Source organism: Acetobacter senegalensis (assembly GCF_001580995.1).
GTDB lineage: Bacteria > Pseudomonadota > Alphaproteobacteria > Acetobacterales > Acetobacteraceae > Acetobacter > Acetobacter senegalensis.
In genome coordinates this window covers 1-43,180 of record NZ_LHZU01000117.1, presented here as the reverse complement: position 1 = coordinate 43,180, position 43,180 = coordinate 1, and the positions used below count along the sequence as shown (strand labels likewise).

The window sequence follows — 43,180 nt, the reverse complement described above, 5'->3', positions numbered from 1 at the left end:
CCCCCCCCCCGCCGATGGCTGCTTGTACGGCGTGCCGCCCCCACTTATCGGCCTCATAGGCGGACATGCGGGTGATAGTGAACATCTTGCCCTTGTCCGCGCCCTCATGGGGGCACGTGACTGTTTTGCTTTTGAGCGCCATCAGATTGCAGCCGGGACAACCCGCTCCCAACGCACCTCAAAGGCCCTGGCCTCCAGAACACGGGCGGCGGACGGGATCTGCACGGCAGAGCGCAGGTATCCCCGCGTCAGGGTGTATTTCTTGCCGATCGCAGGAAGCTGGATCACCGCGCCAAGCCGGTAGATTGTGCGGGCCTGATCCTGCGCCGTGATGATGCTGTCAAACACGGCAGCTTCGTCGCTGCTGGCCTGTAGGCTGATGGTCTGGCTCACCGCATTGGCAACCCAACCCACGTTCAGATAGCCATCCACGGACATGGACTCTTCGGCCAGTTCCCGTGCCTCGGTTTCAAAGGCGCGATCTGTGGCAAAGTTTTTGAGCGTGAACGGTGCATTAAACAGGCCCGGCACCGTGATCGTATAGATCGCGTTGGCGGACGTAATCAGGAGATCGGACATGGTTACTGCACCTCAACGCTGCTCAGATTGATGGACTGCACGCTCTGGCCGTCGGAGTACCAGAACTGCGCGGGCGGCGTGGTGCGCTTGACCCGGTAGGAGGCCGGAGCGGTGGACACGTTGGGTTTGAGGTACCAGCCCTGCGCCTGAACCGTATCTGCCGCCGTGGTGTTGCCTGCCGCGTTATTGATCTGCTGTTTCTGGGAGGCTGTCAGCGTTACGCCAGACTGCACCGCACCAAAGCTGACTGCGGTGTTGATGGTGTCCTGCAAGGCCGCCTCAACCAGCGTGTCGCCCTCAGTGTTGTATGGGATTTGTCCGTTGTTCAGCAGCAGGTTGACCATATCAGTCGTGAAATTCGCGTTCATCCAGATCTGGTTGACGTAGCTGTCAGCCCACAGGAACGCGCCAGAGACCGCCCCGTTATCAAAAAACTGGAAGGTATCGCCCTTATTGGCATACGCACCGTAGAAGCTATAGCCGTTGGCCAGCAGCGTTGCTGCGGTCGTGCCATCCGTCACGCTCGGAATGACGTTGGCGTTCTGGATCATGTCCAGATTGCGCCTGCCGCCTGCTGTGCCGAACGGGAGAGAGGCCATCCATCCGAGTGCCAGAGCCGCAGCGTTCGGGTCTTTATAGACCGCCGTGATGCCGCTGAGCGTCGTGCCCTTGAGCCATACACCAAACGCGGTGGTGCTGCTGGCTGTGGTCGCCTCGGTATCCGTGTCCCACAGAACGCCGAAGATGGTGTTGTTCTGCGCCGACACCCATGTTGCGAATGCCTGCTTGTCTGCCAGAACAGGTTCAAACGCACACGTCACGCCATTCCACGAGGCGTTGGCCGCCAGCAGCTTGGCGAGTTCGGTTGCCATATCCCCGCCGGTTTCCGGGTACCCACCGATCAGGAGCCGCGCCGGGGTCTGGGTCGCGTTGGTGTAGCCGCTGAAATAGACCGCCGCCATGGCTGCTTCCGTTGAGGATGCGCCAAAGGCCGTGGCGACTGAGGCCGCGTCGTCATATTCTGTCACGGTGCCTTCTGCTACGACGCTGACGGTCTGGGTCAGGATCAGGCCCGTGAGGTTATTCAGGCCACCACCGGCAGACAGAACGCCGGGCGTGACCTTGACTTTTGTTGAAATGGGGATGCCAGCCACGGGCTACTCCTTTGGCGGATAGGTTGTATCGACCTCAAGCGTGTCGATGGTGAGTTTGGCGGCGAACTGCTGCGGAATGCGGGTGGTGATGTTGGCCTGCAAAATCAGGTCCACACTCCAGCAATCCTCGTAGTTCTTCTCGGCATTAATGAAGCCAAGCTGCCGGATATCGGATGTGTGCAGCGGGGCAATGGGCAGGCCGGACGCGGCCAGCGCATCCACCGCGCTCATATCGCGCCAGAGCATCAGAACAGACTGGATCAGGTTGCCAGAACCCTTCCCGAACGCGGATATCTGCATGGAGATTTGCGTCTGCTCGACCACCACGCGTTCCGTATCCGTGTAGGACCAGCCGTTGGTGGCGATGCGCTCCCGGCCAATGATGGTCATGAGCATGAACGGGTCAATGGGCGCAGCCGCGTCATTCTGCTGCCCTTGCCGGATTGTGATACTGAACGGCAGGATCGACAGTATCCAGGCCTTAACCGCCGCGTAAATTTCCTTCTCGGATGGCGTTACGAGCAGCCCGGGGGCGGTGACGTTTGGCGGGTCACTAACACTTTGCACCATTCAGCATCTCCCCATTCCTCAAGGGACTGGGTCACCTTCCAGTAGGAATTGTAAAACTTGATGTAATCGCCGCCGTATTGCAGGGGTCGGTTCAGCGCCTTGATGCCGCCACGGATATAGACCGCCCGCATGTCTGCCTGCTGGTTGAGGTTTTCGACCTGTTGCAAGTCCTGCCCGGTCAAGGCCTGCACCTCAATCCAGATGCGCGCCACGATGTATTTGGGAATGACCTCGCCAGACGGCGTGTCCTGAACCCCATCGCTGGCGTACAGATCAGCCGGAATGCACGGATTGACCGCGCCGGTCATGCGGCCTGCTATGCCGAAGAGGTTAAGACTCACCCGGGCCGTCCTTTACTTCATGCGTGACGGACTGGAACATACGTCCTGACCACACGAGCGGTTTGCCAGACGATGCGGTCGCTCCCTTTTTCAGGTCGTGAACGGCTTTTAAGAACTGTTCAGTCGTGTAGTCCCCCTTGGGGAACCGCCACTTCAGAAGGTTTGTTAAGGGCTTGTTCGGCTCAAACTCCCCCTCGGCGATCTCATCACGAATTTGGCTCTCAATAATCACGCCTACAGCAGAAAGCGCTATTTTAACGTCAAAGTCCGAATCCTTGAGCGCCGCCTCTAAAGCCTCACCCCATCGGTCGGAATGTTTGGCGACTGTATTGCGCATGAAAGGGCGTGGCCGGGAGGTGGGGGTTCCGAATTCCATCCACGAGGCGACCTGAGCAACAGGCGTGCCGTCTGGATACGTCGCATCCTCAAAGAAGCCTACATCCACATGGCCGCCCTTCTCCACCTTCTTGGAGAGGTCTGCCAGCGCCTTTCGGAGCTTGTCGCCCCCCTTGATCTTTACGGCCATGTCTGCCTCTGGATTCTGCGTGTGTGGACGTATCGCGCCGTGCGTAGCCATAGCGTGGCCTGCCAGAACGCAGCTCCGTATTGGGTTTGAAGGAACCACGCGGCAGACCCTGGCTGGCTGCCCATGTCCGTGCTGACTGAAACGGAACCCCGGCTTGCGCTGGCTACCCGGCCGACCATCCCCGCCCCGTTCCCGCCGCTGGATGCTGGCAGATTCAGATAGGCGATGTGGGCGACCAGCATGTAGAGATAAAGCGTGCGCTGCGCCACGTTACGCACAGGGCTACATTCCGTATTGTCGAGGTAGAGTTCCGCCTCGGCAAAATACAGTCCAGCCAAAGGCGCAGCCACCTGCTCAGCAAGGTCGGGGTAGCGGGCCGACCATGTTGCATAATCGAAAACCGCTACCGCCATTTTACTTACTGCCTGCTTTTGTCACGCCCGGTGCCGGTGCGTCCGGGTCAAGAGGCTCTGCCCCGGTTTTGATCCCCGCCTGCTCATTGGCCTGCGCCGTGGCCTTGGCGACCGTACTCTGGGCGAATACGAGGCCCTTTTTCACAAGGTCACTATCCTTGTGCTTCGCGTGCCAAGCGTCCCACAGATCAGACGGCACGGAGCTGAGTCCATATCCCCCGATCACGTTGGAAGAGTTCGCGCCGGAGAGAATTGCTTTGCTCTCCCCAACGCGTAGAACGACACCGTTCGGCAGTTTGCAGCCAACGGTTACAGGGTTCGATGCGGTACCGCTCATGGCTTAAATCCCCGTCATTGTTGCAACGCCAAACGGCAGGTAGATGATCGCGCCCCACGTGCCCTGAGAGAGTTTCTGTTCCCAGCCAGACGGCGCAGTGACGACGGAGTGGGTGCGCAGCTTTTCGGTGAAGGCGGCTTCAGCGACCTGCTGCCCCTCGATCTCCTTGGCGACAGCAATCATGGTCTGAACCGTCATGCCAGCGGCATCACCAAACTCTACAGCCTGGACAATGCTGATGTTGGCATACTGCTTTTTAAGCTGGTCGAGGGCGGACAGGCCGTACATGTTCGGACGGGTTATGATGCCCGCGCGGGTGGGCGACATGCCGAGGGTGATCTCGGAATCCGTATCGACATAACCGGCAGACTGCGCACGAAGCTGATTGATGATGGCAATGCAATCATCCGTCGCTTCTTCCGGCGTCGCCTTATCCCATGATGTACCACCGGCGGTTTTCACGCTGGCGACTTCTGCGGCAGGCAGGCGCGGGTCGTTCAGGTAGCCGTAATTCCGCAGCCCCTTCACGCCGCAAAAGTAGGTCTGGTTCTGGAACTTGTTCAGCTTCAGCGCGGCAGACTGGCGCAGCCTGGCAACCCACTGGATGCGGGCCGCCCCTGCCATTTCCACTTCCCGCTCACCCCAACGGGCAAAGACCTGATAGTGGTAGGACTGGCGGTCCGGGAAATTGGCGTTGAGGTCAACAATGCCGTTGTTGTTCCAGTCACCATAGCTGACCGTACGCCCCGTGCTTTCGATCATCGGGAAAATGGCCGTCGGCGTGATCCAGTCGCCCTTTTTTACTTCCCCTGCAATCTCCGCGCCGCGCATCGGGGAGAACACCACGTCGATCAACTTGGGATCAACGTAGGTCGCCATGAACGCCGGGATACCAGCGTTGGCCGTGGTGGAGAGAGTGGGCGCGGCGTCCATCGCCATGGCGTCAGACGCGAGAATGTCATTGGAGGGCAGAATGTGCGCGCCCTCGGGCATGACAAAGCCCCGCTGCTTCAGAAGCTCAAATTCGGTGTCATAAGCCATTAGCCACGGCTCCATGTGCTGATTGTGATCGTTTCGCCCGCGCTACCGCCGAGCGTGACGTAGAAGTTTGTTTCGACAGCGCCCGTGACGGTTGCTCCTGCGGCGCCGGTGGACAGTGTGCCGTCCGTGGTGGAGGCAAAGACTTTCTGCCCTGCTGTCGCTGCGGTCGTGGCCACGGCAAAGTAATCACCGGCGGTCTTGAGATCGACCATGTAGCCCTGCGGCATGACCATGGTGGCCTCGTCGTAAATGTCGGAGATCCATGCACTGCGGTCGTTGAACACCAAGCCGGTGGGTGCGCCTGCTGCGGTTGTGCTGCTGGTGCCGGTCACGTTCAACGTCAGACCTGACCCGCTCCCGTTTGTGGTTGTCGCAACGCCGGTTGCTGTTGGATCTGTGCTCTGTGCAGTGGCGCTCTGGATATTCACGCCAGTCACCACTCCGCCCGTGCCGATTGTGGACACCGTGGCTTTTCCGCCTGCAAACGCTGCGGTATCGCCCACAGCGTAGCCTGTGCCGCCTGCGTTAACAGCAAGCGCCGTAACTGTGTAGGTGATCGAACCGGCGGGTGGAGCATTCAGCACCGTCCCATCGCCCTGATCCCAACCGAAGGCGGCGATGGTGCAACCGCCCGTGCCTGCTACATACGCGCCTTCAGGGGGCACCGCGCTTGCGTCCGGGTTGTTGGAGGCAAATGTGCCAGGCACGCCGTAAGCGAGTTCCTGATTAACCTGATTCTGAAAAGGCATCTGATTACCCTGCAATCTTCACGGCCTTGAGGCCGGGGTGGTTGTCGAGGAAGGACGTGCCTGCCTTGCTGTCAGCCGCCAGAACCGGGCGCTTTTCGCGCTGGGCGTTGGCTGCATGCTGGCGGAACATTGCACCGTATGCGCTGGCCGGGATGCCGGAGAGGTCATAACCAAGCTGACGCAAGGCGAACCGATGCACGCCTTCCGCGCTGTCCATGGTCACAGTCCCCACGAAAGGCTCGACTTCGGCCTGCGCGGCGACAAGAGCGCGCATCGCGGCCATAGTTTCGGCCTTAGCCTCGGTTTTGGCCTTGCTGATCGCGGCATCCATCGCAGCTTTCGCCCCGGCAGATTCGCGCTCACGGTCGAGACGTTCTTTTTCGGCCCGCTCGGCATCGGCTTTGCGCGTTGCTTCTGCTTCACGCTGGCGGTCGGCGTCGGTCTGATCTTCGTCATTTGCACCGGCTGGCGTGCAGAGCGCACGGCAGGCCTCAATGTCCTCTTCGGACATACCCGCCTTGCGCATCTTCTCTGCCATCTCGGCAAAGTCATCATTGTCCTCAGTCGTTTCAGCGAGGGCGGCAATCACCTTGTCGATTTCGTCATCAGAGAGGCCAGCCTCTTTCAGCTTGCCACGGCGTTCGGCCACGTCAGCATCTGCGGTGACATTTTCAGCACCTTCGGTTGAGGTGTTTTCAAACAGGGCCAGCACCTGATCCATGATTTCGTCAGGCACGCGACCGGCCAGCAGATTGCGCAGCGTTTCGCATGCGCTGTCTTTGCCTATATCGTCGCAATCAAGCGCCTTCTTTGCCGCCTCAAGATCAGCGTCCTGAGCGAGAAAAGGCCGCAGCTTGGACAGCATTGCGCGCCGCGCGGCGCGGGGAATTTTGGTCATGTTGTATGGTTCCATGCTTGCGTCTGCGACCAGAACATCCGGCCCAGCGCGTCCACTCGGAACGACAGCGACGTGCGAGCCCACAATGTCGCGCATCACGCCGTCGTATTTCTCCCCCTCATATTCGCCGGGGGTCATGTCGGCCCTGTACCGGTAGGCGCTCGAAAGCTCGCGCTGCTCTCCGGTCTTGATCCGGTCGATGGCGTCACCGTCCCAGATCACAAGGCTGTTCATCAGGTAGGGCGCGTCAAACGTCGCCTCATTGCCGGTCGTGCCAACTACCAGATCACGGCGCGGGTTGGCCGCTGTGACGTGGTAATGCTCTTCCAGCACCGGCAGGCCGTTGAAGCTTGCCGCGGCCTTTTTCAACTCGTCAGGGTCACGGAGCATCTGATAGATGCGCTCCGGGTCCAGCCCAAGTTCACGGTTGCTCGGAATTTCCCTACCCATGTAGGGGCAGATATTGGCCTTACTGATGGGCGTTGCGGCCACACGCAGGCGTCCTTCAGCGTCCGTCGTGCGCACGCTGCCCATACGATCATACGCGAGTATGTCGGTCATTCGTCGTTGAACCCTTTGAGGATTATCCTGCTCGCACACCGGCAGTTCGGCTTTTGCCCGGGCCATATGCGCTCGTCGTCAATCAGCGCGCCCTCACGCACGTCAAAGAGCAGACGCTTGCGACCTGCCTCCACATGACTGTGCCGCGGGTTTCTCCCGCCCGCAGAATGCACCCACTCGGCCTCGAACAGGCCGGTGTCTATCTGGCGCTGCCGGTTGATGGCGCTGGTGACTTTGGCGTTCTGGTCGCGCGCAATGTTGGCCGCACGCCTGCGGGTGATGCCGAACCTCTGTTGCAGACCTTCCGTGAGTTGCCCCAGATCTCCACCATGAGCCACGGCCCGCATGACCATCTGGTTGACCTCTCCAAGATGCTGCTCACCGATGCTTTTGATCAGCAGGACGTTTTCATTCACGCACGCTTGCATTGCGGACTGCACGCCCTCGGTCGGCTTGAACGAAACCGTGAAGCCAGCCTTCTTTTTCAGTTCCGATTTGAATGTCCTGTCAACATTCCCCTGCGCCTGCTGCACAAATGCCGGGGCCAGATGCTGAGACAGCGTGTTGAATTTGAGCCGCCACTTTGCCGTCAGTTGCGTCATCAGTTTTTGCAGATCGGTCGCCGGGTTCGCGTCCTGCGTGATCTGGCTCTCTACGCGCCGGTAACGCGCGCGCAGCCAGTAGCGAAGGCTGGCTTCCATTTCGTCTATGAGCTTGTTCAGTTCACGCTCATAAAACGCCCCCACCCCGGCGCTTGGCCTGATAGGTTTTAGAGATTTGGGTTTGGAGGCCATTACACGCCGTCATTGTCTGTGTGCGCAGCCGGGTTCCCGAACAGGCTTACGCCGCCACTTTCGGGGTCGCGTCCTTCCTGCTCAGCCAGCGGCTCATACCCGCCACCCTCCAGATTAGCCCCGTCGAAGAGTCCGTCTTCATCCGAGCGCAGAGCCGTCCGCACCTCGTCATTGCTGGCCGCGCCGATCTCCACATAGACCGCCCGCGTATCCGCATTGGTCTTGGCAATGGCTGCTTTGGCCGCTTCATCCAACTGCCAGAGCGGGACAAAATTGAAGCTGATATCTGGATCTATCTCACCCCAGATATTCAGCATGCAGGCGTGCATGACTTTGGTCAGGTTGGCGCGGAAGAATGATTCCTGATAAGCCGCAACCCTGTCATACCAGACCCGGATTTCCCCCTCAGATGAGGCATTGAGACCGGACGGAGAGATGCCGGAGAACTTTACGAGCGGCTCCTGCGCTGCAACGCAGACCTGCTCCAACGCTTGGTTTTGCAGTTTATCCAACCCAGCCAGATTGGCGGAGAGGATCTGCAACTCTTCCTTGTCTTTGTCAGTCAGAAAAACCCCGCGATTGTCGCGGAATTTCATAAAGTTTTCGATGCGGCTGATCAGGCCGCCGATACCAGCCTGCTGATAAACCGCCTGCATCTCGGTTTTAAGATTGACGATGGAGCAGCCGTTAATCAGGTCTGATACAGACTGCCGGGTGCGGACCCAGTTATCAACATACGGCTTGGCAAGTTGCGTTAGCGCGATGCCGCCAAAATTGTATGTCGGGGCCAGAATGGGCGGCACTTCGCGCGACACAAAGCGCAGCAGGCGGTCTTTATGGACAGTAGCGCCCTGCACCCACCACTTTCGGGGCACGTAAAAGTCTGGCCGCAGCGGGTTGCTTGAGTTGTATTCGTTCGGGCTGGTCCAGATAGGCTCAATAGCCACAAGCGCCTTGAGCGATCCTTTCTGGAAAGTTTCTGGCGTCAGCAGCAGGGGATTGGCGAGCTTCTTATCAAGCTGGCCCAACCCCGTATCAAAGAAGAGTTGGCCGATCCCATAAAAGCCGTCGAATTCCGCCATCGTCTTGAAGTGGTCACGCACAGACAGGCGGACGAATTCAGCCTCAAGCTCGCTAATGCGGTCAGCCTTGGAAGATCCGCTTTTACCCCGGAACTCAATCCATTCCCGTGTAGCCTCATCCGCCAAGGTGCTTACAATGTGACGGTATTCGACGCGCTGCGCCATTTCAGCGAGGCGCGCATACCCTAGGAACGTGGTCCCGTCAGCAACAGCGTTATTGAGATACTGCGCAATGTCCGCCGGGTATGCACTGTCCATCGCCACAACAGCATCTTTTGGCACGACGCCAGGCAATGGTTTTACGGGGGAGAATACAGTCGTTGCACCAGACCGCACACGAGCCACCTCACGAGAGTCCGTGTCCGTCATCGTCATGACGCTGCGCTCTGGGCGCACCAATGCAGGCTCGATCCTCGCAGGCGGCGCGGGTCGATTGCGACGGAAGAACATTTTGCCTCTAAATTTTATTCAAGTCGTCCCGGCTCAGGATCATGGGATCACTGGCCCCGCACAGCGCCGAAAATGCCCCCGCAGCCGCGTCAACCTGATCGTCATGTGACCCAGCCGGGAACTGCCCCAACTCGTCGAGGAACGTCCTATTCCACGGAGCCCGCACAAGAGAGACGTTCCCTGCGTTGGCCTGAGACGAAAAAGGCGCAGCTCTTGTCGCCTTGTCACCGGTTTCACGCTCGGCACGCGCCCGGTAGCCTGCCAGCATGCGGATAAAGTACTCCGCCTGCGCCTTGCCTGCCTGTCCAGGGTCCTGCGGCAGCACAATCTCAACAGATGGCCCGTCAAGGGCTGCGGTATTTTTTATGGCCGCCTCGACCTCCTGTGGATCGCCCCGGAATCTCACAACATCCAGAATACAAAACCGCCCGTCTGGATAACGGGCCATCTTGACGCCGACCGTCCAGTCAGGATCGCGCGTGCCGATCTGTTTGGTTGCGGCTAGATCCCAACGGCGGACCTGTGTGCCGCCAGCCGGAGCAGCATCCACGACCGGGAACATCCCGGTTTTGAAAAGCGTGCCCTCACCCGGCGTTGGTTGCTGCTGGTAAAGCGAGGACCACTCGCGCGTACCAATGGATTTCTCGATAGCTTCAAGCTCGGGCAGATCGAACACATCCGGCCAAAGCGGCTCGCCAATTTCCCTGCCGAGCGCGTCATCCGCGCTGTCAGCAATGGCTGGAAGCGACAACACATCCCAGCTTTCGCCGGTCCCGTTCTGCATCTCATCAAGCAAGCGCCCAGCCAGATCGTCAGGATGCCAGCGCGTCAGCACCAGCACGATAGCGCCACCCGGCATCAAACGGGTACGCAGAACGGAACGGTACCAGTCCCAGACAGCGTTACGGACAGTGTCGCTCTCGGCCTCCTGCCGCCCCTTGATGGGGTCATCGATAAGCGCGACATGTGCGCCCTTGCCGGTAAGCGATCCGGAGACGCCAGCGGCGGTGTAAACGCCGCCCTTACTCGTGTGCCATTTGTCGCGAGCGGCACTATCGTCCGCCACGCCCACGCCAGGGAACAGGACCGCAAACTCACTGGATGCCACGATATTTCGGGCATGCCGCCCAAAGTCCTGCGCAAGGTCCGCGCTATAGGACGCCGTGATAACCTGCTTGTCAGGATTGCGACCCAAGAACCACGCCGGGAAGCGCTTGCTGGTAAGCTCAGATTTGCCGTGCCGTGGCGGCATAAACACCATCAGTCGCCTGATATCGCCGCGCTCTACGGCGTCCAGCTTATCGCACAGTATCCGGTGTTGTGGTCCGACTTTGTAACCCGGCATTGTGTATTGCGTGAAAGCAAGGCAGCCTGATCGGGCTGCTATACGGCGGGAAAGTTCAGTGCGTGCTCTGTTAGTCGCTTTCCCCGAGAAGGCCTTTGAGTTCTTCATCCGTCATGTCTTCAATCTTTTTGACGGTGCGAACCTCAGTCTTATCCACAAACATGCCCAAGTGACGGCCTATCTGCGTAAGAGACCCCACCTTATCCCAGAGTTTTATTTTGTGGACGTATTCAACCTCGCCATCACCTAGGTTCTTCGTGACAACTTCCACGGAAGAAAGTGCCGCTGCTGCATCTGCGTCCAAGGCGCTGAGCGGCCTAAGATTGCCATCCTCAGTGAAAAGGCTCCTGATATCGGAAAAGCCTATCTTGGCGAACTCTTGCAACACGCGGTCTTGCGTGATTTGCGTGCGCTTGGACCGGGAATTTTGCGCTTCAGAAATCGCGTTTTGGATTTCAACATTCTTCAACAATCTCTGGCCAATAGAATGAGCCGTTTTCTCACTGTATCCAGCCCGGACAGCGGCCTGCGTGGCATTGAGATCAACGAGATATTCCTCGACAAACCGGCGCTGTTTATCGTTCAGTCCGGCCATCCCTCAACCTCCACCCATCCTCAAAAGCCCTCATCTGGGCCTCGCGCTTAACTGCCTCGATAACCCGAGCCATTGCCACACCAGACACCCGCCCGACAACAACACCACCAGTCGCTGCCTTGGGCCAGCATCTTATGCGCACATCAGGCCGCAACCCAGCATCAGCACACTCAACCATTGAGAGAGGCACATCAGCGCGATGCCATGTTGTCTCAGTCGTCGCTATCACGCGACAGACATACGAAACACCATGTATCTCACCAAGGCACACCGCATCATGACGCCGGAAGCGAATGACGGAGCCAGTGAGCATCAATTGTCCAGAAAAAGAAAAAGCCGCTCAGTGGCGGCTCACAAACACACGTATTGCAACGATAATGTTTAACCTACCTGAAAAGGTACCGGGGTACAAGCCTCTTTTTCACGCCTGCGCTTCCGGTCAGCGTTATGATAGTATTCTGACAACTGCTCCAGCAATAGAGCACACTGAGCCGCTATCTTCTTACGGGCCAAATCCGTTGAGACGCGCGGGAACATGCATTCGCCAATCTTGCGGAATGACATCTTATCAACCAGCATTGCCCGCAACCGTGTCTCAGAGCAGACGCCGAGCGCTTTCCTCACATCATACAGATCACCGACCGCGTCAGCCCGCGTCATCAACCACGATAGATCATCATGCTTGATCTCGGTATTTGGCACGTGATTTTCGGAAAACTCCTTGTAGCCATTATACGCGAATTGCCAGACGCGAAACCATCGGTCAGCGGCATTGGCTGCATCTTGGGAAATATCACCCGCAGCCAACATAGCATCAACCACTGTCTGCTCTTTAGCAGGCTTCCCGGGTGATGATTTAAACACCGACTTAGCAGCCCTCTCCGGCGTAGGCCCATTATCCTGGGCGTAGCGAATTTCATGCCGTGGCTTTCTGACACATCTTACCACATCACTCTCCAAGCAGGCAGATTGCGGCGGCGAATACGAGCCACCCGAGTATGACGACTGCCGGGGGCGTTTTATCGCAGTGCACAGCCTGCCTCCACGCGCTTCATCTGCGCCATTAGGTTTTTGATTGCTCTGTTGTCGCTGGGCGTCGCTGATCCGAACAGGAAAGCGCCGCTGTCATGCTGCCACCTGACGTGCCCGCCGTTTGTCCGCGTGGCGCTCCAGCCTCTTCCCTTTACGGTAGCGAGTAGCTTCTTCGTGGCTGTCCGGGGTAGGGTCATTTGTCGAACGAGTTTACCGCATGGGCCAACGCGATCGGCATTGCGACGAATAATATCAGAAACCCCATCATAATGCCGAGGCCTTGCACAGAGATATACCCCACATCAGCCCAAGTGTGATGAATTTCAGCGCATGTTTGCATACGGGTATGGAATCACATCTCCCCCAAAAAGTACAGGGAAAACACTGGCTACATGTGTTTTTTTTGCAGCCAGTTTGCAACAACCCTTGATTTCTTACGGGGGCATGCGCAGGTGAGTTTTATCCTCTGCGCTCGGGGTAGCGCCCGTGTGAAATTCCGTCAGAATCAGGCCAGCACGGAAACCCTCGATTACAGAGCCATCATCAAATTTAATGGCAACAGGGAGCCCTCTGGAGGAATTTACGGAGTGTACGCAAATCCCCTCTTCATCAATATGACTTTTGAACGGCGCGTCTGAGTTGGGGCCAACTCTAACTTTGTCGCCCGGCAAAAGAATCGTATTTTCGGTTAAGGCGATTTCGTGAGCTTCCTTGGTCATTACAGAATCCTTTTTTCTTGATCGTGGAAGACTACCCTAAACCAATTCTAGGCCCCCTCCACCAGTCAGCCTCAAGCGCCAAAACCTCCTCATCCAGCAATCCCGGCTCGCTCTCGTGTAGCGGGACCGGGTGCGGCGTGACTGGCGGCCTGTGGGGCTCTGGCTCGGGCCATTCGTGCCAGTCTAGGGTGTCGTTATCTAAATTCAACATACACTGCTCCAATAACGACACAGGAGATGCCAAACCATGCTGCGGACGCAATCCAAGCTCCAACAGGAGAACCATCTGCCAACGCTGCTCCTACCGCACACACGAGCACCCCAATCCAACAAAGCAACCCAACCGCCCTCATTTCCCACCCTCCACAACTCGCAATTCACGCTTCCGAAAATGGCCACCCAGCCTCGGAATGGACATAGCCTCAACAAATGCTGTCGCGTCTTTCATTGCATCCACGGGGCTAAACGCCACACCGTTTGAGCGTGTGCCGTCCATCGTTTCAACGGCCCATAAGACGTGAGTTCGCCCCCTATTCTGCTGGATCCTGATCGTAATCATCGGAAAATCTTGAACTTTCGACATACCCCTAAAATCCCCTACGTTGCCCGCTGAGTGCGGTCTGATTCCCGTACACACGATTTACCGTGCAAGCACTTGTGCAGCACTGTGCGGGCTTCCTGTTGGCTCTTTCCCGTATGTAGCCATAACCTGCGCCTCCAACTGCGCAATGAGCGGCTCTAACCACACGCCCTGCGTCGGATCTGCCGCCAACTGCCTGCGGCACTCAGCCAGACGTTCTGACACGCTCGGTTGTGGCTCTACGGGGCGGCGCTGCTCTGGCTCTGCATCCGTGTGCCCCATCGACTTGCGCCATTCCGCCATCTGACGCGCTACGGCAGCCCGCTCCTCAGCGCTCACACCTTCCTCGCGCTTCCCTGCCCGTTCGCCCAGCTTCACGATGCGGCGGCATCCCTCGACGTTGCGGCGGATCTTGTCGGCGTAGGGCTGGAGGTGCGCGTAGAGTTCGGCTGGTGCGGGCCAGAATTTGCCTTGCGGGCCTTGGGTTACCCATGCCTTGCGGGTCTCCGGCGTCCAGACGCCTGCGGGGAAATCGCCACAAATCTCACAGATGGCGCTGATTTTTGCCGCGCTGTCTGCCGGGTCGGTTGGCGGGTTGACCGTCAGCGGGATCAGCTTTTTCGACCAGGCTGCAATGACGATTTCCGGCGCGGGAGCAATTGCTCCCGCCGTGGCTGCAATGGCCCGGGCCTCGTCAACACGGGACTGCGTCAGGTCTCGGGTTGTCATCGGGACCCCGCTCTGCATGGCTGACAAAACTGCGGCCAGATCTGCGGACGGCTCGGCGGGAATGGTCAGTAGCGCAACCGCGCCGCTCTGGTTTTTCGCAATGGTGGTCATGTCACACCCCCTCGATGTCGGGCACGTTGGCCCATGTTTCGGCTGCAAGCTGCTGGCGGGATTTCGGCTTCTGGACCGGTTCCCTCTGGATGCCGGTCGCCACGATAGTCCCGGTGCGCAGGGCATCCTGAACCGGCTTGTCGAACCATGCGGGCGGCTTTCCCCTGCCCCCGTATCGGGATTTTTCCCTGACTACGCCGAGGACCAGTTCCCGCGCCCCGTCGTAGCTGTAGCCGAGAGCCTTGGCGTCCATGAGCCACTGACGCACCCCGCCGGTCTGAACCATGCTGCGAGACGGATCAGTGCCAGCGGCAGCAATGACCTCCTCCCCAAGTTCCTGCCACCGGTCGGTAATCGGTTTTTCGATTTCGGTCGCGCGATTACAACCTACATCTCCTTTCCTTTCCCCTCCTCTCCCCTCCTCTCCTGTTGGAATTGGTTCCGAACTGGTGGGGAACTGGTTCGGAACCTGTTCTTCCGTAACTTCATTTTTTACGGAACCGGTTCCCTGTTCAATGTTGGATGTGGCGGAAAACTCCCGAATTTCATCCGGCATTGGATATTTCCGAGAAGGCTTTTTAGGAGACTGGAATTTTCCGAAATTTCGGATAGCCCCGTAATCGCTTCCAGCGCATGAGTAGCGCATTACGAGCCCGCGTTGGCACAGCTCCTCCAAAAGATCCTCAATTTGGACATCATCGGCACCAAGGATGCGGACTTTGATCTGACGCGGCTTCCATGCGAACGCACCGCCATCATCCGCCTCAGTCCAAAGCCCTATTATCAAAAGACGCGCGAATGCCGATAGATCCATGAAATCTTCATCAGTCCACAAGCCAGGATGAACGCTACGTATGCGAGCCATCAGTTCACCTCACCGAATAAAGAGGGGTAAGAGAGAGCGCCACATGCTTTCCCAGCTCAGTGAGGTGGAAATACACATGCCCATGGGCCCCCCAGCAAGGCTCAACCCCACTATGCATGAGACCTTTTCTGACTAAGTTTTGCATCTTTTCGTTAGAGGCAGATGTGTAGAAATAGTCACGGTATCCGGCCTTCCATGGCTCATATTCCTTCACTCCGAATGCATGCAGGAGGCAATGTATTTCTTTCTCGCTGAGATCATCGGCAATAGGGCTGCGCACAGGAAGCCGTTCATCTTTGTCCTTCCACCGCCGTGCGGTGATTTTTGTAATCAACCCACGCTCTCTATCTAGAGCGCGCCAGCACGCCATGCGCGCTTCACCGGCAGTATGGGCGAAGTAAAACTCTGCTTCATCCCAACCCTCAACGGTAACGCGCCATGCTTTCCTGACACGGGCTTCTGGCATTCTATGTTTTTCTTTGGTACAAGTGGCTTCAGCCATGTCTTGCTATCCTCAAGCACTGGTCAGAAGGCCGCCCGGTTCCCCCGAACCAGCGGCCTTCGCCATATTAGCAGGGTTGCGGAGCGTTGGGTACTCCGCAGGGGTGGGAATCTCCTGGAATAATGGAGATGTTTTGCAATCTCCTCCCCATTGCTGCGCCATAGCATCGGCAATGCCCTGATATGTCTGTGAACGCAGTTTCCCTCTATCAGCAGATGGGGGCATCTTGTGAATGCGCGCCTCACGCCCGGGCACGACATTGGTGGCGCGAAGAGGCGGCAGACCTATAAGCCATAGGCATGTGGCTTTGGTTTCGCCGTGCCCAAACATCCACGGCTGAATGATCTGGTCTGGCCTGCGCCACAAGGTGGACATGATGCAGACCGGGTTCTCGATTGCGATTTTCGGTATCCCGCACTTTGCCAGCTTAAGAAAAAATGAGGCAGATGCTTGCTGTCGGTCATCCATCCGCTTGGCGGCAAAATGCCGCGCCCCTGATACAGACAGATCCGTGCAAGGCGGATGGAAAATGGCCATATCCCATGGGTAGTCCAGAACGTCCCGCACATCGCCCTGGTAATGCGGGCCGGGGCGCTCTGTAGGCAGCAGGTCGCACGACATGGCATCATGCCCGCGCTCGATAAACGCATCACGGACAATGCCGCTGTATTCGCAGCCGATCAGGATTTTCATGCTGGAACCCCAGTATTCTCCAGCGCGCGAATACCAAACAGACCCAGCATAACGGCCTCTGCCCTGCCATCATCTTTCACGCGTGAGAAAATCCCCGCATTGGCAGGGAATAATTCGCATGCGCGCTGACGTGCGGCCCCTTTGTCGGCGGGGCAGCCCATTCCCTTCTTCCAGTCCTGCGGTCTGATTTTTGTCATGGGGATGCAGAGGGCTGAACAAACGCCCTCAATCACACCTAGACCGCGCCCAAAGGCAAACGCGCCCACGGCCCCCTCACCTGGCCTTACGGAAACATTCTCCACAAATAGATGGTCTGGCGCATGAGCCCGTAAATGTGCGGCAAGAAGTGCTGGGTTAATCACGCGCCGAGTGGTGCGCCCTACCTTCACATAATCAATCGGCATATCCAGAACCTCAATGATCTGATGCCGCCAGTTGAGGAATGCGATTGCACCGCCAGCGCCTGGGTCGATTGCTGCTATGATCTTCATCGCGTCACATCCCCAGCGCGCGGCGGTAAACGTCAAGCAGGGTTTCCTGCTCCTCCAGTTCGCCCGGTTCCTGCTTTCGCATACGGATGATCTGGCGGATGACTTTCACGTCAAAGCCCGCAGATTTGGCCTCTGTGAAGATGTCTTTGATATCGCCAGCCAGCCCTTTTCTCTCCTCTTCCAATCGCTCAACGCGCTCAATAATCGACCGCAGCCGATCAGCCGCAATTCCACCTACAGCCGCATCATCGCCGCTGGAGAATTCGTTGTGTGTGCTGGGAAATTCGCTCATCGGTTCATTCCTTTCCGTGCTGGCACGCACATGGGCCGCACGATGTATCCAAGGGCGTTGATAATGCTTTCTGGGATGTCGCGTTTTTGCGACAGCACTTCGGAAACTATCGAGCGCGGGATTCCTGTTTTGCGCGCCCACGCGCTTTGGCTTCCTGCTAAATCGACAGCATCAGCCAATCGATTGCGAATTTCCTCAACCGGAAACGGGGTCATTCGCCACACTCCCGCGCCAAAGCATCAGCCTGCGCCTGCAATTTATCGGCCTTGGCGTTCAGCCATTGTGCAAGCTCTCGGAAATAGAAGGCGCGGTTGAGCGCACGACAGGCACGCCAGCGGGTGACGCGGATGTGCCATTGGAGGAATAGTCGCCCCATTTGCGGTCCCATTCTTCACTTCTGGCGCGATACAAGGCGGCCTGATGTTCGGCCTGTGCCCGCATCTGATCCAGATGGTTTCGGTAAAGCCGTTCCACGCTCAGGAAGATGTGTGCCGGTATGACGCTCCACTCCCCATAGAACAGCCGCTTAATCTGCCCGTCCGTCAGCCCAGTCTTGCGGGCGATGGACGCGAAGGTTTGCTTGAGGCCAGACCGTGAGCCTTTGGCCTCCACGATTTCATGCAGTTGCATCTGGACCTGTTGCGCGATTGCTTCAGGCGTCATGTCGCGACCCCTTTCTGCTCTCACGGATAAAAATTCTCTCTCCACGGAATTCGCCTCTGCCATTTTCACGATTGTTGAGGTCGTGAACTGGAGAAACAATGGAGAAGGAGACTGAATTCGGAACGGTGCAGGTTGGTGGCGAGTATGTCACCAACCCGTTTTCACCGCTCGATACAGCGGACACAGCACCCGGCAATTTACCCCTAGCCTCACCGTATCTGGGCATCTCACTGCTCAGAACGGCGCGCCTCTGGTCACGTCTGCACCCATGGGCAACCGTAGGGCAACGCATTGCGCTGGCCCAGGAAGTCGCCAAGGAGTTAGGGGTGGACGCGGGGTGCATTGGTTGATGTCAGGCCGCAACAGCAGACTTACGAACGTAAATCTCAGTCACCCCGCCATGCGTGGCTGCAATCACATCATCGCTGCCTGCCGCTATTTGCAACAGATACTCTGGTGCCTTTGCCTGCACCCCGTACCGGGTCCATTCACGTGCGTAAGTGGGCTTGCTGTACGCAATTTTGAACGTAGGCGGAATTGTGATTTTCTTGGATGTGATCATCGGTTAGCACCCCGCCAGCGTTCAAGTCCACGCCATATAGCGTTGGCCGCGATAGCGTTGCGCTCCTCTTGGGACAGATCCGCGATGTTTACCGCCTTGGGTTCGGGGGCGGCAGGCTTCTGCGTACTCCCAACCAGTTTCATCGCGTCCCGGTAATGTTTGTTGGTTGTGAGGGACGCTGCAGTGATGCCAGCTCGCTTCGCCATCTCCTCTTGGGACAGGCCAGCCTTGATGCAGTCCACAATGATGGAGAGTGTTTCACGCCTCGTCCTGAACGGTCTAGTGGTAAGAGTCTGCCCGCGCCTACGGAATGCATCTTCCAAAGTTTTGAGGTTAACACCAAGCTGCTCGGCGATGTCCTTACGCGCCACACTATTTCCAGAAAGTTCCTTGGCCTTCTTGAGAACAGCATCCGTTATAACCAGCGCCGATCCGTGCCGGTACTGGCCCGGTGGAACGGAACGCTTGATATACTCGCGCAGTGTACGCGGGCGGCACCCATACTTCCTAGAAAGCGCCTCGCATGTAGCCCCGGCAAGATACTCCTTCACCATGAGCGCACGCTGCTCGTCTGTAAGGCGTGCCAGCTTGTTGGGGTATCCCATCACACACCCCCGTCGGTACGGCCATGCGTACCCGGTTCGGTGACAGCGCCGCCGCCGGGAACTACCGTTTCTGTGCTGCCGGGAGTCGGAAGCTCCGGGCCGCTGGTGTTTTCTTTTTGAGAGGAGTTTTCACAATGAGCTTTGAGCAATTTACCAGAGAGGGTCTGATCGAGCATATCGCAGATAAGATCGCTCTCGCTGAGGGTGTCAGCCCCACTCGCGAGTACATCCTTGAACTCTATTCCAGAGCGCGTGAGGCCGTTGATGGGGCTCCCGCCAAGCGTAGCATGCCCAGATTCTCCAAAAGTGACGTGGAGCAGATTTGAGCCGTAGTTAAGATACGTCTCAATAATGGCAGCCGCCTTGATGATTTCTTCCAACGAGGCGCTGCCAGCCCACTGCATCGCGTGCGCCAGCGCCGTTTTGCGGATATCTTCGATCATCACGCGCGCTCCTGGGATGGGGTGCGTTCGAACAGGTCGGGTCGCAGTTCCTCGCGAGGAATGCCTGTTGCGGCCTCTACATCATTGAGACGCTTCACAGGGATATGCCCAAGCGTGCGCCAAAACAGAATTGAAGTCCTATGAAGGCCGCACTTCTTACTTAATTCGGAAGCGCCGCCAGCCGCCTCAATGGCCTTATCAACAATCGACATGACCATACGTTAGCTTTTCCAACATTTTCAGGCAAGTAAAATGTTGGAAAATCCATCCCAAGGATTTTATTTTTGTCGTCACCTCCCAACATGACAGAAGCACGAACAGTGGGATCGCGCCTGAAGCAAGCTCGCCTCTTAAAAGGAGAGCGTGACGGGAAGCGCCTAACTCAGGCTGAAGTGGCTGAAGCCGTTGGTATCAGTCGGAGCACTCTCACAGCATACGAAAGAGACCATGATGTGCCAGGGCGTGACACCATTCGCGCCTTAGCCAATTTTTATGACGTTTCCACTGACTTCCTTCTGGGAGATTCTTCTCTTTTTCCGGCTGATTCTGATGATGTCGCGCATAACACTGAGGAGCGCACCCTCCTCCACTTGTGGAGAGTTATAGGCGAGGAAGAACGAAGGAGCCTTATGATCCTTTTGCGGGCACAGATCGTCGCCAAAAATGACGCCGCCTAACCCCTCCCCCTCGAATCTTACTGCCTTGTTCATGTTCCGAGTATGACAGAACGAAAGGGGAACGGCAACGAGTTGTGTGGGAGGTTATACCCGCGTTTTTCTACAGATTTGAGGATATATTTAATGGCTAAAGAGTCGCGTCGCATTGAAAATGTTGACCAAAACGAGCTTCAATTAGCCCACTACCAGGCGGACAATTGTTCTGTTGATTTTAGGCTTGATGGCAACGGTGATACCGTCTGGGCTACGCAAGCGCAGATCGCCGATCTTTTCGATACGACCGTAGCCAATGTAAACGAACACTTAAAAAACATATTTTCCAGCGGGGAGTTAAATGAGCAATCAACTATTAGGAAAATCCTAATAGTTGCCAGAAATGGGAAGAGTTACAATACGTTACACTATAATCTAGATGCTATCATTAGTGTTGGTTATAGAATCAGCGGCCCAAAGGCGACAATGTTTCGTAGGTGGGCAACCACTACCCTTCGCACTTATGTTGAGCAAGGATACTTACTCAATGAAGCTGCGCTTCGTCGAAATCCAGACAAGCTAAATGAACTTGCCGCTAAAGTTCGCGCGCTTAGATCTGAAGAGCGCTCGGTGTATGGACAGGTCAGAGAGTGCTTCAAAATAAGCTCTTCTGATTATGACCCAAATTCACAGGAGGTCCGCAGTTTCTACGCTCTTCTGCAAGATAAATTTCACCATGCAGTAACGGGAATGACTGGGTCTAAGCTCATAATGGATCGTGCAGATCATAAAGCAGAGAATATGGGCTTACATTCTTTCGACGGGAAGTCACCAACTATCAAAGATGCGACCACCGGAAAGAACTACCTCAACGAAAATGAACTATACAGGCTGCATATATTATCAGAACAATTTTTACTGTTCGCTGAGGGCACTGCTCTTTCAGGTAAAAAAATGACTATGGCGTCATTGCATAGGCAACTTGATAGATTGCTGACGTTAAATGATTATCCTGTTTTTGGTGGATATACAGATTATCTTAAGAAAGACGCAGATGAACACGCTCGGAGAGAACACAAACTTTTTAATATCAGGAAAAAAGTTGAAGCAGCCGGGATAACTTACGATGAAGCGGAATATGAGCTTGGAGAATACGATTACATCTTAGAATAGCCCCGGGACATCCCCCACACTTCCCAAAACCTCAGGCTCTCCGTAATCCCCCGCCTCCTCATCCACGGTCACACGGACAGCCTGAGCCCCGGCTACACTGAGTAGGCCATCCCTCACCTTCTCAATCCTGCGTAACGCATCCTCGGTGCCCCGGCACGCAACAGCCGTTCCGGGTTCGAGAATCGTGCGCCTGCCAGACTTCCGCCAAACATAGGACTGGAAGATGATTCGCTCTGTGGCCGCCATTGTGTGACTCCGTCAGGTATGTTCTTGTTGTGTTCTACTTCTGATAGGAGTTAGGAATCAAGAGAATGGCAAGAAAAAGATAAATGTTAGTTTTTCCAACTTTTTCTCTTGACGTTAAATGTTGGAATATCTAACTTTACTCCATCACCACGGAGATGGGAAATGAACACACAGGTAGAGCAGACGGCTGCTCCCGCAGAAACAAACAAGGCGCAGATCACTCTGGCAATGCTCCGCAAGTGGGGCGCGTGCCAGGATGGAAAGTCATGGTTCAGCAAAAAATTCCCGCAGGGCGGTCAATATGACGATGTCATGCTTGCGCTGTATTCCGATAGGAGATTCGATGATGCTAATTGGCTTGCATCGACAATGCTTTCGACCAGCCCAACATCGGATTTCATCAAGGCTGATGTAAGATCAATCATTAAGCTTACATCTGACGCTGCCACCACGGGTAACGAGGCACACGCTGCCACCACGGGTAACGAGGCACACGCTGCCACCACGGGTGACTGGGCACACGCTGCCACCACGGGTGACTGGGCACACGCTGCCACCACGGGTGACGATGCACACGCTGCCACCACGGGTAACGAGGCACACGCTGCCACCACGGGTTACCGGGCATACGCGTCATCGGGTGGAGAGAATTGTATAATTGCATGCCTTGGCATTGGTAGCCATGCAAAGCTCGGACCAAAAGGTGTGGCCAGCCTAGCCTGGAATGACGGAAAGCGTAACCGCATTACGTCCTTTTATGAGGGCGAGGACGGGATAAAAGCAGGCGTCTGGTACAAACTGGACGATGCTGGGCGGCCTGTTGAAGTGGAGGCCGCATAATGCCCGGTCTCACAAAAACAATACCACGCTGTCGCGACATTCTCGAATACACGGCAATCTGGGCTCTCTACACGCTGGCAGATGGCGTGGAGATCGTGTGCAGTTTCCTCCAAACTTGGTGGGCTGGTTACGCGCGCGCCGTGTTTGTCACGGTTCTCGCTGGCCTTGGTCTCGCGCAGTGGGAATGGTTCATGACGCGGTTTTGCCTCGTCTGCGCAGTGATCGTGGAGGCTGTGTGATGGGTAAAGCTAAGTTCACGCCGGGGCCTTGGGCTTGGTTTGGCAGTGCTGGCGGAGCGCCGGACATATATCTAGCCACAAATCACTCAGGCCGCCGCTATGTCATGAGCTTTCGGCGTTGGGGACTTAATGGTGCTCAGCCATGCTTCCAGCCGGAAGGTCGTGGCATGAAAAAGGCCGCTGACCTCCTGCAATTCGAAGTCGGCGATAAGTCTATCATCGGCGTTGATGCAGCTAAAAATGACGGAAGCGTTTACCGCTACCAAATTCGCGGAATTGCAGCTCCAGACGCCTACCTGATCGCCGCCGCGCCGGATCTTTATGACGCATTGAGTGACACCCTCAAGCAAGGCCTCTCTTTAGACACAATCAAAAAGGCCCGCTCCGCCCTCGCCAGAGCACGCGGAGAAACCCCCTAACACCCCCGCGTCACCCGGTTTGCGGACCGGGCTTCGTGGCCGTGTTGGCCTCAATTGAGGAAAGAAAATGAGCACATATATCATCAGAATTTCGGATAATACTTATGATCTGGTCGGTCCTTTCGATAATCATGAGTCGGCTGGAGAGTGGGGGCGTATGGACCAAGAGCGCCGCAATGATGATCCGCGCTGGCAAACTGTCGATCTGGAAAACCCGGAAACAGCCCCTGCGGTTGTTGAACCCGACCCGATCAACCGCTGACACCACCACACGCATCGGGTCTCAAGAAGGCCCGGTGAAGTGGCCGTGTTGGCCGATTGTTTCCCAATGGGAGAATGAAAATGTCACAGACAATGGAGCGCCAGAGCGTGCGTCGTGCGGCTCCGTTACCGCATATGGAGCCGCCTGCTGTTACTTCTTATGATGAGGAGCTTGATAAAGAAGCGCGTTCTGATCAGGAAGAGTTGGAAAAATTTTCTGATATGTTGAAGGCCGCCCACCAGAAAGCGTTATTCCTTCTGAATAATTTGCATTTTGGCAAAGAACTGGTTGGCCTGCCGGAAACTGTCCGTGGCTTGGCTATCTGTATTGCCAACACAGAGGAAGATGACATCAAGCAGCTATGGGAATACCAGTCGTGACTCTAATAACCGAGCCCGGCATCTATAATCTGAGCGCGGCTGAATACCATTCTGGCCCCGGTGTATCAAAGTCTAATCTTGACCTGATACATGAGTGCCCAGCACTGCTTGAATGGTCACGGAATGCGCCTACGGATGACGACGCAAGGAGCGCTGTAAATATCGGCACAGCATTTCATGCGCTTATTCTTGAGCCTGATGTATTCAACAAAGAATATGTCGTTGATTTTGCGCCGCCTTCTGATGCCATATCTACAGTAGAAGAATTGAAGGCTGCGCTTATGGCGCGAGGAATTGAGTTCAAAGCCTCCGCCAATAAGTCTGCGCTTACCAAGGCTCTTCTTGATAGTGACCCGGATGCGCCTGTCACCGATGCCCTGCATGACGAATGGCGTAAGGGGGTGAATGGGCGCATTGTTCTTTCTGCTGCTGAATGGAAGAAATTGGACCTGATGCGCGGCTCGTTACTGGCGCATCCAGTAGCGCGCTGGTTTGTTGAGGCTGATGGAAAATCTGAACAAAACTTCTATGCATATGATGATGCTACAGGAGAACTGATCCGCGCGCGGATGGATAGAACGTTAGCCAATCGACCAATCATCGTGGATCTGAAAACAACTGGCGATATTGGTCGGTTTGAATACTCGGTTCAGGACTACCGATACTACGTCCAAGACCCGTTTTACTCGGACATTTACCAAAAGGTAAATAGTCAGAAGCCCACGTTTGTTTTCATCGTTGTCAGCACAACACGGGATCGTTGCCGTTATCCGGTGCGCGTCATGAAACTGCCACCAGAACAGGCGCAACTTGGTCGCGATGAATACCGAGAAGACCTGAATAAATATGCTGAATGCAAAGCCTCAGGCATCTGGGCAGGTATCGAAAATATCAGCCTCCCAGAGCGTTTCCTGAAAGAAAGGATGATTTAACGATGGGTATTCTAAATATCCGTGAAGCTGAGCGCGAAGGCGCGCGTCTGGTGATTGGCTTGTCCGGCCTCTCTGGTGAAGGAAAGACATATACTGCCTTGCAATTGGCCTGGGGGCTGGCAAACTTTAACGCTAAGAAGGTGGGGCTTCTGGACACAGAAAACCGCCGTGGCAGCCTATATGCCGACAGTCTGAAGGACAAAAATGGGAACGTTCATCGGTTCCTGATTGGGGATTTAGATGCGCCATTCAGTCCTGACCGTTACAAGCAGGCCATTCTGGAATTTCAGGCTGCTGGCGTAGAAGTTCTCGTAATCGATAGCGTAAGTCATGAATGGGAAGGCACGGGAGGCTGTGAAGAAATTGCTACGTTAACAGATGGCAAAATCGCCAACTGGAAACTGGCTAAGGCCAAGCACAAGACGTTCATGAACACGCTTTTGCAGTGTGACATGCATGTAATCGCTTGCATACGCGCACGCGAAAAGACTGATTTTAGTAACCCAAGAGCCCCTAAGAGCCTTGGCGTTCAGCCAATTCAGGAAAAAAACTTTGCATTTGAACTGACTGCCAGCCTGATGATGTGGGGTAAAGGCAAAGAGCAACAGATACTGAAATGCCCAGAAGAGTTACTTCCTATTCTTGGAAGGGGAAAGGGATACATTACGCCCGAGGATGGTCAGTCACTTCGTGCTTGGGTGGATGGAGCAAAAGCCATTGATCCAAATGTTGAACGAGCCCGCAACCATCTGCGCACACAAACTGAAAATGGCGTTGCCGCAGTTCAATCAGCATGGAGGTCCCTGCCGGAATCAGTACGCCGCTCTCTTAACAATCAGGATGCTGTTCCGCCTGATATTCTGGCCGCAGCCAAGGCGTATGATGATCAGAAGGCAGCAGCAGCACAGAGCGACGATGACCTAAACAACCTGAACCAGCAGGTTGCCCAGGCACAGCAGTCAGAAGACCGGCCTGCCGCGATAACAGAAGCCATCATAAACGAAATCCGGGGCGCAATGAGCCACTCTGAGCTTGAAGCCGTAACACGCTCTGCAAAAACGCAAGAGCAGCGGGCATGGATGCGAAAGAAACGGCCAGAACTAGCTGACAAGATTGATGCTGAAATTGCCTCTGCCTTGGAAGCCTTTGAACACGAAGGAACCCCCGCATGACCACCAAACTCCAGATCATCGGCCCCTACACGCCAGAGCACGAGGGGCCGTTCTGCACGCGGGATGGGAGGCCGGTGCGGTTGTTGACAAAAACGGATGGGAGCAAAGAGTTTCCAATAGTTGGATTCATTGACAACGAAAAAACTTCATCGGTTTGGACTGAATACGGCCATTTTTTTGAAACTCATGACAATCACGGAAACGACCTCATGAACGCCCGCGAAGTCCCTGTGGCGCGGGAGTTTTGGATTTATGACGATCTCATTTTTGCGTCAGAAGCAGCAGCTAAAGCCAACTGCTATTGGACACATAGAATTATCCACGTCCGCGAAGTCCTGCCGGGAGAAGGTGAATGACCGCAAAGACTGCAGAGTGCCGGTGGTGCGGACTGCGCCTACAAGGAAAGCCCTACTCAATGGGAGGGAATGCCTATCATCCGCACTCCGGGGAACGCGCAAAAATCAATCATTACGGTGGATTTGTTTGCTCTAAAACCTGCGATCGCCGAGCCAGTCTTGATCTGGAACAATCTATGCCGGGACATGGAATTGGGCAGAAAAAACTGAGTTGTTACGCAGAAGCGGCATTGGAGAGGAATTGGGCATGACCGACAAACCCACAGGCGTATTCGTGCGGCTGCCGCTGAGTGATGCGCATGTGCTTACGCTTCTTGACGCTTACACAGGCGGCAAAGAGACGACAAACACAAAGATGCAGGATGCCCTCCTCGACATCGGCACCCCTGTCACGGGCGGGGAGTTGGAGGTTTATCACGCACCAACAGTTATTTCTAAGAATGGCGCGGAGTGCATCCCCCTCGTCCGCCAATCAGACGCCCTCGCCAAACTTGCCGAGAAGAACGCGGAGATTGCAGCAGCGAATGAAAGATGCGCGGATACGTTGCAGGGGTTGGTATATGCAAGAGCGCAACTTGTGCAGCAGGACGCCGAGATTGCGAACTTACGGGCGCCAGGCTCCCGGCTTCTGAACATGATCGACGGTATAAACCCGGATTGGTCTAACGGTGTGACAGATATCACAGGTAGTATTGATGAAGGTGACGTTATTGCCGGGGGTATTATCGACGATTTTAGAAAAGCCATGAAAGGCCAGAAAGCATGAGCGAGGAACTGAAATCGTGCCCGTTTTGCGGGAGTGCAGATATTTCGACCCCGCACCCTAGCGATATTAATACGTGGGCGGTCTGTCTAACCTGTATGGCCGAAGGGCCGGTAAAAGATACCGGGCAGGAAGCGTTAGACGCATGGAACACCCGCGCAGGAGAGAGGGCGTGATCGGAGCTTTAATATTCTGGGCGTTAATGTGGTCCGTTTTAGCGGCGCTATGTTTCGCCACTTCCGCGTATATTATTGGGGGTGTCTGCATATTCATGTTGGTTATTGGCATTTGTATTATATTGGATGGAGACATGGTTCTATGACAACACCTGAAAGATATTGCCGGGGCTGCGGCTGTTCAGAGACAAAACGGCAAGAGTATCTATCTAAAGGCTCTCTGAATTGCTGCCCAGACCGGGGCATAAATGACGTGATTGAAAAGAAGCACGGTATCCCTGCCACATCATCTGACCCGGAGGCGTGGAAAAATGACTGACACTAACTGGCCCAACCCCGAGCGGCCCGGTGTGCCGATGTATCCTGAGCGGGATGGGTGGCACCTCCTGAAACGAATAGATGAAGACGGTTTTGATGTAGTTGGCTATAAGAAGGGAAAATGGATTAGTGACGAAGGTAATAAACCTCTATCGAGTAAATATATAGTTCGAGATTATAAATATATCGCCCCCGTCCTCACCCCCGCGCAGATAGCTGAGATGCTGGCGGCTGAGCGAGAACGGTGCGCGAAAGTGTGCGAGGACACCTACGAAAAATCGGGCCGCGATTTTGAATATTTAGGATGTAACGACGCAGCAGAGCAAATCCGCAACCTAGGAGCCGAGCCATGAGGACGAGAGAGGAGCAGATTGAAGACCTGGCACAAACGCTAGTAGACGAAACCGGCGCTGGCGATGGGTATTCGGTTCTCGTGGTACGCGAACATATACTCGAAGCCGAACGCCGGGCAGAACAGCGCGTGCGGGCGGAGATTGGGCGCGATAGTGAGCGGCTGGATTGGTTGGAGAAACTACCACTTGCAGATATTCACAAGTTCGCAAGCGGATGGGAAATCGGTATCAACCACATTAGTTTTTCTGAGGGTAAGCAGACACTGCGCGAAACCATCGACGCAGCGCGGGAGGTGGGGTGATGAGGCGTTTTATCGGTAAAGCACTCTGCAAGCTCTTTGGACATAAGTGGACCAAATGGCGTCTCGAATATTCATGGGTGCGTAATGACGATTTCTTATATCGGCAGTGCCAAAGGCGCGGTTGCATGCAAAGCCAAAAGAAGGACTATGCTCCATGACTGACCCAAGAATTGAGGCGGCTATTTATGCTGCATGGACCAATACTGTGCAGTTTAAATCTGGCGAAACATTTGCCCAGTACAATGAGCGCGAACCGTATGCGGCGGGAGAGTTTCGCGTAGCAATAACCGCAGCCCTCGCAGCAGCAGACGCTGCGGCTTGGAGGCCGATTGAGAGTGCGCCGAAGGATGGTACGGAGATTATAGCGTACGGAACACAGAAAGCCGATGCGCTCTCTCCAATAGAGCCTTATTTGGGAGTTGTATGGTGGGAGTATGAGCTTTGGCAGGATGGGTCGATTGCCTGCCGGCCAGTTCTAACCCACTGGCAGCCCCTACCAGCCCCGCCCGCAAGCATCGATGCGTTGGGAGGGGTGGATGGGTGAGACGCTTTCCCCCGTAAAACGCAAGGTAATGCGCGCCAAAGAAGCCGCAGAATACCTTGGCTTGTCGGTTAGTGCATTTCGCGCTCTGGCAGCAAAGGAGCTTGAAGGCATCAAGATCACGGAAGGCAGGAAAGTCTGGCTGATAGAGGATCTTGATGCCTTCTTGAGTAGACGATCTGGGCGGCCAATCAGTCTGAAACCAACAAATTCATGGGACGTGCTTCTTGCCAAGCGTGAAGCTGAAGTATCTAAAAATCTATAGAGATTGCCGGGGGAAGACGCGTTATTATTTGCGCAGGAAGGGTCGGCAGGATATCCCCCTTCCTGATATTACCGCCCCTGATTTCATGGCAGCGTACGGCGCCGCATTGAATGATTCAGCGCTAAGTGAGATTGGGAAGAAACGCGTCCAATCAGGCTCCCTCGAATTTCTCATCATCCAATGGCAGAAATCTGATGAATACCTGAGCCTGAAGAAGAGCACTCAGGCGGTGTATAATAGGCTGCTGCAACGGATACGTTCAGATCCAGTTGGGCAAGGCCCGTTCGCGGAAATGGAAGCGCATCACGCAAGGGCTGTAATCAGCGCCCTTGGCGATGCCCCCACAACCAGAACGCGCATACGCAGGCTTCTAAGCCAGTTGATGCAGTTCGCTATCAGCAAGGGGTGGAGAGAGGATGATCCTACGGCATCGGTAAAGGTGAAGCGGCAGAAGAGCGAAGGCATCCATGCCTGGACCGACGCGGAGATAGAGCAGTATCTGACAAAATGGACCAAGGGAACGCAGCAGAGACTTGCACTCTCCCTCATGCTTTACACCGGCCAACGGCGCAGCGATGTTGTACGCATGGGACCATCTGATGTGCAGGAGAATATGATCTACGTCCGGCAGGAGAAGACCAGCGAATGTCTCTGGATACCGATACACTCAGACCTAAAGGATGAGTTAGGCGACTGGAACGGACACGGCCAGACTTACCTTTCGCGTATCAGTGATGGGAAACCATATGGCGTGAACGGCTTTTACAATGTCTTCAAGGATTGGTGCGCTGCGGCAGGACTTCCATTGCGCTGCTCCCCGCATGGTTTGCGCAAAGCCGCCGGAAGAAGATTGGCAGAAGCCGGATGCACCCCGCATCAAATCGCCGCGATTCTTGGGCACCGATCTTTGACCGAAGTCATGCGCTACACAAAGTCAGTTGAGCAGAAAAAAATGGCTCTCGAAGCTATGGCCAAATTTGAGAAAGTGTCTAACGGTAAAATTAAGAGTGTCTAACACTCTGTAAATTTGGCGGTAAACTGCGATTTCATTTAGGAAATGGCGGACCCGAAAGGATTCGAACCTTCGACCTTCGCCTTCGGAGGGCGACGCTCTATCCAGCTGAGCTACGGGTCCACGGGCCATTCCCTAGCGCAAAGGCGGGAAGCTGCCAAGCCCGTATTGCGCGCGAAGAAGGAATTCCCCTCTTTTCCCTCAGAAAAAGCGCCTCCTGCTGTTTCAATGGGCCGCTTTCTTTCAGACTCGTATGCCCTGCTATTACGGCTGAGCATAAGGATGGAATGTTGGCTCGGTAGCCGCCAACCATCAACGGTAGTGTGCTCTTTCTGTTGCGCGCGCACCATCTCTGTCCGGCGCTTCCACGTATCTTCCACGTATGGCTGGGCCAACACGCCCCGCAGTCTCAGGGGGCTGCAAGCTGATCCATTTGGGCGGGCAGGAGCAGGGGCAACGTGTTCTTGCCCAACGCAGTTTCTCCAACGCCCTGCGCCAGCCATGCTGCGGCGGCGCTATCTCCGCCTGACGGCAGCCATGTCTCTGGTGTGGTCATCCATCCCACCATGTCCTGCATTACCAGCCTGCCGTTGCGGTCCCGCAGCAGCAGATGATGGCCACCCGGTATCAGATCAAGCCGCACCCGCTTGGGCATACTTCGCCAGACCTCCGCCATGACGGAAGGCGGCACCAGTTGGTCCTTGTCCCCATAAACGCACAGGGTGGGGCCATGAATATGGCGTGCGGCATGGGCGCTCTGCTTCATAAGCGCCACCAGCCCCTGCAACGCCTCAAGCCGTGTGGCCCGAAGGGTTAGCGGGTCATAATACAGGCGAATCAGCGCTGCCATATTGTCACTGGCTACAACGTGCACGGGGAGCTCTCGCCCTGTTACCAGATTTCTGGGGAACAAACTGGCCAGCACCCGCAACGGAATATCCGCCCCGGCCCCCAGATTCCACACGGCGGGGGCCAACAGAAGCGTGCCCGCCACCTTTGGCGCATCCGGCTGCGCCATGAGCAGGATCAGCACCGCACCGCCCATACTTTCGCCCGCCAGATACAGCGGTGTGTGCGGGTGCGCCTGCTGAATCTGCGCTATTTCCTCACGCACATCCGCCACCATCCGGGCGGAGCCAGCCCACCCGCCACGCAGAGGAGCCTGACCAAAGCCCCGCTGATCTGGCGCAATGACCGTAATGCCGCGCTGCGAGAAAAACGGGGCTGGAGCTTCCCACGCATCCCGGCTGTCATTGAACCCGTGCAGGGCCAGCAGCACGGCCCGTTCCTGCTGTTGCGCGGGCCAGACCCGTGCCGGAATACGCGCACCATCAGAAAGAACAAAAGTGTGATCAGGCGGCACAAGCCGCGCGGCAGCCGCAAAACGGGCAGGCGGCTTGGGCGGCGGCGGCAGAGTTGTTGTGCAGGCCGCAAGCCCAAACGCCAACACCGCCATCCCTAACCGGCCCAATAAAGGAGAACCATCGCGCTCCCGACCCAACAGAACGGCCCTCACCCGGCGCAGATCATGCTGGGTAAGAGCGCCCCGCACCCAGCCATACCGGGCCGCGCCACGCAAAACAGGAGTGACGGAAATCGTGCTGCACACACCCTCCCCGCCCCTGCCTTGGTCTGACTGGGCTGATCTGCATGCGGGGCGCTGCTGTACCGGCAACCGGTATTTCAGCACAGGGTGCAGAGCGTCCCCTCTTGGTTTACGGGGAAAAACCCGGCTGGCACGGGAAAGAAGCGGTCGGAAAAACAGCATGCTCACGCGGATGGGATGAGAGGGACGGTAGGAACTCGGCCTTCAACCGCGTATCATCCCCACCACAGCAGCGCCAGTAGCCCCGCATGGAAAAGCCATGCGGGAGGATGGGGCTGAACGAACAGGCTGGCCGCACATGTCTGCACAAGGGCACCGTGCGCTACAGGGAGGATCTGCGGAATGCTCATTCAGCCAACCAACCCGGTGCCCCGTCCCCGGCTTGGGCATGTGGAAACCATTGTGGTGGATCGACGCAAGATTGCGTGCGATGGTGGCCTTGGCGCGCTGGGGCATCCGCGCGTGTGGCTGAAAATTGGTGGGCACCAGACCGTATGCCCCTACTGTTCACGCCTGTTTGTGCTTCAGCCCGGAGCGCATGACGACCACGGCCATTAAACTGCAGCCGCAACGCGCGTAGTAAAACGATTACCGAAGTAAACCGCAAAGTTCGGTAAGTGATCCTGTCAGGTCAGGCTGGGCACGCCAGAAAGGCCGTTGCCTGTAAGCGCCGATCAGAAACAGGATTCCAAAGAAACATCTTTTCAGAGCCGTCTCTGATCCGAAACGCAGCAGACTTATTGTGTGCGAAATAAAGCTTATTATCCCGATGGAGTTGCATCAGGAAGACGGGCCTCTTTTCACACCCTGAAAAGCCCGTTCTGTATCTCGCTTTCTTCTTTTCACTGACGTTAAAAAAGAAAGTTTGCACTCCCCTTCACGCAGAAACCACATTCTACGCGAAGGGGGCCATGCCTGAAAAATCAGGACGGCAGCAGGAAAGAACCGTCATCCAGTTCAATGCCGCGCTGGGCAGCATGGGCACAGGTTGCGGTGCGCTGGTCCTTGCCAAGGGTATTCAGGTCAAGCAGACGGCCACCGCTGCCAACCAGCAGCAGGCCAGCCCCACCACTGGGGTATGTGGCATCAGACTGAACATCACCGCGTTTGGCCAGAGAACGGCCAAGGGACCGCACAGTTGTGTCGTCATCAATGCCGCGGGCATAGCAATAATACATCAGCCCGGCGATATTGCCTGCGGTAGCGTTGTCAACCGTGGGCACACCATCATGATCCAGCACGCCGGATGCGGCGTTTGATGCAGTCATGGGGGCTTCACTCCCCAACGTGGCGGTTGGTACAATAGCGGCTGGCGCAGGCGCCGTGTTCAGTGCTGTCTGGGCGTGTGCAGCGCCAGCAAAAGCCAGACCGCAGGCTGCCAGCAGGGCAACGTGACGAAACCCCTTCATGTCAAACCTCCTGATATATGTTTGTGCGCACTATCAGGCGAGGCCGCCATGCGGACAAGTGAGCTGCATGCCGGTCTGTTATGCGTGCTGTTTTCAGGAACTTATCGGTCCTGTTTCATGAAATTATAAAATTCATGAATGTCTGATTTCTGCAAAACGCATTAGGCAAAGGTGCTGTGCTTCTGCATCCTTACGCCACAGCGTGGAGAATGACTGACGGAATACTCTGTCTCCCCTTACGCTATAAGGAGCGAATTTCATGTCTGATCTTGTTGTTCTGGGGTTTGACCATACCAATGACGCCACACTGGCGTTGGAAGAATGCCGGAAACTACAGAAAGAATACCTGCTCGATCTTGAAGACGCCGTGGTGGTGGTGCGTGATGCCGAGGGCAAGGTGCATTTGCACCAGAGCATCAACCTTGAAAAAGCTGGTGCATCCTGGGGCCTTTTTTCCGGCGGGTTCTGGGGCGTGCTTGTGGGGCTTCTGTGCCTGAACCCGCTGGCCGGGTTTGTAGCTGGCAGCGTGGTGGGCGCCGGGGCTGGCGCACTGGCGGGCAAGCTCTCGGATTACGGTATTGATGATAATTTCATCAAATCTCTGAGCGAGACCATTCCGCCCAATACCTCTGCCCTGTTCATTCTGGTGCGCAAAGCGCAACCTGAAAAAGTGCTGGCAGATCTCCAGAAGTTCAAGGGCCACGCCCGTGTGCTGCAAACCTCCCTTTCCCCTGAAAGTGAAGCCCAACTGAAAAACGTACTTGAAAAAGCCGCTGTGCCACAGCCTGCCGCATGAAACCCCACAGGCCAGGTAAAGACACAACAGGAATAGGGTGACAGAAGCGGTGCCCTATGCAGGGGCATGAATCCTTTTGCCAGCACGGGAAGGGATTCATGCCTGCTGTTGTTTTCCTATGAATAATCAGAAATTCTGCAAAACCTTGCCTTTTGTTTCTGGCAGGCAGAGCACAATCAGCAATACAGCGCCATAAGCGCAGGCGGCGAACAGGCAGATGGCCCTGCCCAGCCCCATGCTCTGGCTTAAAAAGCCGATAAGGCCGGGGAAGAACGCCCCCATGGCGCGCCCAAAATTATAGGCAAATCCCTGCCCGTTTGCCCGCAACGCCTGCGGAAACAGTTCGGACAAATACGCCCCCAGACCGCTATATATGCCCGATGCAGAAAACCCGAGCGGGAAGCCTGCAATCAGCATTTCCATATTGGTAAGCGGCAGCAGCAGGTAGGCAATCACGCTGCACAGGGAAAGCACCGCAAAAAAGGAAAATGTGGGTTTTCTGCCCCAGGCATCAGCCAGAAACGCCCCGCACACATACCCCAGAAACGAGCCGATAATCACCACCATCAGATATTCACCCGTATGGATGACAGAAAGCCCATGCTCCCTTTCCAGATAGGTAGGAAGCCATGTGGTAATGGCGTAATATCCACCCTGAATACCAAGACACAGCAACGCAGAAAGTGCGGTTGTTCTGAACAGAGCGGGGCTGAATATGGCCCAGAACGGCTGAGCCTGCGCTTTCTGCCGCGTGGCCTGTAGCGCCTGGAACCCCGCAGGTTCCGGTACATGATGCCGCACATACAGCACCAGAAAGGCGGGCAGAATACCCACCCAGAACAGGCTGCGCCACGCCAGATGGGGCGGCAGCACACTGAAGGCCAGCGCGTAGAGCGCCGCCGCCGCACCCCACCCCACGGCCCAGCCGCTCTGGATCAGCCCGACTGCCTTCCCCCGGTGTTCGGGCCGCACAATTTCCCCCACCAGAACGGAGCCTACGGCCCATTCCCCGCCAAAGCCGATACCTTGCAAGGTACGGACAATAAAAAGCTGTGTGAAATTCTGGCAAAACCCGATAAGGCATGTGCAGGCGGAAAACCACAGGATGCTGGCCTGAAGCAGCCGCACGCGGCCAAACCGATCTGCCAGAATGCCTGCGCCCCATCCCCCAATGGAAGAAAACAGCAACGTGACTGTCACCAATGCCCCGGCAGAGGCCGCGTTGATGTGCCACTGCGCAATAAGCGTGGTAATGACAAAGGTGAAAATCATGTAGTCAAATGCATCAAGCATCCAGCCGCCAAAAGCGGAGAAGCAGGTTGCTTTCTCTGCACGGGAAAGCCCGGTCAGCCACGTCATACTGTTTTCCAGTTTTTCTTATTATTGGAACAGACGATTTTAAAAAGGGTTTTGCTGCGGGCTCAGCCTGGCGTCTTTTGCGCAAAACCGTAGAGCACCGCAGGGTTCCGCACCAGAATATGGTTGCGTGTCACATCATCCGGTGCCCATTCCGCCAGCATGGAAAGAAGGTCTGTGGTGTCTGGCATGTCACGCACGGCCACATGGGGCCAGTCACTCCCCCACACCATGCGCTCCGGGTTGGCGCGGATCAGGGCCTGTGCAAGCGGCGTGACCTGCCGCATGTCCTCAAGGTTCTGCACCAGACGGTACGCGCCGGAGAGTTTTACCCACCAGCCTTCCTCCGCAACGCATTTTTCAAGCGCCCGCAGTGCGCCAACATCCTGCGCAACGGAAGGCGTAAGATAGCCCATATGGTCTATCACCACCCCGCACCCAAGGCGCGCAATGCGGGGCAGCAGTTCCAGCCCGCGCGCGACATCAATCAGAAACTGCATGTGCCAGCCAAAGGGCGCAATGCGTGCGGCAATCTGCTCCATGCTGTCCAGCGCTACACCACCACGAAACAGGGCGTTAATGCGCACGCCCCGCACGCCCTCAGCATGCATCTGCTCAAGTGCTGCATCGCTGACAGTGGCGTCAATCACAGCCACGCCGCGCAAACGGTCTGGATGGCGCGCCAGCACGTGACGCATATAGCGGTTGTCCGTGCCGTAAATACTGGGCTGCACCAGAACACCACGCTGCAACCCCAGCGCATCCAGCATGGCCAGATAGGCGGCCTCCGGCGCGGGCGGCGGCGTGTAGCTGCGGTCTGGCGTGAAGGGATATCGGGCGGTATCCTCCGCAATCACGTGCGCATGGGTATCACAGGCAAGATCGGGCACCACAAAAGCTGGACGATGCAAAGTATCAAACGGTGCCGGGCAATTTACAGTTTCAGCCACAGGCGCAACAGAAGAGGACATGGGCAGGTTCACTCAAAATAAAATCGAGCGGCGTCAAACCGCTTTGTGGGTGTTATGACACGGCAGCTTATCAAGCGTTTCCCCCGGCACCATTTTTATTTTCCGTAACAAGAGCGTGAAGCTGTTTCTGCCGGTTCCGCCTTCTGACAAGGATTGACGGCAGCCCCCTGTGTCAGCCTACAGTCACGTTTTCTTCTCTTTATCCTGATGGAGCGCCCGAGCATGGTTGCGTTACGGTCTTTTTCCGCCCTTATGCTGGCAACCACCCTTATCTCCTTTTCCGGCGCGCATATGGCTCTGGCTGCCCAGCCGGTGCCCCAGGTTGGCACGGCCCAGATTACCGCCGTTGCCCACCCCTACGCCGCGCCGGAAGACGCCCCGCAGGCCGTGGAAAACGCTTTTGCCGAGGCCCGAAAGACCGGCCGCAAGGTGTTGATTGATTTCGGGGCAAACTGGTGCCCGGACTGCCGTGTGCTGGCTGGCGTTCTGGATCACCCCGCCGTGGCGCCATGGGTGCAGGAGAACTTTGTTGTGGTCTCCGTCAACGTGGATCACTTCAACAAGAACATGGATATCGCCCGCAAATACGGCGTTACCATCAAGGCCATTCCGGTGGCACTGATTGTGACACCTGAGGGCAAGGTGCTGAACGCCGACGCCACGCTTGAACTGGGTGATGCCCGCAGCATGTCCGCACAGGCGGTGGTGGACAAGTTGGCAGAATGGTCCAACCGCACCTGACCCCTGTTTGACCGGGGCTGGCCTTACTCAACTGGGACCGCCCCTTCCGCTCCGGGCTTACTCAGCAGGCCAATATTACCAGCCGGGGCGGTTACGTGTGGTCCGGGACACCATCAGCCCCGGATCAGGAATATCAGTGGTTCCGTGTGACGTTATGGTACCTGCGCCTGCGCATACATGGTCAGTTGGCGGGCGCGGTGCACCAGTTCCGGCACATTGAACGGCTTTTGAGAAACAGCCACGTGGCTTTCCTATTCCACGCCAGTTTCAATCAGTTCGCCCCAATAAGGCAGGCCCATCTGCATGGCCAACGTCAGGTTGCAAGGGTTCTGATGCTGCTGCGGCACCAGTTCACAGATCACCGTACCGGGCCGACACCATGCCAGATTGGCCATGCCTGCGCCTAGCGCGCCCACAACCAGCCGGGCTTTGGCAAACAGCCGCATCTGATCCGCCACGCTCAAGGTTTCCGGCCGCACCACTGTAAACCCGGCCTCAGCCAGAGCCTGCGCCAGATCGGCCTCGTTGGGCATCAGGCGGTTGGAAGCACCCCCCCGTTCAATGAACAGATCAAGCGTTCGGGGCTCCCGCCCGGTCACCCCTGCCTGCGCCGCCAACGTATGGTAGGCAGCGCGCGACGTGGGTAGAGGGGAAAAATCCGCAGCGCCGCGCACGCAATCTGTGTAAATCACCTTACGAAAAGCATATTGCCACCCCGGCTCTGTTATGGTGGCACGGGCTGGGTCAAACCCGTTCATCCGCACCGTTTCTTCCTGCCAAGGTGTCAACTGAGGAAGGATCAACCCGCCCTCAAACCCACTTTGGCGAAGGCTGAACAGAGTGGGCACAGTATGCACAACCCAATGGTAGTAATTGGTGCTCCAGTGGTCAAAGCAGGCTGCCATCACAGGTTGCCCCGCCGGTGCAGGCACCAGATCATCTTCACGAACGGTCAGGTCTGCCACGGCCTGAGGTGGTTGCAGGTAGGAGGTATCCGCAATGGGCCGTCCGTCCTTGAGAAACACCATCAGATTACGGTCAAGCACCACATCTTCCAGCTCGTATTGCCGCAGGATAAGGGGCTTGGACTGCCACCCCCTAAACAGGGAATGCGCGCCGCCGGGCAGGCACCCATCCTGCACCAGCCCCGCTGGCTGCACCTGGGCGCTATCCAGCACCCGCATGGTGGTGGCGACATCTGCCAGCGTAAGAGGCGCAGAGGGATCTGACGCTACGGACGCCTTGCGGCGGAACAGTCGGGCAAAAGAAAACATACGCACCGCTTTGGTTGAATGACACGCGCCAGACCCGTGGGTGGACCCAGCCTCCCGCATCAGGCGGGCCAGACTGATTTTAGGCCAGCACCATGCCTGATAATAGTCCCCCGTTTCTCTATCCCGCGCCCTTGGGATTGCTGTAGGAGACTCGCGCTCCGGGCGGAGTGCTTGCAGACCGTAGAGACGTGTGCGGAGCCAACGGCGTGGTCGTAAAAGCCGGGCCGCTTGCCGGAGCAGGCAACACATGCCGCAACGTGTTGCACTGGGAGCCGCTTGAACTGGGCGGTGCACACACCATGTCCGCTCAGACCATGGAGAACAAACGGGCAGGCCGATCAAGGTGCTCTGACCGTCCTTGCAATGGGTTTGCCATACCGCGCGCCAGTCGCAAGCTAACGCCGTTTGCGCGGGCGCGTTATCTGCACCAATGTTGTACGCATCCTCTGCTGCCCGTAGCCCGTTCTGGTCTATAAGAGAGCCACATCTGTTTTTTCCTACTCGAAAGTCCGTGCATGCCTTGCCGAGCCCTGCCCTGCTCTGTTCCGCCTGATCAAACTGCTGCCCCGCGCACGCGTGCTGTGTTGCGTAGTCTCTGGGCTGCAGGGGCCTTTGCCCTGCTGGCTGCGGTTGCCCTGGTGGCGGCAGGGGCCTGTCTGCCGCAGGCACAGGCCGCGGAAAGCGCGGCAGTCAGCACCGAGCACAGCGTCGCCACACTGATAACCGACAGTGACACGGCAGACGGCAGCACGCCCCTGCGTGTGGCGTTACGCCTGAAGCTGCAACCGGGCTGGCACACATACTGGCAGAACCCCGGTGATGCCGGAGAGGCCACGGCAGTCACCATAACGGCGGAAGGTGGGCTGACGGGCAAAACTGACGCCATCCAGTGGCCCACGCCTCAACGCATCCGTGATGCCTCGCTGATGTCCTATGCCTATACGGGCGATGTGGTGTTGCCGCTTTCCCTGCCGTTGCACGCGGCGAAAGAAGCGGCTTCTGTCGAGAAAACCTCCGCCACAGGCGCAGGTTCGGGCACTGGCACGGGCGCGCCCACCACGCTTAAAGCGCACGCAAGCTGGCTGGTGTGCGCCAGTGTCTGCGTGCCGGAAGAAGCGGACCTCAGCCTGCCTCTGGCGGCAGGCGCACCGCATCCTTCCGCTCAAACACCCCTGTTTGAGGCTGCTACGCAGGCCACGCCGGTTCCTTCGCCTTATACCGCTACCCTTGCCGCAGATGGCACGCTGCGCGTGAGCGGGCAGGATCTCTCGCCCCGCGCGGTGAAGGAAGCGTGGTTCATGCCAGACAAGCCGGGCCTGATTGATCAGGCGGCCCCGCAGAACGAGGCCGTGCAGAACGGCGCTGTGGAACTGCACCTGAAACGCCTGCCCGACCTTGCATCAACCCAATCCCTTTCCGGCATTCTTGTTCTGAAAGACGCAGCAGGCAGCGAACACGCCCTGTATCAGACCGCCAAGCCCGCGCCGGGTGCCGCAGGCGGAGTGGCGCCTCGTGGGGAAAGCGCCACAGCCGCCAGCAGCCTGACACAGGCCGGGTTTGGCCAGCAGGTAGTATTTGCGTTTCTGGGTGGGCTGATTCTGAACCTGATGCCCTGCGTCTTCCCCATTCTGGCCATGAAGGCTCTTTCCGTCGCCAAACTGGGCAAGGCGGAACGGCGCACACAGATTACCAGCGCCGGGTGTTATGCGCTGGGGGTGATGGTCACGTTTCTGGCCCTTGGCGGGTTGATGATGGCGCTGCGTGTGGCCGGTGCAGCAGAAGGCTGGGGCTTTCAGTTCCAGTCTCCGGTGTTTGTCACGCTCATAACATGGCTGCTGTTTGGCATGGCACTGAACCTGCTGGGGGTTTTTGAATTCATGCCGGTATCTGGCGGGGTTTCCGGCACACCCAAGCACGGCCACTGGCATGATGTGCTGACGGGTATTCTGGCTGTGGTAGTGGCAACGCCCTGCACCGCCCCGTTCATGGGGGTGGCCATTGCCGGTGCGCTTTCCGGGCCACCGGTTGCGGGGCTGGCGGTGTTTGCCGCCATGGGGTTGGGGCTGGCCGCCCCTTACCTGCTGCTGACCGCCATACCGGGCCTTGCCGCCCGCATGCCGCGCCCCGGCCCGTGGATGCAGTATCTGCGCCAGTTTCTGGCCTTTCCCCTACTGGGCTCCTGCGTCTGGCTGCTGTGGGTGGCGGCGCTGGAAGGCGGAGCCTCCGTTGTGCTGCTGCTTACCACTGGCATGGTGCTGCTGAGTTTTGCCGCATGGCTGTATGGCGTGGCGCAGACCCGCTTGATCCAGCAAGGGCACACGCGCACCAATGCCGCCCTGCATGGGCTGGCGCTTCTGGGGTTATTGGGCGCACTGGCGCTTATTCCCGCCCTTCTGCATCAGCAGGGTTCGGCAGCGGCCAGCCCACAGACCTCTGCCCTGCCCAAAGGCGTGGAGCCCTTCAGCACCGCCCGGTTTGAGGCCTTGAAGGCCGCAGGCAAACCAGTGTTTGTGGACATGACCGCCGCATGGTGCATTACCTGTCTGGTGAATGAACGGGTGGCGCTGGATGTTCCCGCAACCCAGCAGGCATTTGCAAAACAGGGCATTACCGTGCTGCGCGGAGACTGGACCAACCATGATCCCGCCATCAGCGCTTTTCTGAAAGAACGCGGGCGTGATGGGGTGCCTCTTTACATCTACAGCCCCGCCCACGGGCCGGAGGTCACCCTGCCGCAAATTCTGACACCGGGGCTGGTGATCAGCACACTCGAAAATCAGACAAAGTAAAAAACAGTAGGGCGCGGCGGGAGAGGGTAAACTACTCTCTCGCGCTTCCGCTTTTAGGGGTTTCTAAAAACCCTTCGTTGGGGAATGGGTGACAAGCATAACCCTGTGGTAGTCCTACGCTTAGGAAATTCAGAATAGGGTTTTCAGCGCCTTACCTCTTCCACTCTTCACTCTTCACTCTTCACTCCGCGCTAGTGGTCACGCCCGGTCGGAGCAAGTGATGGGGCGTAAAAACTGCTTTTTCTGCCACTACTATTATCAACAGGGCATCTTGCAAAAGGGCGGCGCTCAAACGCAAGAAGATCGGCCTGATACACCTGATGGGCCAGACAGCACCTTCAAGCAGCTTGGCACGCCTCCTTAAAACCCCGTCTGAAGTGAGAAATAGGCACCCGTCTGGGTGCGGTAGGTTGCGATGGTGCCCAGTGATACATAAGCGGCTGTAATATTCAGGTGTTTGTTGACAAAATAGCTGGCGTACACATCAAACCAGTTGCTTTCCGGCGTGAAGTTCTGGTTACGCGGTTTGGTTCGGTATTCCACCCCCACCACAAGCCCTGGAATAAAGGACGGCAGATACCCAAGGGAGCCTTCAAACTGCGGGTAATAATTATCGTTCCTGTCCCCCCCAAAGCCCAGAATACCCCACTGGTTGCCTTTGGTCAGCCGCAAGGTGGTATCAACCAGAATCCCTATTTTTGGAAAAAGCTTGGTAACAGCAACATAAACATCCGCGCCATCCGTATGTTTAGACCCCACGGCATGAATGACCTTGGCGTCTCCATCATGTTTGTACATGGCCCCGACTGACACCTGCGGCAGAAGTGTTTTATCCAGAACATGACCAAACAGACGCACCTTGATGCCGCCTGTATCCAGATCAAACTGATAGCCCCGGCCAATACCCAGCTTGGCGCCCGTGCCGCCAGTCTGGAAGAAATTGTGAGAATAGGAGAGTTCAACGCGGTCATAAAACCCCATCAACGCGCCCACGTTCTGGTCCGTATAGTTGGTGACATTCACATAACTGTAGTGAAACGCCATACCCATGCTCTTTTTACTACCGTACCCCCCAATGGTGGCCCAGCTTGCAATACCGCCACCGCTTGACCCTTCCAAAGAACTCAGCCCGCTGGTGCCCAACGTTCTCTGCCCATCAAAAAGCGCGTTGAAGGAAAGCGGATCAGGCTGACCCGCACCATCTTCCGCCGATGCAGGCTGTTCCGTTGCCGGATGAAGGGACACCGTTGTGCCTCTGGCAGCGGATGCACGCCCCACCGGCCGTTGGTTGCCTGTAGCCGCAACGGCTGCCGCTGTGCGAGATGTGGCCGCAACAGGTGCAGCGGTAGCAGAAAAGGCAGACGCCAAACCTGCCCAGATCGTAAAGAAAGATGCCGTAAGAACGCCACCAGCCCGCCCGGCCTGCAGCGTGGCAGAGAAAGGAAGTCTCTCCTCCCTTTTTGACGTCTGTTGTGAAAAAATGCGCCTGTGACTATGGTTTGTGACCCTGCTTTTTACGGACATCTCTCTTCTCCCTTGGCGGGAACAGGCTACACAGCGGTTGCTGTCACCTGGCATCACGTGTCCGTTTATGGCGTAGCGGAAGAGAGGCAGACGGCCTTTGATCTCCTCATTCTGTGCGTATATGTTATTCAGTAACCGTAACAAGCGCCCTGAAAGCCACAAAAACCCTTACCTTGCCTTCACGAAGCAGCGTGCAACCTACCCGCCGCACGCCACGCAGATGGCGCAGGGACACATACCAAAAAGACCGGCTTTTTCCCTTTTCCATGCTCTTTTTGCCACGTCAGGAGCATGCTGCCCTTCAGACAGGCACGCTGGCTGGAACCGGTTGAGGCGTGAACGTTCGCGTTTGAACACCCCCTTCCCCACCGGTTACGGCTGAGGTTGCAAATCCATTCTAACAAAAATGTTATATTATAACATTTGAGCCTTTTGGAAATCTCGCTAGTCTATAAAAAACTCAATAAAATCCGATGAAAAGTCTGATCTGCATGCTGCGTACCCCGTCTTCTCCTCCCGATCGTGCTCTGGCTTCCGTGCTGGTGCTGGCTACGGCGCTCTCCGGCCTGTGTGGCACGCCTGAAGCAGATGCC

58 protein-coding genes, 1 tRNA gene and 1 pseudogene are annotated in these 43,180 nt (G+C 56.6%); 22 read left to right on the top strand and 38 right to left on the bottom strand.

Annotated features, from left to right (window positions below; translation table 11 throughout):
* Window positions 1-141: 141 nt before the first annotated feature.
* The 24 genes from AD948_RS05950 to AD948_RS05830 all read right to left on the bottom strand — a co-directional run bounded on the left by AD948_RS05950 (window position 142) and on the right by AD948_RS05830 (window position 18,112).
* Window positions 142-579: a phage tail fiber protein gene (locus AD948_RS05950; RefSeq protein ID WP_061471110.1), complete on the bottom strand. Its 438-nt coding sequence runs from the start codon at window positions 577-579 to the stop codon at window positions 142-144.
* A 2-nt stretch (window positions 580-581) separates the two neighbouring features.
* Window positions 582-1,733, bottom strand: a complete 1,152-nt coding sequence (locus AD948_RS05945; RefSeq protein ID WP_061471109.1) for a DUF3383 family protein — start codon at window positions 1,731-1,733, stop codon at window positions 582-584.
* 3 nt (window positions 1,734-1,736) lie between these two features.
* Window positions 1,737-2,303: a phage neck terminator protein gene (locus AD948_RS05940; RefSeq protein WP_061471108.1), complete on the bottom strand. Its 567-nt coding sequence runs from the start codon at window positions 2,301-2,303 to the stop codon at window positions 1,737-1,739.
* On the bottom strand, window positions 2,249-2,644 hold the full coding sequence (locus AD948_RS05935) for a hypothetical protein (RefSeq protein WP_156478956.1): 396 nt from the start codon (window positions 2,642-2,644) through the stop codon (window positions 2,249-2,251). The genes AD948_RS05940 and AD948_RS05935 overlap by 55 nt, the downstream gene beginning before the upstream one ends.
* Window positions 2,634-3,170, bottom strand: coding sequence for a hypothetical protein (locus tag AD948_RS05930; RefSeq protein WP_061471106.1), 537 nt, complete (start codon window positions 3,168-3,170; stop codon window positions 2,634-2,636). Before AD948_RS05930 ends, AD948_RS05935 begins: the two co-directional genes overlap by 11 nt.
* Window positions 3,161-3,583, bottom strand: a complete 423-nt coding sequence (locus tag AD948_RS05925; protein ID WP_061471105.1) for a DUF4054 domain-containing protein — start codon at window positions 3,581-3,583, stop codon at window positions 3,161-3,163. Before AD948_RS05925 ends, AD948_RS05930 begins: the two co-directional genes overlap by 10 nt.
* A 1-nt stretch (window position 3,584) precedes the next feature.
* Window positions 3,585-3,920 carry a hypothetical protein gene (locus AD948_RS05920; protein WP_058987820.1) on the bottom strand — a complete coding sequence of 112 codons (336 nt, stop codon included), beginning with the start codon at window positions 3,918-3,920 and terminating at the stop codon, window positions 3,585-3,587.
* A gap of 3 nt (window positions 3,921-3,923) precedes the next feature.
* Window positions 3,924-4,961 carry a major capsid family protein gene (locus tag AD948_RS05915; RefSeq protein WP_082782324.1) on the bottom strand — a complete coding sequence of 346 codons (1,038 nt, stop codon included), beginning with the start codon at window positions 4,959-4,961 and terminating at the stop codon, window positions 3,924-3,926.
* Window positions 4,961-5,710 (bottom strand): structural cement protein Gp24, encoded by a 750-nt coding sequence (locus AD948_RS05910; RefSeq protein ID WP_061471103.1) that lies wholly within the window; start codon window positions 5,708-5,710, stop codon window positions 4,961-4,963. Before AD948_RS05910 ends, AD948_RS05915 begins: the two co-directional genes overlap by 1 nt.
* 4 nt (window positions 5,711-5,714) lie before the next feature.
* Window positions 5,715-7,169: a DUF2213 domain-containing protein gene (locus AD948_RS05905; RefSeq protein WP_061471102.1), complete on the bottom strand. Its 1,455-nt coding sequence runs from the start codon at window positions 7,167-7,169 to the stop codon at window positions 5,715-5,717.
* Window positions 7,166-7,963, bottom strand: coding sequence for a phage head morphogenesis protein (locus tag AD948_RS05900; protein ID WP_061471101.1), 798 nt, complete (start codon window positions 7,961-7,963; stop codon window positions 7,166-7,168). Before AD948_RS05900 ends, AD948_RS05905 begins: the two co-directional genes overlap by 4 nt.
* Window positions 7,963-9,420 carry a DUF1073 domain-containing protein gene (locus AD948_RS05895; protein WP_248845935.1) on the bottom strand — a complete coding sequence of 486 codons (1,458 nt, stop codon included), beginning with the start codon at window positions 9,418-9,420 and terminating at the stop codon, window positions 7,963-7,965. The genes AD948_RS05900 and AD948_RS05895 overlap by 1 nt, the downstream gene beginning before the upstream one ends.
* Before the next feature lie 82 nt (window positions 9,421-9,502).
* Window positions 9,503-10,948 carry a phage terminase large subunit gene (terL, locus tag AD948_RS05890; RefSeq protein ID WP_061471100.1) on the bottom strand — a complete coding sequence of 482 codons (1,446 nt, stop codon included), beginning with the start codon at window positions 10,946-10,948 and terminating at the stop codon, window positions 9,503-9,505.
* A complete protein-coding gene (locus AD948_RS05885) occupies window positions 10,911-11,435 on the bottom strand; it encodes a terminase small subunit (protein WP_082782321.1) in 525 nt (174 codons plus the stop codon). The genes terL and AD948_RS05885 overlap by 38 nt, the downstream gene beginning before the upstream one ends.
* A 381-nt stretch (window positions 11,436-11,816) precedes the next feature.
* Complete coding sequence (locus tag AD948_RS05880; protein WP_156478954.1) at window positions 11,817-12,257, bottom strand: hypothetical protein; 441 nt, start codon at window positions 12,255-12,257, stop codon at window positions 11,817-11,819.
* A gap of 644 nt (window positions 12,258-12,901) precedes the next feature.
* Window positions 12,902-13,186: a hypothetical protein gene (locus AD948_RS05875; protein ID WP_061471098.1), complete on the bottom strand. Its 285-nt coding sequence runs from the start codon at window positions 13,184-13,186 to the stop codon at window positions 12,902-12,904.
* Between the two features lie 640 nt (window positions 13,187-13,826).
* On the bottom strand, window positions 13,827-14,606 hold the full coding sequence (locus tag AD948_RS05860) for a hypothetical protein (protein ID WP_061471095.1): 780 nt from the start codon (window positions 14,604-14,606) through the stop codon (window positions 13,827-13,829).
* A gap of 1 nt (window position 14,607) precedes the next feature.
* Complete coding sequence (locus AD948_RS05855) at window positions 14,608-15,162, bottom strand: hypothetical protein (RefSeq protein ID WP_156478953.1); 555 nt, start codon at window positions 15,160-15,162, stop codon at window positions 14,608-14,610.
* Between the two features lie 313 nt (window positions 15,163-15,475).
* Entirely contained in the window at window positions 15,476-15,973 is a 498-nt protein-coding gene (locus tag AD948_RS05850) for a hypothetical protein (protein ID WP_061471093.1), read from the bottom strand.
* 12 nt (window positions 15,974-15,985) lie between these two features.
* Window positions 15,986-16,666, bottom strand: coding sequence for a hypothetical protein (locus tag AD948_RS05845; protein ID WP_211264440.1), 681 nt, complete (start codon window positions 16,664-16,666; stop codon window positions 15,986-15,988).
* On the bottom strand, window positions 16,663-17,193 hold the full coding sequence (locus tag AD948_RS05840) for a RuvC family protein (RefSeq protein ID WP_237938707.1): 531 nt from the start codon (window positions 17,191-17,193) through the stop codon (window positions 16,663-16,665). The genes AD948_RS05845 and AD948_RS05840 overlap by 4 nt, the downstream gene beginning before the upstream one ends.
* A complete protein-coding gene (locus tag AD948_RS05835) occupies window positions 17,162-17,449 on the bottom strand; it encodes a DUF2312 domain-containing protein (RefSeq protein WP_058987804.1) in 288 nt (95 codons plus the stop codon). The genes AD948_RS05840 and AD948_RS05835 overlap by 32 nt, the downstream gene beginning before the upstream one ends.
* Window positions 17,446-17,664 carry a hypothetical protein gene (locus AD948_RS17605; protein ID WP_248845934.1) on the bottom strand — a complete coding sequence of 73 codons (219 nt, stop codon included), beginning with the start codon at window positions 17,662-17,664 and terminating at the stop codon, window positions 17,446-17,448. The genes AD948_RS05835 and AD948_RS17605 overlap by 4 nt, the downstream gene beginning before the upstream one ends.
* A 58-nt stretch (window positions 17,665-17,722) precedes the next feature.
* Window positions 17,723-18,112, bottom strand: a complete 390-nt coding sequence (locus tag AD948_RS05830; protein ID WP_061471092.1) for a hypothetical protein — start codon at window positions 18,110-18,112, stop codon at window positions 17,723-17,725.
* 98 nt (window positions 18,113-18,210) lie between these two features.
* Here AD948_RS05830 and AD948_RS05825 point away from each other — a divergent pair, with 98 nt between their 5' ends.
* Window positions 18,211-18,462: a hypothetical protein gene (locus AD948_RS05825; RefSeq protein WP_061471091.1), complete on the top strand. Its 252-nt coding sequence runs from the start codon at window positions 18,211-18,213 to the stop codon at window positions 18,460-18,462.
* Between the two features lie 2 nt (window positions 18,463-18,464).
* Here the strand turns inward: AD948_RS05825 and AD948_RS05820 are convergent, their stop codons facing one another.
* Genes AD948_RS05820 through AD948_RS05805 form a run of 4 tightly spaced genes read right to left on the bottom strand, consistent with a single transcriptional unit; the run spans window position 18,465 to window position 19,934 of the window.
* Complete coding sequence (locus AD948_RS05820) at window positions 18,465-18,674, bottom strand: hypothetical protein (protein ID WP_061471090.1); 210 nt, start codon at window positions 18,672-18,674, stop codon at window positions 18,465-18,467.
* Window positions 18,671-19,279, bottom strand: coding sequence for a hypothetical protein (locus tag AD948_RS05815; protein ID WP_061471089.1), 609 nt, complete (start codon window positions 19,277-19,279; stop codon window positions 18,671-18,673). Before AD948_RS05815 ends, AD948_RS05820 begins: the two co-directional genes overlap by 4 nt.
* Entirely contained in the window at window positions 19,279-19,722 is a 444-nt protein-coding gene (locus AD948_RS05810) for a hypothetical protein (protein WP_061471088.1), read from the bottom strand. The genes AD948_RS05815 and AD948_RS05810 overlap by 1 nt, the downstream gene beginning before the upstream one ends.
* Entirely contained in the window at window positions 19,722-19,934 is a 213-nt protein-coding gene (locus AD948_RS05805; RefSeq protein ID WP_169797388.1) for a transcriptional regulator, read from the bottom strand. The genes AD948_RS05810 and AD948_RS05805 overlap by 1 nt, the downstream gene beginning before the upstream one ends.
* Before the next feature lie 90 nt (window positions 19,935-20,024).
* Here AD948_RS05805 and AD948_RS18955 point away from each other — a divergent pair.
* Window positions 20,025-20,177: pseudogene (locus tag AD948_RS18955) on the top strand (helix-turn-helix transcriptional regulator); the annotation flags it as partial.
* Window positions 20,178-20,201: 24 nt separating this feature from the next.
* On the opposite strand, the gene AD948_RS18630 reads toward AD948_RS18955, so the two are convergent.
* A complete protein-coding gene (locus tag AD948_RS18630) occupies window positions 20,202-20,432 on the bottom strand; it encodes a hypothetical protein (protein WP_248845933.1) in 231 nt (76 codons plus the stop codon).
* A 90-nt stretch (window positions 20,433-20,522) separates the two neighbouring features.
* Here AD948_RS18630 and rhuM point away from each other — a divergent pair, with 90 nt between their 5' ends.
* Window positions 20,523-21,545 carry a RhuM family protein gene (rhuM, locus tag AD948_RS05795; RefSeq protein ID WP_061471085.1) on the top strand — a complete coding sequence of 341 codons (1,023 nt, stop codon included), beginning with the start codon at window positions 20,523-20,525 and terminating at the stop codon, window positions 21,543-21,545.
* Here the strand turns inward: rhuM and AD948_RS05790 are convergent.
* Complete coding sequence (locus tag AD948_RS05790; RefSeq protein WP_061471084.1) at window positions 21,537-21,791, bottom strand: hypothetical protein; 255 nt, start codon at window positions 21,789-21,791, stop codon at window positions 21,537-21,539. The two genes, rhuM and AD948_RS05790, sit on opposite strands and share 9 nt — an antisense overlap.
* Before the next feature lie 162 nt (window positions 21,792-21,953).
* Between AD948_RS05790 and AD948_RS05785 the strand changes: the two genes are divergently transcribed.
* From AD948_RS05785 to AD948_RS05720, 15 genes are all read left to right on the top strand, one after another.
* Window positions 21,954-22,631 (top strand): hypothetical protein, encoded by a 678-nt coding sequence (locus tag AD948_RS05785; protein WP_061471083.1) that lies wholly within the window; start codon window positions 21,954-21,956, stop codon window positions 22,629-22,631.
* Entirely contained in the window at window positions 22,631-22,870 is a 240-nt protein-coding gene (locus AD948_RS05780; protein WP_061471082.1) for a hypothetical protein, read from the top strand. Before AD948_RS05785 ends, AD948_RS05780 begins: the two co-directional genes overlap by 1 nt.
* Before the next feature lie 167 nt (window positions 22,871-23,037).
* Window positions 23,038-23,289, top strand: coding sequence for a hypothetical protein (locus tag AD948_RS18100; protein ID WP_156478951.1), 252 nt, complete (start codon window positions 23,038-23,040; stop codon window positions 23,287-23,289).
* 67 nt (window positions 23,290-23,356) lie between these two features.
* Window positions 23,357-23,551, top strand: coding sequence for a hypothetical protein (locus AD948_RS05770; RefSeq protein WP_061471080.1), 195 nt, complete (start codon window positions 23,357-23,359; stop codon window positions 23,549-23,551).
* A gap of 107 nt (window positions 23,552-23,658) precedes the next feature.
* Window positions 23,659-23,931 (top strand): hypothetical protein, encoded by a 273-nt coding sequence (locus tag AD948_RS05765; protein WP_156478950.1) that lies wholly within the window; start codon window positions 23,659-23,661, stop codon window positions 23,929-23,931.
* A complete protein-coding gene (locus AD948_RS05760) occupies window positions 23,928-24,863 on the top strand; it encodes a PD-(D/E)XK nuclease-like domain-containing protein (protein ID WP_061471078.1) in 936 nt (311 codons plus the stop codon). Before AD948_RS05765 ends, AD948_RS05760 begins: the two co-directional genes overlap by 4 nt.
* A 2-nt stretch (window positions 24,864-24,865) precedes the next feature.
* Window positions 24,866-26,035: an AAA family ATPase gene (locus AD948_RS05755; protein ID WP_061471077.1), complete on the top strand. Its 1,170-nt coding sequence runs from the start codon at window positions 24,866-24,868 to the stop codon at window positions 26,033-26,035.
* Window positions 26,032-26,391 (top strand): hypothetical protein, encoded by a 360-nt coding sequence (locus AD948_RS05750; RefSeq protein ID WP_061471076.1) that lies wholly within the window; start codon window positions 26,032-26,034, stop codon window positions 26,389-26,391. Before AD948_RS05755 ends, AD948_RS05750 begins: the two co-directional genes overlap by 4 nt.
* A 247-nt stretch (window positions 26,392-26,638) precedes the next feature.
* Complete coding sequence (locus AD948_RS05745) at window positions 26,639-27,157, top strand: hypothetical protein (RefSeq protein WP_156478949.1); 519 nt, start codon at window positions 26,639-26,641, stop codon at window positions 27,155-27,157.
* Entirely contained in the window at window positions 27,154-27,330 is a 177-nt protein-coding gene (locus AD948_RS18950; RefSeq protein WP_082782317.1) for a Lar family restriction alleviation protein, read from the top strand. Before AD948_RS05745 ends, AD948_RS18950 begins: the two co-directional genes overlap by 4 nt.
* A gap of 311 nt (window positions 27,331-27,641) precedes the next feature.
* On the top strand, window positions 27,642-28,001 hold the full coding sequence (locus AD948_RS05740; RefSeq protein WP_061471074.1) for a hypothetical protein: 360 nt from the start codon (window positions 27,642-27,644) through the stop codon (window positions 27,999-28,001).
* Window positions 27,998-28,303: a hypothetical protein gene (locus AD948_RS05735; RefSeq protein WP_061471073.1), complete on the top strand. Its 306-nt coding sequence runs from the start codon at window positions 27,998-28,000 to the stop codon at window positions 28,301-28,303. Before AD948_RS05740 ends, AD948_RS05735 begins: the two co-directional genes overlap by 4 nt.
* A gap of 154 nt (window positions 28,304-28,457) precedes the next feature.
* On the top strand, window positions 28,458-28,847 hold the full coding sequence (locus AD948_RS05730; RefSeq protein WP_061471072.1) for a DUF551 domain-containing protein: 390 nt from the start codon (window positions 28,458-28,460) through the stop codon (window positions 28,845-28,847).
* Window positions 28,840-29,109: a helix-turn-helix transcriptional regulator gene (locus AD948_RS05725; RefSeq protein WP_061471071.1), complete on the top strand. Its 270-nt coding sequence runs from the start codon at window positions 28,840-28,842 to the stop codon at window positions 29,107-29,109. Before AD948_RS05730 ends, AD948_RS05725 begins: the two co-directional genes overlap by 8 nt.
* A complete protein-coding gene (locus AD948_RS05720) occupies window positions 29,081-30,124 on the top strand; it encodes a tyrosine-type recombinase/integrase (RefSeq protein WP_248845936.1) in 1,044 nt (347 codons plus the stop codon). Before AD948_RS05725 ends, AD948_RS05720 begins: the two co-directional genes overlap by 29 nt.
* 43 nt (window positions 30,125-30,167) lie before the next feature.
* On the opposite strand, the gene AD948_RS05715 is transcribed toward AD948_RS05720, so the two are convergent.
* The 3 genes from AD948_RS05715 to AD948_RS18855 form a co-directional block, all read right to left on the bottom strand.
* Window positions 30,168-30,244, bottom strand: a tRNA-Arg gene (locus tag AD948_RS05715).
* A gap of 286 nt (window positions 30,245-30,530) precedes the next feature.
* Window positions 30,531-31,577, bottom strand: coding sequence for an alpha/beta fold hydrolase (locus AD948_RS05710; RefSeq protein WP_082782325.1), 1,047 nt, complete (start codon window positions 31,575-31,577; stop codon window positions 30,531-30,533).
* A 365-nt stretch (window positions 31,578-31,942) separates the two neighbouring features.
* Window positions 31,943-32,077: a hypothetical protein gene (locus tag AD948_RS18855; protein WP_269110733.1), complete on the bottom strand. Its 135-nt coding sequence runs from the start codon at window positions 32,075-32,077 to the stop codon at window positions 31,943-31,945.
* Between AD948_RS18855 and AD948_RS05705 the strand changes: the two genes are divergently transcribed.
* Window positions 32,070-32,285: a zinc-finger domain-containing protein gene (locus AD948_RS05705; protein WP_061471070.1), complete on the top strand. Its 216-nt coding sequence runs from the start codon at window positions 32,070-32,072 to the stop codon at window positions 32,283-32,285. The two genes, AD948_RS18855 and AD948_RS05705, sit on opposite strands and share 8 nt — an antisense overlap.
* 365 nt (window positions 32,286-32,650) lie before the next feature.
* Here AD948_RS05705 and AD948_RS05700 read toward each other — a convergent pair whose 3' ends face one another.
* The gene (locus tag AD948_RS05700) at window positions 32,651-33,136 is read right to left on the bottom strand and encodes a hypothetical protein (protein WP_006558839.1); all 486 of its coding nucleotides are present in this window, start codon (window positions 33,134-33,136) and stop codon (window positions 32,651-32,653) included.
* A gap of 259 nt (window positions 33,137-33,395) precedes the next feature.
* Between AD948_RS05700 and AD948_RS05695 the strand changes: the two genes are divergently transcribed.
* On the top strand, window positions 33,396-33,932 hold the full coding sequence (locus AD948_RS05695; protein ID WP_035379926.1) for a DUF1269 domain-containing protein: 537 nt from the start codon (window positions 33,396-33,398) through the stop codon (window positions 33,930-33,932).
* Between the two features lie 126 nt (window positions 33,933-34,058).
* On the opposite strand, the gene AD948_RS05690 is transcribed toward AD948_RS05695, so the two are convergent.
* Both AD948_RS05690 and AD948_RS05685 read right to left on the bottom strand, forming a co-directional pair.
* Entirely contained in the window at window positions 34,059-35,291 is a 1,233-nt protein-coding gene (locus AD948_RS05690) for an MFS transporter (protein ID WP_061471069.1), read from the bottom strand.
* Between the two features lie 62 nt (window positions 35,292-35,353).
* Window positions 35,354-36,259: an amidohydrolase family protein gene (locus AD948_RS05685; RefSeq protein ID WP_061471112.1), complete on the bottom strand. Its 906-nt coding sequence runs from the start codon at window positions 36,257-36,259 to the stop codon at window positions 35,354-35,356.
* Window positions 36,260-36,481: 222 nt separating this feature from the next.
* Between AD948_RS05685 and AD948_RS05680 the strand changes: the two genes are divergently transcribed.
* Entirely contained in the window at window positions 36,482-37,000 is a 519-nt protein-coding gene (locus AD948_RS05680; protein ID WP_082666558.1) for a thioredoxin family protein, read from the top strand.
* Between the two features lie 251 nt (window positions 37,001-37,251).
* Here the strand turns inward: AD948_RS05680 and AD948_RS05675 are convergent, their stop codons facing one another.
* Complete coding sequence (locus AD948_RS05675) at window positions 37,252-38,568, bottom strand: glycosyltransferase family 61 protein (RefSeq protein ID WP_248845931.1); 1,317 nt, start codon at window positions 38,566-38,568, stop codon at window positions 37,252-37,254.
* 221 nt (window positions 38,569-38,789) lie between these two features.
* Here AD948_RS05675 and AD948_RS05665 point away from each other — a divergent pair, with 221 nt between their 5' ends.
* On the top strand, window positions 38,790-41,063 hold the full coding sequence (locus AD948_RS05665; RefSeq protein ID WP_082782316.1) for a protein-disulfide reductase DsbD family protein: 2,274 nt from the start codon (window positions 38,790-38,792) through the stop codon (window positions 41,061-41,063).
* 360 nt (window positions 41,064-41,423) lie between these two features.
* Here the strand turns inward: AD948_RS05665 and AD948_RS05660 are convergent, their stop codons facing one another.
* Window positions 41,424-42,587 (bottom strand): DUF3034 family protein, encoded by a 1,164-nt coding sequence (locus tag AD948_RS05660; RefSeq protein ID WP_248845930.1) that lies wholly within the window; start codon window positions 42,585-42,587, stop codon window positions 41,424-41,426.
* Window positions 42,588-43,180: the final 593 nt, after the last annotated feature.

Bases quoted from the DNA above. Each gene is read 5' to 3' on its own strand.
- AD948_RS05950 (WP_061471110.1), bottom strand. From the start codon at position 579: ATGTCCGATCTCCTGATTACGTCCGCCAACGCGATCTATACGATCACG.
- AD948_RS05940 (WP_061471108.1), bottom strand. From the start codon at position 2,303: ATGGTGCAAAGTGTTAGTGACCCGCCAAACGTCACCGCCCCCGGGCTG.
- AD948_RS05930 (WP_061471106.1), bottom strand. From the start codon at position 3,170: ATGGCCGTAAAGATCAAGGGGGGCGACAAGCTCCGAAAGGCGCTGGCA.
- AD948_RS05925 (WP_061471105.1), bottom strand. From the start codon at position 3,583: ATGGCGGTAGCGGTTTTCGATTATGCAACATGGTCGGCCCGCTACCCC.
- AD948_RS05920 (WP_058987820.1), bottom strand. From the start codon at position 3,920: ATGAGCGGTACCGCATCGAACCCTGTAACCGTTGGCTGCAAACTGCCG.
- AD948_RS05915 (WP_082782324.1), bottom strand. From the start codon at position 4,961: ATGGCTTATGACACCGAATTTGAGCTTCTGAAGCAGCGGGGCTTTGTC.
- AD948_RS05910 (WP_061471103.1), bottom strand. From the start codon at position 5,710: ATGCCTTTTCAGAATCAGGTTAATCAGGAACTCGCTTACGGCGTGCCT.
- AD948_RS05905 (WP_061471102.1), bottom strand. From the start codon at position 7,169: ATGACCGACATACTCGCGTATGATCGTATGGGCAGCGTGCGCACGACG.
- AD948_RS05900 (WP_061471101.1), bottom strand. From the start codon at position 7,963: ATGGCCTCCAAACCCAAATCTCTAAAACCTATCAGGCCAAGCGCCGGG.
- AD948_RS05895 (WP_248845935.1), bottom strand. From the start codon at position 9,420: ATGACGATGACGGACACGGACTCTCGTGAGGTGGCTCGTGTGCGGTCT.
- terL (WP_061471100.1), bottom strand. From the start codon at position 10,948: ATGAAGAACTCAAAGGCCTTCTCGGGGAAAGCGACTAACAGAGCACGC.
- AD948_RS05885 (WP_082782321.1), bottom strand. From the start codon at position 11,435: ATGGCCGGACTGAACGATAAACAGCGCCGGTTTGTCGAGGAATATCTC.
- AD948_RS05875 (WP_061471098.1), bottom strand. From the start codon at position 13,186: ATGACCAAGGAAGCTCACGAAATCGCCTTAACCGAAAATACGATTCTT.
- AD948_RS05860 (WP_061471095.1), bottom strand. From the start codon at position 14,606: ATGACCACCATTGCGAAAAACCAGAGCGGCGCGGTTGCGCTACTGACC.
- AD948_RS05855 (WP_156478953.1), bottom strand. From the start codon at position 15,162: ATGCCGGATGAAATTCGGGAGTTTTCCGCCACATCCAACATTGAACAG.
- AD948_RS05850 (WP_061471093.1), bottom strand. From the start codon at position 15,973: ATGGCTGAAGCCACTTGTACCAAAGAAAAACATAGAATGCCAGAAGCC.
- AD948_RS05845 (WP_211264440.1), bottom strand. From the start codon at position 16,666: ATGAAAATCCTGATCGGCTGCGAATACAGCGGCATTGTCCGTGATGCG.
- AD948_RS05835 (WP_058987804.1), bottom strand. From the start codon at position 17,449: ATGAGCGAATTTCCCAGCACACACAACGAATTCTCCAGCGGCGATGAT.
- AD948_RS17605 (WP_248845934.1), bottom strand. From the start codon at position 17,664: ATGACCCCGTTTCCGGTTGAGGAAATTCGCAATCGATTGGCTGATGCT.
- AD948_RS05830 (WP_061471092.1), bottom strand. From the start codon at position 18,112: ATGACGCCTGAAGCAATCGCGCAACAGGTCCAGATGCAACTGCATGAA.
- AD948_RS05825 (WP_061471091.1), top strand. From the start codon at position 18,211: ATGGAGAAGGAGACTGAATTCGGAACGGTGCAGGTTGGTGGCGAGTAT.
- AD948_RS05820 (WP_061471090.1), bottom strand. From the start codon at position 18,674: ATGATCACATCCAAGAAAATCACAATTCCGCCTACGTTCAAAATTGCG.
- AD948_RS05815 (WP_061471089.1), bottom strand. From the start codon at position 19,279: ATGGGATACCCCAACAAGCTGGCACGCCTTACAGACGAGCAGCGTGCG.
- AD948_RS05810 (WP_061471088.1), bottom strand. From the start codon at position 19,722: ATGATCGAAGATATCCGCAAAACGGCGCTGGCGCACGCGATGCAGTGG.
- AD948_RS05805 (WP_169797388.1), bottom strand. From the start codon at position 19,934: ATGTCGATTGTTGATAAGGCCATTGAGGCGGCTGGCGGCGCTTCCGAA.
- AD948_RS18630 (WP_248845933.1), bottom strand. From the start codon at position 20,432: ATGAACAAGGCAGTAAGATTCGAGGGGGAGGGGTTAGGCGGCGTCATT.
- rhuM (WP_061471085.1), top strand. From the start codon at position 20,523: ATGGCTAAAGAGTCGCGTCGCATTGAAAATGTTGACCAAAACGAGCTT.
- AD948_RS05790 (WP_061471084.1), bottom strand. From the start codon at position 21,791: ATGGCGGCCACAGAGCGAATCATCTTCCAGTCCTATGTTTGGCGGAAG.
- AD948_RS05785 (WP_061471083.1), top strand. From the start codon at position 21,954: ATGAACACACAGGTAGAGCAGACGGCTGCTCCCGCAGAAACAAACAAG.
- AD948_RS05780 (WP_061471082.1), top strand. From the start codon at position 22,631: ATGCCCGGTCTCACAAAAACAATACCACGCTGTCGCGACATTCTCGAA.
- AD948_RS18100 (WP_156478951.1), top strand. From the start codon at position 23,038: ATGAAAAAGGCCGCTGACCTCCTGCAATTCGAAGTCGGCGATAAGTCT.
- AD948_RS05770 (WP_061471080.1), top strand. From the start codon at position 23,357: ATGAGCACATATATCATCAGAATTTCGGATAATACTTATGATCTGGTC.
- AD948_RS05755 (WP_061471077.1), top strand. From the start codon at position 24,866: ATGGGTATTCTAAATATCCGTGAAGCTGAGCGCGAAGGCGCGCGTCTG.
- AD948_RS05750 (WP_061471076.1), top strand. From the start codon at position 26,032: ATGACCACCAAACTCCAGATCATCGGCCCCTACACGCCAGAGCACGAG.
- AD948_RS05745 (WP_156478949.1), top strand. From the start codon at position 26,639: ATGACCGACAAACCCACAGGCGTATTCGTGCGGCTGCCGCTGAGTGAT.
- AD948_RS18950 (WP_082782317.1), top strand. From the start codon at position 27,154: ATGAGCGAGGAACTGAAATCGTGCCCGTTTTGCGGGAGTGCAGATATT.
- AD948_RS05740 (WP_061471074.1), top strand. From the start codon at position 27,642: ATGACTGACACTAACTGGCCCAACCCCGAGCGGCCCGGTGTGCCGATG.
- AD948_RS05735 (WP_061471073.1), top strand. From the start codon at position 27,998: ATGAGGACGAGAGAGGAGCAGATTGAAGACCTGGCACAAACGCTAGTA.
- AD948_RS05730 (WP_061471072.1), top strand. From the start codon at position 28,458: ATGACTGACCCAAGAATTGAGGCGGCTATTTATGCTGCATGGACCAAT.
- AD948_RS05725 (WP_061471071.1), top strand. From the start codon at position 28,840: ATGGGTGAGACGCTTTCCCCCGTAAAACGCAAGGTAATGCGCGCCAAA.
- AD948_RS05710 (WP_082782325.1), bottom strand. From the start codon at position 31,577: ATGGCGGTGTTGGCGTTTGGGCTTGCGGCCTGCACAACAACTCTGCCG.
- AD948_RS05705 (WP_061471070.1), top strand. From the start codon at position 32,070: ATGCTCATTCAGCCAACCAACCCGGTGCCCCGTCCCCGGCTTGGGCAT.
- AD948_RS18855 (WP_269110733.1), bottom strand. From the start codon at position 32,077: ATGAGCATTCCGCAGATCCTCCCTGTAGCGCACGGTGCCCTTGTGCAG.
- AD948_RS05700 (WP_006558839.1), bottom strand. From the start codon at position 33,136: ATGAAGGGGTTTCGTCACGTTGCCCTGCTGGCAGCCTGCGGTCTGGCT.
- AD948_RS05695 (WP_035379926.1), top strand. From the start codon at position 33,396: ATGTCTGATCTTGTTGTTCTGGGGTTTGACCATACCAATGACGCCACA.
- AD948_RS05690 (WP_061471069.1), bottom strand. From the start codon at position 35,291: ATGACGTGGCTGACCGGGCTTTCCCGTGCAGAGAAAGCAACCTGCTTC.
- AD948_RS05685 (WP_061471112.1), bottom strand. From the start codon at position 36,259: ATGTCCTCTTCTGTTGCGCCTGTGGCTGAAACTGTAAATTGCCCGGCA.
- AD948_RS05680 (WP_082666558.1), top strand. From the start codon at position 36,482: ATGGTTGCGTTACGGTCTTTTTCCGCCCTTATGCTGGCAACCACCCTT.
- AD948_RS05665 (WP_082782316.1), top strand. From the start codon at position 38,790: ATGCCTTGCCGAGCCCTGCCCTGCTCTGTTCCGCCTGATCAAACTGCT.
- AD948_RS05660 (WP_248845930.1), bottom strand. From the start codon at position 42,587: ATGTCCGTAAAAAGCAGGGTCACAAACCATAGTCACAGGCGCATTTTT.